Raw genomic sequence first — 56,780 nt, forward strand, 5'->3', positions numbered from 1 at the left:
ACCACGAGTACTACTCGGGCGCCGCCGAGTGGGTGGACCACGTCCGCGAGCTGGGCCTGCGCCCCCTGGAGAACGAGCGCACCGAGCTGCCCGGCTTCGATCTCGCCGGGGTGAACGACGTCGCGGGCGAGAGCGAGGGCCACGGCCCCGACTTCGGTAAGGCGCTCGGCGACCGCGATCGCTCACGCGCCTCCGTGCTGCTCGCCCATCAGCCGGTGGTGATCCACGACGCGGTGAAGGCGGGCGTGGATCTCCAGCTCTCCGGCCACACCCACGGCGGTCAGCTCTGGCCCGGCACCTATGTGGCCGAACTCGCCAACCCCACCGCCGCCGGGCTTGAGCGGTACGGCGACACCCAGCTCTATGTGACCCGGGGCGCGGGCGCCTGGGGCCCGCCGGTACGGGTCGGGGCACCCCCGGACGTCACCGTCGTGGAGCTCGCCTCGACCCGTGCCTGAACGTCCGCCGTGTTGGTGACCCGCGCCTGAACGTCCGCCGCGTCGGCGTTCCCCCGCGCCCAGGAGCCCCGGCTCAGCGGGAGGCGGCGGCGGTCCGCCGAGCCTCCGGCGGGCCGGTGGTGGACAGCGGGTGGCCGGGCGCGTCCGCCGGTGTGCCGTCGGCCGTCCGCTCCACCGCGGCCGGAGCAACCCGGCCAGCGGCCCGGTCGGCAACCCGGCCAGCAGCTCGGCCAGCAGCCCGGTCGGCAACCCGGCCAGCAGCTCGGTCGGCGTCCCGTACGGCCGTCTGCGCGGCCGTCTGCGCGGCCGCCCGCACGGCCCGGCTGTGCGGCAGCGTGGCGTTGTGGATGCCCGAGACGCGGTCGTGCGGGGCGAGCCGGTGCGGGTGGCGCAGGGTCTTCCGCGCGCAGGTGGCGGTCAGCGCGCACCCGGCCATCACCGCCAGCAGCTCGACGGGGCTGAGCGCGTCGAGGACCGCCGTCACGCCCTGGGCGCCCGAGTCGTGGCCCCTGGCGATCAGGTCGTAGCGCCACGGCTCGTTCAGCAGGGTCAGCGTGGCCAGGAACAATCCCGACAGGAACGGCATCACCGACGCCGCGAGCAGCAGCGCTCGCAGGATCAGCCGCCAGGGCACGAGAGGGCCGCCGTCCTCCGCCACCAGCCGGAGCAGCAACAGCCGCTTTCCGGGCGTCGCACCGGTCGCCAGCGGCAGCAGGGCGAACCACACCACGAAGATCGCGACGGGCGGCCATGCCGGGGCCGTTCCGCCTTGCGCGGTCAGCACGGCGGTGGCGAACACCGACACGGCGACACATCCGGCCAGATCGACGGCGAGCGCTGTCAGCCGCCGTCCGAACGGCACGGGCCGCGCCGCCAGCGCCCGTCCGTCCAGCGCCTCAAGTGTGGGCAGCATCCGCGCGATCGGCCCGGCCAGCAGCCAGCCGATCAGCGCGCCCGAGGTGTTGACGATCAGGTCGTCCACGTCGAAGAGGCGGTAAGGGCAGTTGTAGAGGCCCCACACCCCGGTCCACTGAGTCAGCTCGAAGGACAACGAGACCGCGAAGCCGATCGCGGCGGTGGCGGGCAGCGAGCGCCGGAAGTGATAGCGCAGGAAGACGCCGAGCGGCAGGAGCAGCAGCAGGTTGAAGACGGTTCCGGCGACGGCGGGGTTCTGGAGGACGAGCGCGTTGAGCCCGATCTTGTGGTGCGCCTCCTTCCAGATGTCGCTGAAGGTGTTCCCGGGAATCCACTGCGGATGGGCCACGGGTGCGAACCGCTCGCACATGTCGGCGGTCTGCTTCGGCAGCGGCACGATCGTCATGCAGTAGGCGGTGAGCAGGTAGTAGAGGAAGCCGTAGAGCGACAGCGTCCGCCCCGGGGACATCACGCCGTGACGGCGGTAGAGGAGGACGGCCGTCGGCAGCAGTAACACGAGTGCCAGCAGCGGGAAGAGGGCGGCGGCCGTCTTGATCGGCAGAAGGTAGGCGGTGGCCATGCCCACGACTATACGCGATGTGTATACCCACTGTGTATAGCCGCCATGTAGCCGCCGTATAGCCGCCCGGAGACCGCCGGAACGACGGAGGCCGCCGGAACGACGGAGGCCGCCGGAACGACGGAGGCCGCCGGAACGGCGAAGGCCGCTGGAACGACGGAGACCGCCGGAACGGCGAAGGCCCCGCCCCCGGAAACCCGGGAAGCGGGGCCCTCGCCCAAGGCCGCGTGCCGCAGCCTGCGTTGCTCTCCTAGAAGCGCCGCGTGATCAGTGCGCGCTTCACCTCCTGGATGGCCTTCGTGACCTCGATCCCTCGCGGGCACGCCTCCGTGCAGTTGAAGGTCGTACGGCAGCGCCAGACGCCGTCCTTGTCGTTCAGGATCTCCAGCCGCTGCTCACCGCCCTCGTCACGCGAGTCGAAGATGAAGCGGTGCGCGTTGACGATCGCCGCCGGGCCGAAGTACTGGCCGTCGTTCCAGAACACCGGGCACGACGAGGTGCACGCGGCGCACAGGATGCACTTGGTGGTGTCGTCGAACCGCTCGCGGTCCTCGGCGGACTGCAGCCGCTCACGCGTCGGCTCGTTGCCCGTCGTGATCAGGAAGGGCATCACATCGCGGTACGCCTGGAAGAACGGCTCCATGTCCACGATCAGGTCCTTGAGGACCGCGAGCCCCTTGATCGGCTCGACCGTGATGGGCTTCTCCGGGCTGATGTCCTTGATCAGCGTCTTGCAGGCCAGCCGGTTGCGGCCGTTGATCCGCATCGCGTCGGATCCGCAGATGCCGTGGGCGCAGGAACGGCGGAAGGTCAGGGTGCCGTCCAGCTCCCACTTGATCTTGTGGAGGCCGTCGAGGACGCGCTCCTTCGGATCGAGGTCGATCTGGAAGTCCTCCCAGACCGCCTGGTCCGAGATCTCCGGGTTGAAGCGCCGGATCCGGAAGGTGACGGTGATCAGGTGCGAGGCGGTGGCGTCGGCCGCCTCGGGGGCCTGGTCGGACTTCTCAAGCGTGGGGGTGCTCATCAGTACTTACGCTCCATCGGCTGGTAGCGGGTCTGCACGACCGGCTTGTAGTCGAGGCGGATGGACTCGGAGCCGTCCGCGCCCACCTCTCGGTACGCCATGGTGTGCCGCATGAAGTTGACGTCGTCGCGGTTCGGGTAGTCCTCGCGGTAGTGGCCGCCGCGCGACTCCTTGCGGGCCAGGGCGGAGATGGCCATGACCTCGGCCAGGTCGAGCAGGTTGCCCAGCTCGATGGCCTCCAGCAGATCGGTGTTGAACCGCTTGCCCTTGTCCTGGACGCTGACGTGTCGGAAGCGCTCGCGCAGGTGGCCGATCTCCTCGACGGCCTCCTTGAGCGTCTGCTCGGTGCGGAAGACCATGACGTTCTTGTCCATGGTCTCCTGGAGCGCCTTGCGGACCTCGGTGACCCGCTCGGTGCCGGTCGCGTCCCGCAGGTTCTCGACCTGTGCCTGGACGAATCCGGCCGGGTCCTCCGGGAGCTCGACGAAGTCGGCCGTGGCGGAGTACTCCGCGGCGGCGATGCCCGCACGGCGGCCGAAGACGTTGATGTCGAGCAGCGAGTTGGTGCCCAGGCGGTTGGCGCCGTGCACCGAGACGCAGGCGACCTCGCCGGCCGCGTACAGGCCCGGCACGACGGTGTCGTTGTCCGCCAGCACCTCGCCCTGGACGTTGGTCGGGATGCCGCCCATCGTGTAGTGCGCCGTGGGCTGGATCGGGATCGGGTCCGTGTACGGCTCGATGCCGAGGTACGTCCGGGCGAACTCGGTGATGTCGGGCAGCTTGGCGTCCAGCTGCTCCGGCGGCAGGTGGGTGAGGTCCAGGTAGACATGGTCGCCCTCGGGACCGCAGCCGCGGCCCTCGCGGATCTCCGTGTAGATCGACCGCGAGACCACGTCGCGCGAGGCGAGGTCCTTCATGACCGGCGCGTACTTCTCCATGAAGCGCTCGCCGTCCTTGTTGCGGAGGATGCCGCCCTCACCGCGGGCGCCCTCCGTCAGCAGGATGCCCATCCGCCAGATGCCGGTCGGGTGGAACTGGAAGAACTCCATGTCCTCCAGCGGCAGCCCGCGCCGGTAGGCGACCGCCTGGCCGTCACCGGTGAGGGTGTGCGCGTTGGACGTCACCTTGAAGAACTTGCCGCAGCCGCCCGAGGCGAAGATGACGGCCTTCGCCTGGAAGACGTGCAGCTCACCGGTGGCCAGCTCGTACGCGACCACACCCGCGGTGCGCTTGACCCCGTCGACCTCGGTCATCAGGAGGTCCAGGACGTAGAACTCGTTGTAGAACTCCACGCCCTCCTTCACGCAGTTCTGGTACAGCGTCTGGAGGATCATGTGGCCGGTGCGGTCCGAGGCGTAGCAGGACCGGCGGACCGGGGCCTCGCCGTGGTTGCGGCTGTGGCCGCCGAAGCGGCGCTGGTCGATGGTGCCGTTCGGGGTCCGGTTGAACGGCAGGCCCATCTTCTCGAGGTCGAGGACCGAGTCGATGGCCTCCTTCGCCAGGATCTCGGCGGCGTCCTGGTCGACCAGGTAGTCACCGCCCTTGATCGTGTCGAAGGTGTGCCACTCCCAGTTGTCCTCCTCGACGTTGGCGAGGGCGGCGGCCATGCCGCCCTGTGCCGCGCCGGTGTGGGACCGGGTCGGATAGAGCTTGGTGAGCACCGCGGTGCGGCTGCGCTTGGTCGACTCGATGGCCGCGCGCATCCCGGCCCCGCCGGCGCCGACGATGACGGTGTCGTACTTGTGGATCTTCATGAGTGGATACCTCAGCCCCGGGGCCTAGCGGATGTTCGGGTCGAAGGTGAAGATCACCAGAGTGCCGAGCACGATGGTGAATCCCGCCGCCGTGTAGAGCAGCGCCTTCAGCCACAGGCGGGTGTTGTCCCGCTCCGCGTAGTCGTTGATGATCGTGCGCAGGCCGTTCGCGCCGTGCAGGGTGGCGAGCCAGAGCATGATCAGGTCCCATGCCTGCCAGAACGGCGAGGCCCAGCGGCCGGCCACGAAGGCGAAGCCGATCTTGGTGACACCGCCGTCCAGCACCAGCTGGATCAGCAGATGGCCCAGGACCAGGACGACCAGCAGGACGCCGGACAGGCGCATGAAGAGCCAGCCGTACATCTCGAAGTTCGTCCGGGTGGCCCTGGGCGTCTTACGGGTGCGGGCCCGCGGCGGCTCGATGACCGGGGCGGGGTGATCCACGTCGTACGCGCTGACCGCGTCGCTCGCGGGGGTGGTGGTCTCGGCGGACATGTGCGTCAGCTCCCGAACAGTTCGCGCAGCGTGTGCTGGAGGACCGGGTAGAAGGCACCGGCCATCAGCACGACCCAGATACCGACGACGCCCCAGAGCATCTGACGCTGGTACCTCGCGCCCTTGGACCAGAAGTCGACGGCGATCACGCGAAGGCCGTTGAGGGCGTGAAACAGGATGGCGGCCACCAGGCCGTACTCCATCAGGTTCACGACGGGATTCTTGTACGTGGCGACCACGTCGTCGTACGCCTCGGGCGAGACGCGGACCAGCGAGGTGTCCAGCACGTGTACGAACAGGAAGAAGAAGATGAGGACGCCGGTGACTCGGTGAGCCACCCAGGACCACATGCCTTCCCGGCCGCGATACAGCGTTCCAGCCGGCACGGAAAAACCCTCCGGAAGCGGGATTGGGGCCTGCCGGCTTCGGGGTCGGTCGGGCCCGGCCGGGTACGGTCCACCGGCCCTGGCCATCGTACCGACGTGCTGTCGGGGGGTCTGTCCGGGGGGCTCAAGTGTGATCGATCAAGCACGGACGGGCGATCATGCGATCCGGAAGCCGGGCACTTCCGGCGAACGGGACCGATTCCCGGTCAGCCGGACCAATCTGCCGCGGGCGATGCGCCGCAGTTCCTCGGCGGTGTGGTCCCGCTCCCGCTCCCGCTCGTTGCCCAGCCGGTCCCGGATCCCGGTCAGCAGCCGGTCCAGCCGCTCCTCGGGCCGCAGACCATCCAGACAGATGACGAAAACGTGACCGAATCGACGCTCGTACGCGTCGTGGGCCGCCTGGAGCGCGGTGTGCGCGGCCAGCGCCCCCAGGCTCTCCGCGGGCGGCAGCTCATGGCCGACGACCGACTCGTCCGCGAGCGCCTCGTCCAGATCGGCGGGGGTGAGGTCATAGCTGGCCTCGTCCCCGGCGGCCAGCAGCGCCTCCAGATCCGGGTACGGGCGGTGGGCCGCGATCAGCCGGGCCCAGCGGCGGCTGCCGCAACAGGCGAGGAGCGCGGCCTCGGCCGCGTCGGCGGGGGCGGCGTTGAGCCGGTCGAGGCGGGAGGCGGCGACGCGGGACCTGGACCTGGACAGCGTGGACTCCTCGGACACGCATGAGGCGCGCATGGGAACGGACACCCGGGAGAAACGGACCCGGGGGAGGCGTGGGACACATGGGCTGGGCGCGTGAGCAGTACACGCTAACGAGACGGGGGAGGCGGGTGTGCCGGAGGGAACGCGATATCACCCGAACGGGGAGGTTTTACTGCATGCGGTGGACGGCATTCGGGGCGCAGGGCGTTTTTCGGCCATACGCGGCCGAACGCCGGAAGCCGGGAGGCCCGAGGGGGCGGCCCGAGGAGGAGGTACACCGCCATGGGATTGCCGCTCAGAGCAACCAAGGCGTCCTGCGTCCGCGGTCTCGTCGCGGCGGCCGTCGGCACGCTCGTGCTGACCACCCTCGGCTGTCAGCAGACGGGCGGCGGACAGCAGCCGCCGGGCAGCCACTCGCCCGCGCGGCCCTCGGCACACGCCACGACCGCCACCTCGGCGCGGTCTCCCTCGGCCGTCCCACCGCACCGCACTGCGGCCTCCGCGCCGCCCCGCACCATCCCCTCCGTCCGCGACTTCACCCCGGCGTCGGGCCCCGGCTGGCGGCCCGGCGGCAACAGCCGGGTGGTGGCCGACCTCAAGGGCCCGCTCGCCGACGAGGCCCGCATGATCGCCGCGGAGCTGGGGCTGCGCACCACCTCCGGCCCGGCCCGCCGCGGTGACCTCTCCCTGGCCCTCGCCCCGAAGGAGAGCGGCGGCGGCGAGGCGTACACCTTGAAGGTCGCGAACGGCAGCGCCCGGATCACCGGCCCGGCCGACGCGGGCGTCTTCTACGGCACCCGTACCGTGAAACAGGCCCTGCGCTCCGGCGGCCGGCTCCCCGAGGGCGTGATCCACGACCGGCCCGGCCGCGCCCAGCGCGGCCTCAACCTGGACATCGCGCGCAAGTTCTACTCGGTCGGGTGGATCGAGGCCCGGATGCGCGAGATGGCCGATCTCAAGCTCAACCAGCTGGCCCTGCACTTCTCGGACGATCAGGGCTTCCGCATCCAGAGCACCAGCCACCCCGAGATCGTCTCGTCCCAGCACCTCACCAAGGCCCAGGTCCGGCAGATCGTCGCGCTCGGGCAGCGGCTGCACATCACCGTCATCCCCGAGATCGACTCGCCGGGCCACCTCGGCGCCGTCATCCGGGCCCATCCGCAGCTCCAGTTGCGCAACGCGGGCGGCACCACGTTCCAGGGCTCGGTGGACATCTCCAAACCGGCCGCGGCCCGCATCGTCGACGACCTGATGCGCGAGTACGCCCCGCTCTTCCCCGGCCGCTGGTGGCACCTGGGCGCCGATGAGTACCTCGCGCTGACGGTCAAGGACCCCCAGGCGTCGTTCCCCCAGCTGGTGGCCGCCGCCAAGCGGAAATACGGCCCCAGCGCCCGGGTGCAGGATCTGGTCACCGGCTGGCTGAACGACCGGGCCCGGCTGGCGCGGCAGCTCGGCAAGCAGCCCAAGGCGTGGAACGACGGCTTCTTCACGGGCGGCGTCGTCAAGCCCGCCAAGGACATCGAGGTCGAGTACTGGACGGGACGGCTGAAGGAGACGGCACGGCAGCCCGAGGAGTACCTGAAGGAGGGCCGCAAGGTGGTCAACCTGAACGACTCCTTCCTCTATTACGTGCTCGGCCAGCCCGGCGGCTTCACCTATCCGACCGGGCAACGCATTTACCAGGACTGGTCCCCGGCGGTGCTGCGCGGCTCCACGCCCGTCGCCGACAAGAGCCTGACCGGACCCGACCGGATCCTCGGCGCCCGCTTCGCGATCTGGGGCGACCGGCCCAACGCGCAGACCCCCGCACAGGTGGCCCAGGGCGTCCGGCTGCCGCTCGCGGCGCTGGCGCAGCGGGTGTGGGACCCCGGGAAGCCGCCGCTGAGCTGGTCCGACTTCACTCGGCTCGCGGAGCGGCTGGGGGTCTGAGCGCGGCGGCCACCGGGCCCGAGCACGCGCTCCGAGAGGGAGAAGAGAAGGACGGTCGGGGCCGCCACCCCCCACAGGAGAGGCCCCGACCGTCGATCAGGAGAGCCTGGATCAGGCTCGTACCCCTTACAGCGTCGCACGCCTCGATTACGTCACACCTCCCCTTGCGGGAAACCGGGGACTTCACCCCGTGTCCGGGGCTCGTTCCGCTCTGGACGGGACCGGTCGGATGCCCGTAACGTGCAGGTCCGCGCTCTGGGCGCGGTCGGAGGCTCATTTTCTCGCGTGGCCCGGAGCGGTCACGTTCCCAGGGGGACTCAAAAGACCATGTATCCGTGTGGGAACTGCCGCGCTGTCGCCGTCGGCCCCGACGGGCGCTGTGCCGCATGCGGGACCTACCAGCAGCAGCTCCAGCAACCGCCCGGTCCCCCGCAGCAGCCGTCCGTCCCGCCGCAGGGCCCGCCCATGCCCGGCGGCTACGGCTACCCGGCCGCTCCGCCGATGGGCATGCCGACCGGCGGGGTCGATCTGCGGCGCGGGCTTTCCACCACGCTCCTCGCGCTGTTCGGGCTGGCGCTGCCCGCGCTCATCTTCCTCCTGGTGGCGCGATCCGGCCAGTACAGCGTGATCGGGGACATGCTGGACGCGGTCGAGGGCAAGTCGGTCTCCATCACCGAGGACGACCTCAACGACGCCGACGACATGTTCACCGCGGCCCAGGTCAGCTACTCGCTGCTCACCGTCGCGATCGCCGTGGTCTGGGCGATCTGGTTCCGGCGGCTGCGGCTGAACGCCGAGGTCTTCGCCCCCGGCCAGCACCGCTTCAGCAGCGGCTGGGCGGCTGGTTCGTGGTTCACCCCGGTGGTCAACCTCTGGTTCCCCAAGCAGATCGCGAACGACATCTGGCGCGCCAGCTCCCCGCAGGGGCCGCACGCCGTCAGCCGCGGTGTGCTCAACGGCTGGTGGGTCACCTGGATCGTGGCGCTGGTCACCAACGCCGTCGGCGGGATCCGGTACAACCTGCTGCGCGGCAAGGTGGAGGGCGACGACTACGCCCCTTCTCCCTCGGAGGCGAAGAGCGACATCGAGAGCCTGCACTCCATCCTGGCCTTCGACATGTTCGCCATCGTGATCTTCATGGCCGCGGCGGTCCTGGCGCTGCTGCTGGTCCGGCAGATCACCGCGATGCAGGAGCAGCGGGCCTCGCTGCCCCCGCAGATGGCCGGTCCGGCCCCGTACGGGATGCAGTCGCCGAACCCGTACGGCTCCCCGGCTCCCGGTCCCGCGCCGTATGGTGCCCCTCAGATGCCGCCGACCCCGCCGCCCGGCCAGCCCGGTCAGCACTACCCGCCCTACGGGCAGGGCTAGCCCGCGGGTTACGCCGGAATCGACTGGACCACGGATTCTCCGAGTGGGGCAGGAAGAGAGCGTGCAGGGGGACGACGCGGAACTGACCGCCGCGGTGCTCGCGGCGCAGGAAGGGGACGAGACCGCCTTCCGGACCGTCTACCGGTCCGTGCACCCTCGCCTCCTCGGTTATGTGCGCACGCTGGTCGGTGACGGCGACGCGGAGGACATCACCTCGGAAGCTTGGCTGCAAATAGCCCGTGACCTGCAGCGATTCAGCGGAGACGCGGATCGTTTCCGGGGCTGGGCGGCCCGGATAGCCCGCAATCGGGCGCTGGACCACATACGGATGCGCGGCCGCCGTCCGGCGATCGGCGGCGATGAGTCGGAGCTGGAGTTCCGGCCGTCCGACGCGGACACGGCCGGTGAGGCGATGGAGGCCATCGGCACCGGCAAGGCGCTCGGGCTGATCTCCCAGCTCCCGCAGGACCAGGCCGAGGCGGTGGTGCTCCGGGTGGTCCTGGGGCTCGACGCCAAGAGCGCGGCCGCGGTGCTGGGCAAGCGGCCCGGGGCGGTGCGCACCGCCGCCCACCGGGGGCTGCGGCGGCTGGCCGATCTGATCGGCCCCGCGGCCGGGGGCGATCCGGTGCTCGACGCGGTCCCGGGGCAACGCGAGTCACACGGCGGCGGCGCAACCAAGCCGGGTGTGGCGAAGTCTGCTGGTGTGACGGATTCACGCGCGCCAACGCAGAAGGACATGTGATGGCCGAAGACCACCGCTACAGCTGGCTGGATGACAGTGCCGCGGAGCGGTTGCTTCGCGGCGAACCGGTCGAGGGGCAGCCTCCGACTCCCGACGGCCGGAGCGACCAGTCATATGCCGATGCGGAACGGTTGGCGGCCGTGCTCAGCGCCGTCGCCGGCGCGGGCCGTACGGCGGCTCCCTCCGGCGCGTCCGCGCTCCCCGGTGAGGAAGCGGCCGTGGCCGCCTTCCGGGCGGCCCGGGTCGAGGCCGGGGCCGGGACGGGCGCCGTGGCCGAGGTGGCCGAAATGGGCATGGCCCGGCGGCCGCATCCGCTCCGGCGGTTCAGAGAGAGACAGCCGCGGCTGCGGCGCCCGCTGCGCGCGGGCATGGTCGCGGTCGTGGCCGGATGTGCGCTCAGCGGATTCGCGGTGGCGGCAGCCGCGGGGGTACTGCCGACACCGTTCGGGCAGAGCGACCACACTCCGGGCCCCTCGGTGAGCATGTCGAACGGCGGTTCCGGCGGGAACTCCGCCCATCCGGAGATCTCCCAGGACGACAGTACGACGGCGCCCGATCCCAGTGGTTCGGACGACAACGATGCCAGCGATGTGGGGTCGAACGGCGCCCAGGGCGGAACCGTTCCCTCCAACCCGGAGGACGGCGGCAAGGGCAAGAACGGCACGTCGAAGGAGCCCTCGAAGGGGGTGCCCGGCGTCCCGAACTGGGCCCTGCGCGTCTGCCCGCGCTACCTCGACTCGGAAACGGGCGTGGGCGCGGAACTCGACAAGAAGTCGCTGAAGAAGCTGACGAAGGCGGCGGGCAGCGCGTCCGCCATCCACGGCTACTGCACGCAGATCCTGGCCGAGGACGGTGCGGGCGGCGTCCCGCGCAGCGACGAGAGCACGGGCAGCGGCGGCGACAGCGGCGGCACGAACAGCGGCTCGGACCACGGTGGCAACGGGAACGGCGGGGGCAACGGCTCCGGCGGTTCCGGTTCCGGCGGCTCCGGTTCCGGCTCCGGTGACAGCGCCGGTTCGGGCAGCGGTGGCGACTCCGGCGGCGATCCGGGAAAAGGGAGCGGGGACGGCGACCCGGCCCCGCCGCCCCCGCCGCCGGACACCACCACGCCGACCGACGCCACCACCCCCACGACGGCGGCTGACCCCTTGAAGTCCACGGAGCCGCCCGCTTCGGACGACCCCACGACCACCGCGGAAACGGGTGCCGACTGAGACTCCGGCACCCAGGTGTGACGTTTTTTTCAGCGGTGACGCTGAAAGAAACGGGCCGACTGGTCATCGGCCGCGCGGGAGCCGAGGTTCCCCCCGTACCGACGGCTCCGCGCATTCGGCGCGGGCAGAGCACGTTCCCCCGGCTCTGCCCGCGCCGCCCCAGGGCTACTTGTAGACCACGACCTTGTCGCCCGCCTTGACCTTCGCGAAGAGCGCGGCGATCTTCTTCTTGTCCCGGACGTTCACACAGCCGTGTGAGGCGCCGCTGTAGCCGCGGGCGGCGAAGTCCGAGGAGTAGTGCACCGCCTGGCCGCCGCTGAAGAACATCGCGTAGGGCATCGGCGTGTGATAGATCGTCGAGACATGGTCCCGGCTCTTGAAGTTGACCTGGAACAGCCCCTCCCGGGTCGGGGTGTACTCCGAGCCGAAGCGCACATCCATCGCCGACACCACCCGGCCGTTGACCATCCAGGCCAGGGTGCGGCTGGTCTTGCTGATGCAGAGCACCCGGCCGGTCAGGCACCGTGGATCGGGCTTGGCCGGCGGAAGGGTGGTCGGCGGATAGAGGTCGTCGCGCGTGGGCGCCTTCGTCGCCGAGCGCAGCGAGGTCCAGGTCCGCTGGTTCACCGAACCGGTGGCCGCGAGGCCGTGGCCCCGCTGGTACGCGCTGACCGACGCCTGCGTGATCGTGCCGAAGTACCCGGTCGGGTTCCGGTGGAAGAGGCCGAGTGCGCGCAGCCGGGCCTGGAGCTCGCGCACCCGGTCCCCGCTGGTGCCGAAGGGGATCACCGGCGGGGCCACCCGCGGCGCGGTGCGCCGCGGCACCGGAGGGGCCGTGGTGCGCGGCGGGCGCACCGCCACCCGCTTGGGCTTGGCCTTGTGGGTGTACGTGGGCTGCGGCCGGGGTGGCGTCTCGCGCGCGGGTGCGCTCGTACTGGCCCGGGTCTGGGGTCGCTCCTGCCCCCGGCCGTTCACGGTCGCCTCTCCCGGCCGGCACCCGGCGACGAGTGCCGCCGCCGTGGCCGTGGCCAGCGCGGTGCCGACCACCGCTGTCCGGTGCATTCGAACCCCTCCCCTGATCTTTTTGCTCTGAATGCTTCCCGGGGCTGCCGTGGGGCGAACATCGACGCATGCTGTGAACAAGGCCCCGTACCGGGAGAACGCCCGGTATCAGCCATCAGGAGGCGTGACCCATGGCGCGCGAGTCGGAGTCGGGATTCCCCGTCGAGCCGGTGTACGGGCCCGGCGCGCTCAGCGGCTGGGACCCGGCCGGGCGGCTGGGCGAGCCGGGGGAGTACCCCTTCACGCGCGGGGTCTATCCGACGATGTACACCGGCCGCCCCTGGACGATGCGCCAGTACGCGGGGTTCGGCACCGCCGCCGAGTCCAACGCCCGCTACCGGCAGTTGATCGAGCACGGCACCACCGGTCTTTCGGTGGCCTTCGACCTGCCGACCCAGATGGGCTACGACTCCGACGCGCCCCTCGCGCACGGCGAGGTCGGCAAGGTGGGGGTGGCCATCGACTCGATCGAGGACATGCGGGTGCTGCTGGGCGGCATTCCGCTGGACCGGGTCTCGACCTCCATGACCATCAACGCGCCCGCGGCGCTGCTGCTGCTCCTCCACCAACTCGTGGCCGAGGAGCAGGGCGTGTCCGGGGCCCGGCTGACCGGCACCATCCAGAACGACATCCTCAAGGAGTACATCGCCCGCGGCACCTATATCTTTCCGCCCGCCCCCTCGCTGCGGCTGGTCGCGGACATCTTCAAGTACTGCAAGGCCGAACTGCCCAGGTGGAACACCATCTCGATCTCCGGCTACCACATGGCGGAGGCCGGGGCCTCGCCCGCGCAGGAGATCGCCTTCACCCTGGCCGACGGCATCGAGTACGTCCGTACGGCCGTCGCGGCGGGGATGGAGATCGACGACTTCGCGCCCCGGCTCTCCTTCTTCTTCGTCTCCCGCACCACGCTGCTGGAGGAGGTCGCCAAGTTCCGGGCCGCGCGGCGGATCTGGGCGCGGGTGATGCGGGAGGAGTTCGGCGCCCGCGATCCGAAGTCCCAGATGCTGCGCTTCCACACGCAGACGGCGGGGGTCCAACTCACCGCCCAGCAGCCCGAGGTGAACCTGGTCCGGGTGGCCGTCCAGGGCCTGGCCGCCGTGCTCGGCGGCACCCAGTCGCTGCACACCAACGCCTTCGACGAGGCCATCGCCCTCCCGACCGACACCTCGGCCCGGCTGGCGCTGCGCACCCAGCAGGTGCTGGCGCACGAGACCGATGTGACGGCGACGGTGGACCCCTTCGCGGGCTCCTACGCCGTCGAGTCGCTGACCGACGCGGTCGAGGAGGCGGCCGTCGATCTGATGCGGCGGGTCGAGGACCTGGGCGGTGCGGTGGCCGCGATCGAGCGGAACTTCCAGAAGGAGGAGATCGAGCGGAACGCCTACCGGATCGCCCGGGAGACGGACGCGGGCGAACGGGTGGTGGTGGGCCTGAACCGCTTCCAGCTGGCGGAGGAGGCGCCGTACGAGCCCCTGCGGGTGGACCCGGAGATCGAGGCCCGCCAGCGCGACCGACTCGCCCGGCTGCGCGCCGAACGCGACCGCTCGGCGGTGAGCGGGGCGCTGTCCTCCCTGCGGAAGGCCGCCGAGAGCGATCCCGGCACGGCCAATGTGCTGTACCCGATGAAGGACGCGCTGGCGGCGCGGGCCACGCTGGGCGAGGTCTGTGACGCGCTGCGGGAGGTGTGGGGGGCGTATCGGCCGGTGGACGCGTTCTGAGCGAGCGTTGTCGGAGGGCTGGGTGACACTGGACCCATGTCGTCGTCACCCCGCCGCACCTGCCCGGTCTGCACCCGAGAGATCGCGGTCGTCGGCGGGCGCTTCGCCCGCCATGACCCTCCCGGGCGGCGCTCCGCGTACGAGCTGATCTCCTGTCCCGGCTCGCGACGGATCGCGCCGCTGCTCACGACTCCGCCAAACCTCTTCGGCGAGGAGGAGCCCCCGACGTCGGGGCAACAGACCCTCTTCTAGCCCGCGCCGGATCGCGCCGCCCGCGCCAGCCGCCCGCGCCGGATCGCGCCGCCTGCGGCGGGCTGTTCCCCTCCCCGCCCCTTCCCACAACTGGGGCTCCGCCCCAGACCCCGGCAGACCGCCATCGGCCGGCTCGTCGACCCCGGGGTCGAGGGGGAAACGGAACCGGGGCTCCGCCCCAAACCCCGGCCGGACGGCCCGTTGTGCGCGGGCGTCCGCCGCGACGGCGTGCCGACCGCGTTCGCGGCGGCGACGGTCGGCTCGTCGCCCCGCAGGGGCCCAGGCGAGAAGCGAAACCGGGGCTCCGCCCCAAACCCCGGCCGGACGGCCCGTTGTGCGCGGGCGTCCGCGCGCGGATCGGCCCGCCGACCCCGGGGTCCAGGGGCGGAGCCCCTGCCGCGCGGCGGAGCCGCGTGTCGATGCCGGCGGCGCCGCTACGCCGCGCCGCCCAGCAGCCGCGAAGCGATCCGCACCCCCGGATTCGCCTCCGTCAGTGCCTCCATCAGATGGTCGCCGGCGGCCTTCAGGGCCGTGTCGTCCATCGGCGCCAGCGCGTCCAGGACGAACATCGCCCGGGTGGTGTCATGGGTGAGCCGGGTGCGGGTGCACTGGCGCCAGTTCCAGCGGCGGCAGGTGGCGCCCGTGTCGTCGCGCCATACCACCTCGCCGGGCGCCGGGTGCTCGATCGCGGGCTCGCCGCCGGCCGTGGTCTCGAAGGTCTCGTCGCCCTTGGCGCGCACCAGCCGGGCCGCGCCCACGTAGTGGTCGAGGTCCTCGCCGCCGAGGGGGATCACATGGCCGACCGAGATCGCGTTGTAGATGTCGGTCAGCCGGTCCACCCGGGGCAGCCCGGCGGGGACCCGCCGCAGCAGGGCCTCCGCGCTGGGCCGGGTGCGCTGCGGCTTCGCGCCGAAGGCGCGGAACGCCTCGCGCCAGGCGGCCAGATGCGGATGCTCCTCCACCGGGCCGTCCCCGAACCGCTCCCGCGCCGCCGACTCGGCGTCGGCCAGGAGTCGCTCGCTGAGCTCGTCGCAGGGCCCGGGGCGCAGCCCCTCGGCGGTGATGAGGAGCGCCCGGTAGTCGGGGCGCAGGGCGAGTACGGCGGGGTCGATGGTGGCGGATTCCAGCCAGGCTGCGGCGTCGAACGTCATATGGTCCACTATGGCATACGGCACGGTGCAGTGTGATGTACGGCCTCGGGGGGCATCCCCACCCTGGAGAGGGCGGGTGCCCCGATGGTGGCGTATGACCGGAAGCGGAACGCTCTACGGCATGACCACACGTACTTCCGACGCCGGCCCCCGCCGCCGGACCCTGCTGGCCGCCACCGCCCTCGCCGCCGTGGGGGTGGGGGCGGCGCGGTCGAAGGCGGTCGCCGCCCCGGTCGCGCGGCGGGTGCGGCTGACGCTGCCCGCGCCCACCGGGCCGTACCCCGTGGGCACGGTCTCCCACCGCCTCGTCGATCACCACCGGCCCGATCCCTGGGTCGCCTCCCGGCCGTCGCGTGAGCTGATGGTCAGCGTCCGCTATCCGGCCCGGGACGTCGAGCGGTATCCGCGCGCCGCGCAGATGTCACCGGGCGAGGCGGCCGGTTTCGACCGGCTGAACAACTTCGGGGGCGTGCCGCGGGGCCGCGTCGACTGGGCGGCGACGCGCACCTTCGCGCACCAGGGGGCCCCGCCCGCGAGGGCACGCCGGGGCGCCGCGTGCCCGGTGGTGCTCTACTCGCCCGGCGTCGGCGACCCGCGCTCGCTGGGCACCACGCTCACCGATGAGCTGGCCTCGCGCGGCTATGTCGTGATCAGTGTCGACCACACCTACGACGCGTCGGCGGTCGAGTTCCCGGACGGCCGGATCGAGACCAGCCGGCTGCCGGCGGAGTACGAACGGGCCGAGCGGGAGGGCACGGTCGTCGAGCTGCTGCGGAAGACCTGTGCGGTGCGAGTGGCGGATCTTCGCCTCGTTCTCGACCGGCTGGAGACGATCGCCCCGACCCCGCTCGACCCGTCCGCCACCGGCGCGTTCGGGCAGTCGGCGGGCGGCTTCGCGGCCCTTCAGGCGATGCACGACGACCGGCGGATCGCGGCGGCCGCGAATCTGGACGGGCTGCTGGCCTACGTCCAGGAGGATCACGACCCCGGCCCGCTCTCCACGGTCGCCGCGGACGGTGTGGACCGCCCCGTGCTGCTCATGGGCAAGGACGGGAACGACCACCACACCGTGCCGTCGTGGGGTGCGCTGTGGGAGCATGGCTCGGGCCCGCGCCTCGATCTGACGCTGCTCGGTTCGGGCCATGCGACCTACACCGACGCCACGTCGATGCTGCCTCGGATCGCCGCGCGGCTGCGCTTGCCCAAGGAGATGGTGACCGCGGCGATCGGCACGGTCACCCCGGAGCGGGCGGTGGCCGTCCAGCGCGCGTATGTCCCGGCGTTCTTCGACCGCGAGCTGCGCCACCGCGATGACGGCGGTCTGCTGGACGGGCCGTCGGCCCGCTACCCGGAGGTGCGATTCGTCGACTGGGCCCCGTCCGGGCGGCCGGGGGTCTAGAACAGTCCCAGCCGCGTGGTGAGCAAGGCGAGGACGACGACCAGCGACCAGCCCAGCAGATGCTCCAGCAGGTGGTCCTCGCCATCGGAGGAAGGGCCTCCGGTGCGGGCGTGGAGGCCGGTGCGGCGCGCCGCGATGTCGGTCATGCGGGTGTCCTCTGTGCTCAGCGATGATCGTGATGAATGTGGTGGACGTGATGGACATGATGAAAAGGGTCATCACCGTTGCCCAGGGTGCGCCGAGCGGCCACCTGGGGTAAAGGGGGAGTGGCCGAACTCACCCGAGGAGGTCCACGGTGACCAGCGTCATTCCCAAGGGTCTGGGCGAGCAGATCCGCGCCCTGGCCGGGGGCGAGGTGACCTCCCGTGCGCTGGTCGAGCAGTCGCTCCAGCGCATCGCCGAGACCCAGCCCACGCTCAACGCGTTCCGCCGCGTCCGCGCCGAGGCCGCCCTGCGCGAGGCCGCCGAGGCGGACCGGCGGCTGGCGGCGGGGGAGCGGCTGCCGCTGCTCGGCGTCCCGCTCGCGGTCAAGGACGACACGGACGTCGCGGGCGAGCCCACCGCCTTCGGCTGCCGCGGCGACTTCCCGGCCAAGACCGAGGACGGCGAGGCGGTACGGCGGCTGAAGGCGGCCGGGGCCGTGATCGTCGGCAAGACCAACACCCCCGAGCTGGGCCAGTGGCCCTTCACCGAGGGCCCCGCCTTCGGCGACACCCGCAACCCCTGGAGCCCGGCGCACACCCCCGGCGGCTCATCCGGCGGCGGCGCGGCCGCCGTCGCCGCCGGTCTGGTCCCCGCCGCGCTCGGCTCGGACGGCGCGGGCTCGCTCCGCATCCCCGCCGCCTGGACGCATCTCATCGGCCTCAAGCCCCAGCGCGGCCGGATCTCCACCTGGCCGGACGCCGAGGCCTTCAACGGCATCACCTGCAACGGTCCGCTGGCCCGTACGGTCGCCGACGCGGCGCTGCTGCTGCATGTCGCGACCGGCAACCGCGAGGGGGATCTGCACTGCCCCGAGCCGGTGGACGTGCTGTCCGCGGTGGGCCGCGACCCGGGGCGGCTGCGGATCGCCCTGTCGTACAAGACGGCCTTCACCGGCACCCCCAAGCGGCTGGACCCGGTGGTGCGGGCCGCCGTCGTCCGGCTCGCCGAGCGGCTGGCGGCCCTCGGCCACGAGGTGGTGGAGGCCGAGCCGCGCTACGGGCTCGTGGGCTTCTCCTTCCTGCCGCGCGCCACGGCCGGGCTCACCGAATGGTCCGGCCGGGTCCCCGATCCGCTGCTGCTGGACATCCGCACCCGCGGCGCCGTCCGCAACGGCCGTCTGCTGGGCGGCACCGCGCTGCGGTGGGCGCGGTCGTACGAGGGGCCGCTGCGGCGCCAGGTCGGGGCGATCTTCGACCGCTTCGACGTGGTCCTCTCCCCGACGACGGCCACGCCCCCGTTGCGGATCGGCGCCATGGCCGGTCTGTCCGGGTGGCGTACGGATCGGGCCATGATCGCGGCGTGCCCGTACGCCTGGCCGTGGAACGTGCTGGGCTGGCCCGCGATGAACGTCCCCGCCGGGTTCGCCGACCCCGAGGGCGGCACGCTGCCGCTCGGCGCCCAGCTCCTCGGCCCGGCCAACAGCGAGCCCGTGCTCATCTCGCTGGCGGCCCAGCTCGAGGCCGACCAGCGGTGGTACGAGCGCTGGCCCCAGGCGTCCCGCCCCGGCCCGCTGCCGGGGGTGAGCGGCTGAGGTCAGGCGGGAGCGGGCCGGACGGGCTGGGGGTGGAGGCGGCCGGTTCGGGCGAGTGCGGTGACCGCGGTCGCGCAGGCGGCTCCGGTCACCGCGAGTACGGCCCATACCAGCCAGGGCGCGTCGGCGTGGGCGGCGTCCCAGAGTGCGCCCAGGGCCAGGTTGCCGAGGGTGATGCCGAGGCCGGAGACGGTGTTGTACAGGCCGTAATGGGTGGCGACCAGTTTGTTCCCGGACAGCGCGACGACGGTGTCCATCTCGAAGGGGTAGACCACGGCCCCGGCCGCGGCGAGTACGGCCACGGACACGGCGAGAGCCGTCAGGGGCCCGATCGCGGACCGGGCGGGGGTGAGGGCCAGCGGCACGAACGCCGCGCCCATCGCGGCGAGCCCGGCGGCCAGTGCCTGGTGGGGAGTGAAGCGCCGCTTGGCCCAGCCGGTCAGCCGCAGCTGCCCCGCCACCGCCACCGCGGCCGAGATGACGAACAGCCCGCTCGTCGCCTTCGTGCCGTCCGCGCCGAGGGCGGCGTCGGCGGCCAGCGGCAGCACCAGGTAGACCTGGAAGGTCAGTACGTAGGAGCCGGTCATCGCCGCGGAGAACAGCAGGAACGGCCGGTTGGAGACGACCCGCCGCCACTGCCTCCACACGGTTGGCGTGCCCGCGTTCTCGGTCGCCGTCCGGTGGGTGCCGGTGTCGTGGCGGGCGGGGAGGGCACGGGCCTGGAGCACGCTCAGCGCCGCGAAGATGACGGCGGCTGTGGTGCACACGGCTCGGAAGTCGGCGGCCAGCAGCGCGAGTCCGACCAGTGGGCCGAGCAGCATGCCGGTTTGGTAGTAGACGTTGAACAGGGCGAACGCATCCACCCGGCGTTCGCCCGCTTCGGCGGCGAGATAGGCGCGTACGGCCGGGTTGAACAGGGCGCCGGCGAATCCGGTCGCCGCCGATGCCGCGATCAGGGCGGGGAGGCTGCCGACCCAGCCGAGCAGGGCGAATCCGCCGGTGCGCAGGACGCAGCCGATCAGGATCGGGGTCTTGTAGCCGAAGCGGTCGGCGATGGTGCCGCCGATGAGGAACATGCCCTGCTGGGAGAAATTGCGCACGCCGAGGACCAGGCCGACCGCCCAGGCCGCCAGTCCCAGACTTCCCGAGAGGTGGGCGGCGAGGTAGGGCATGAGCATGTAGAAGGCCAGATTGATGGCGAACTGGTTCGCCATCAGCAGCCGCGCGGCCGGGCTGAATGAGCGGGTCTGCGCCAGGATCTTCCTCACCGGGCCGCTCCCGCCAGGCTCAGGTCTGCCCTGCCGGTGTGGGGGCGGGTGACGGTGCGGCAGCGGGTCCAGCGCGTGACCACCGCCTGAGCGGGATCGGCGATCTCGTCCGGGTCGTCGGGCGGTTCATGGCCGAGGAGTTGATGGGCGCGGCAGTAGTCGTCGTCGAAGACGGTCGAGACGTAGCGGTGCGGGCCGTCGGGGAAGACGGCGGCGATGCGCTGCTCGGCGGGGGACGTGCGGGCGACCCAGCGTCCGACCAGGGCGACCGCGCCGACGCTCCACCCGCCGGTGGCGTACCGGGTGCGGGCCAGGGCGCGGGCGGCCCATACGGCCTCGGGGGCGGCGACCCAGTGGACCTCGTCGAACAGGTCGTAGGCGACATTGCGCGGGTAGATGGACGAGCCCAGTCCGCGCATCAGCCGAGTGCCGGCGGGCTGGCCGAAGATGGCCGAGGCGCAGGTGTCCACGCCGACCACCCGCAGCGCGGGGAAGAACGCGCGCAGGGCGCGGCCGGTGCCCGCGGAGTGGCCGCCGGTGCCGACCGAGACGACGAGGGTGTCGATCCGGCCGAGCTGGGCGACCAGTTCGTGCGCGAGGGGCCGGTAGGCGGCCACGTTGTCGGGGTTGTGGTACTGATCCGGGCACCACGCGTCCGGGTGGCGGGCGAGCAGTTCGGCGACCCTTTCCCGGCGCGCCTGTTGCCAGCCCCCCTCCGGGTGCGGCGTGGTCACTGTGTGGACGTCGACCCCGTAGGCCCGTAGGAGCCCGGCGACCTGGGCCTCCATCCCGGGGTCGGTGACCAGCGAGACGGGATGGCCGTAAGTGATACCGGCCAGGGCCAGGCCGAGTCCGAGGGTGCCGGAGGTGGACTCGACGATCCGGGCACCGGGCGACAGCGCCCCGCGTTCCCGGGCGGCGGCCACCATGTACAGGGCGGTGCGGTCCTTGATACCGCCCGGGTTGTGGCCTTCCAGCTTGGCCCAGAATCCGCGCCCGGCAGGAGTGAATGGCTCACCCACCCACAACACGGGCGTGTCGCCCACCAGGGCGGAGGGATGGGCGGCCGACCGCGCCGAGGCGGCGAGCAACTGGGCGGGGGACGCGGTAGCGGAGTCGGGGGCACAGGGCAGCGGGTGAGGTTTCATCGGTGACGGCTCTCCCACCGCCGTCGACGGCACGTCGAAACGGCGGTGTACAGGGTGACGGGGCATGACACGGCTCGTCGCCGCACCGGCACGCCTCGCGTGGCGGCGCGGCGGGGCCCCGTCAGTTCCGCCAGACCTGCAACGCCGCCTGCTGCCCACCACCAGGCCGCGGTACCTGAACCTCTTGGCCCGGCGGAGCCCGCCCCGGCGCCACTCCCTCGACCGCCTCGGCGTGCAGGGGCTCCTGCTGCGGCATCAGCTCCTGGCCCCGGCTCGCCTGTGCCCATGTCGGCTCGTCGAAACCGGCGCAGTGCTGGGGGCCGTGATGCGAGTCCTCCGCGACGTGCTCGGACGCGCCGTGTGACACGGCATGCGAAGCCAGACCCGTCACGGTGATGATGTCGGTCCGCCCAGCGCCGCCGACCAGCGGGCCATGGGCGCAGGCCACCACGTGGATCAGTGCGACCAGCACCAGAGCGAGCCACGGCCAGCGGGCCGCGGCCCGCTGTGTCCCGGGCGCCGTTCTGATCATCACTTACGCAATGTAGCCGACTGGCTACGCAAAGTTCGTGTCGGGTGGCGGCGCGCCCGGATGCTAGTTGTTGCTGGCGTACGTGACGAACGCGGTCCAGGCGGTGGGGGTGACGGTGAGGTGGGGGCCGTTGGGGTTCTTGGAGTCGCGGATGTGGATGGTGGCGGGGGTGGCTGTGGTGGCTGTGGTGGCGACCTCGATGCATGAGGGGCCGTCGTTGCTGCTGTAGCTGCTCTTGATCCATTCATTCGGCTTGAGGGTCACGTGTCTCCCCGCAGTTTCTCGATGAAGGCCAGAGACGAGGGCCGTCGCATGTCGTATAGGGCGCGGGCGTACTCGGGCGTCTGCAACAACCCATGCAAGTTGTGGTTGCCGTAGCCGCCCAACTCGACGACACTCACCGTCACCGGGCCCACGCTCCGTATCGAGGTGCGGGACGCCCGCGTCGAACGTATGCCGACCGTGCGCCCGGTCCCCGAGCCCGGCGCGCCGCGCGAATGCGGGCACGGGCTGCTGCTGGTCGAGGAGTTGGCGGATCGCTGGGGTGTCGTGCCCGAGTTGATCGGCAAGACGGTGTGGGCCGAGATCGGGGCCTAGCGCGGTACGCGGAGGGGCGTCGATCGTGGCCGGGCGCGGCGCCGTCGCGGCACCCTCCAGGGGTCGGGGTACCCCCCCTCCGAAATCGTTTGACACATTAGTTGCGTTAGATCAAACGTTTTTTGAAGGGGGGTACCGGGGTCGAGGCCGGCCCCGCAGCCCAGTTGGGCCCGCAACCCGCCCGGGTCCGGCAGTCCGGCAGGGTCTGGGCCACCGACTGGAGAAGCCGTCCCCGGCGCTCACCCCCACCCACCCGGCGCCCGGCGGCGAGCTCTGAGCCCCCCACCCTCCGGCCCATGCTCAAAAGGCGCCCACCCCGTGAAGCCTTCACCTGTCCGTGAAGCGTTCACCCACCCGTGGCCTTCGACCGCCTCCCTCCGCATAGCGCTTGAGCTGTGCTTCGTATGCGACATCGGTTACCTTCGTATGTAGCCCATCCCTTGGAGGTTCCGATGTCCGCGACCCAGATCGACATCGACGACGACGCACTCGCGGAGGCCATGCGGCTGTCCGGCGCCAAGACCAAGAAGGAGATGGTCAACATCGCCCTCCGCGAGTACGCCGAGCGCCGGGCGCGTACCGAGGCGCGCCTGCGCCACCTGGAGCAGGCGCAGCAGTGGAACGAGGAGGGGTTCTGGGAGCGTCACGCGGCCGAGAAGGGTGGCTCTGAGCGTACGGAGAAGGGTGCCGCCTGACCGTGATCCGCTACCTTGCCGACTCCACGGCCGTCTGGCGCCTCCAGCGTGATCGCAAGCTCAACGATCTGTGGGGTCATGAGTTGGACGAGGGGGCCATCGGCTCGTGCGCTCCGCAGCGCACGGAGTTCCGGCAGTCCGCGCGTGGTCTGGACGAGTACGACCGTATGACGGAGATGTTCGCGGACCTGTTCCCGGACGTCTCCGTCCCAAAGAGCGCCTGGAAGTGGATCGAGACCGGCCAGTACCGCCTGGCCCAACGGGGGCAGCATCAGAGCCTGTCCGCCGTCGACTGGCTGATCTGCGCGACGGCCGCACACCACGGGCTCGTCGTGTTGCACGACGATGCGGACTTCCGGGCGGCCGCGCGTCTCCTCTCCGATCTCGCGGAGCGCAACGTCTTCGCGACTCCCCACTGAGGGCTCGCCACTCCCCACTGAGGGCTCGCCACTCCCCACTGAGGGCGGAGCCGACCTCGGGCGGGCTCGGGCCGCCCACCACCTAGACGGGCGGCCAGTTGCGCAGCGCCACGTCCGCCACCTGCCGCAACTCCTCCTGCGTGACACCGCTGGCCGCTTGGACGGCCATGCCGTGCGCTACGGCCATGAGGTAGCGGGCGAGCAGGCCGGGATCGGTGTCCGGCGGCAGATCGCCTTCGTCGACGGCCCGCCGGAACCGGTCGCCGAGGCGGGCGGTGCCCTCGTTGCGCCAGGCGATGAGGGCGTCGCGGGCGTTGCGTCCGGGGTCCCCGGCGGCGAGGGAGCCCTGGATGCCGAGGCATCCGGCGGGGCAGTCGGGGCGGGTATTGGCCCGGACCGAGCCGTGGAGGAACGCGGTGGCCACCTGCTGGGCGGTCGGTTCCCGCATGGCCCGGTCCGCGTATGCGGCGGGGCCCTCGGAGTAGCGCTCCAGGGCCTTGCGGAACAACTCGTCCTTGTTGCCGAAGGCCGCGTACATGCTGGTGCGGGTGATGCCCATGGCGCTGGTCAGATCGGTGAGGCTGGCGCCCTCGTAGCCCCGCTCCCAGAAGACCCGCATGGCGCGCTCAAGGGCCTCGTCGGCGTCGAAACCCCTCGGTCGGCCGATGGCTGCCTGCTGCCGCGTCTTCATGCCGACCAGCATACCTCTTCGGTACCGATCGGTTCAGAAGTGCGCTACGCTCCACTTCGGTACCGATCGGTACCGAAATTTTTGGAGGTCATTGTCATGGGACAGCTTGAGGGCAAGACCGCCGTCGTCACCGGCGGCGGCACCGGGATCGGCCTGGCCACCGCCGTACGGCTGGCGGACGAGGGTGCGCACGTGTTCATCACCGGCCGGCGAAAGGCCGAGCTGGACGCGGCCGTCGAGGCCATCGGCCCGGCGCGGGCCACCGCGGTGCAGGGTGATGTCACGAATTCGGCCGACCTGGACCGGCTCTACGACGCGGTCCGCGCCCGGGGTCGGGGTCTGGACGTGGTCTTCGCGAACGCGGCGACCGCCGCCTTCGCGAAGCTGGAGGAGGTCACCGAGGAGCACCTCGACCGGACCTTCGCCGTCAATGTGCACGGCACGGTGTTCACCGTGCAGAAGGCACTGCCGCTGCTCAACGACGGTGCCTCGGTGATCCTGAACGCCTCCACCGCCGCCGACCACGGCGCGGAGGCGTTCGGCGCGTACGCGGCGTCCAAGGCCGCGATCCGGTCCTTCGCGCGGACCTGGGCCAACGAGCTGAAGGGCCGCGGCATCCGGGTCAACGCGGTCTCGCCGGGCCCGATCGAAACTCCGGCGATCACGGCCCTCGCCGGTGAGGACAAGGCGGCCGACTTCAAGGCACACCTCGCCACGACCACCGCGATCGGCCGGATGGGACGCCCGGAGGAGGTCGCCGGACTGGTGGCGTTCCTCGCCTCCGAGCAGAGCGGCTTCATCCTCGGCGCCAACTTCTACGTCGACGGGGGTGAGAACCAGATCTGACCTGGGCGGACAGGGGCGCCACCGTCCTCACGGCGGGGCGGACGGGCTCAGTGCGCCGCCGTCCTCACGGCGCCGCCGTCCTCACGGCGCCAGGATGTCCAGCTCCCGCAGCGCGCCCACGGTGATTTCCCTCGTGTAGCGCTCCGCCGCCTCCGCGTCGCCCGCCCGGACCGCTTCGGCCACCCGGACGTGGAGGGTGACCGCCTCCGGGTCGGGGTCGCTGAACATGACGCGGTGCTGGGTGCGGCCGGTGAGGACCTCCGCGACGACGTCGCCGAGGCGGGCGAACATCTCATTGCCCGAGGCGCGCAGGATCACGCGGTGGAAGGCCACGTCGTGGACCAGATACGCGGGGAGCTGCTGGCCGCGCGACGTGGCCACCATGTTGAGCGCGTGCTCGGTGAGTTCGGCGCACTGCTCCGGTGTGGCGTGCTCGGCGGCCAGCGCCGCGGCGGCGGGCTCGATGGCCGAGCGCAGCGCGGTGAGGGAGCGGAGCTGGCGGGGGCGGTCGGGTCCGGCCAGGCGCCAGCGGATGATCTGCGGGTCGAAGACGTCCCACTCCTCGGTGGGGCGCACGGTCACCCCGACCCGGCGGCGGGACTCCACCAGGTGCATGGACTCCAGGACTCGCACCGCCTCCCGGACGACCGTACGGGAGACGTCGTAGCGCCGCTCCAGCTCGTCCGTGCGTAGCACCGTGCCGGGCGGGTAGTCGCCCGCCGTGATCGCGGGGCCGAGGGATTCCAGGACGCGGTCGTGCAGCCCCCGGCCCCTGGGCCTCTGACCACGGCCCTCGGGCCCCTGTTCGTCCATGCGCTCAGCCTACGCGGCCACCCGTCCAGCAAATAAGTATGACTTTTAAGTCACGGACTCTTGAATACGTCGTATCTGTGGGGTTGAGTGTCCGGCGGCGCCGAGGTCGAAGAAGACAGCGAGGTTTCACACAATGCACGCCCCCCAGGTTGTCGTGGTCATGGGAGTGTCCGGTACGGGCAAGACCACGGTCGGCCCCCTGCTGGCGGAGGAGCTCGGCGTCCCGTACGCCGAGGCGGACGACTTCCACCCGCCGGCCAACATCGCCAAGATGTCGGCCGGGACCCCGCTGGACGACGACGACCGACGCCCCTGGCTGGACGCCATCGGCGCCTGGGCCCACGCCCACGCCGAGGGCGGGGGAGTGGTGAGCTGCTCCGCGCTCAAGCGGATGTACCGCGACCGGCTGCGGTCCGCCGCCCCCGGCATCGTCTTCCTCCATCTGACCGGCGACCGCGAGCTGATCGCCGAGCGGATGAGGGAGCGCAAGGGCCACTTCTTCTCCGGCGACCTGCTCGACTCCCAGCTCGCCACGCTCGAACCGCTTCAGCCGGACGAGTACGGCGTCGCCGTGGACGTCACCCCCGAACCCGAGGCCATCACCGAACGGGCCGCCGCCGAACTGCGGCGGCTCGAACATCAGTAACGCACCGTTAGGAAACCCGCCGTGACCAGACTCAGCGCCGAGATGCTGGCAGCGGACACCGTCGACCCGATCACGTCGGCCGGTCACGCACAGCTCGGCATAGCCGTCCTCGTCGGCATAGCCGTTCTCGTCCTGCTCATCACCCAGACCAAGCTGCACGCGTTTCTGTCGCTGACGATCGGCTCACTGGCGCTCGGCGCCGTCGCGGGAGCCCCGCTCGACAAGGTCATCACCAGTTTCTCGGCCGGTCTGGGATCGACCGTCGCGGGCGTCGGCGTGCTGATCGCCCTCGGGGCGATCCTCGGCAAGCTGCTCGCCGACTCCGGCGGCGCCGACCAGATCGTCGACACGATCCTCGCCAGGGCGAGCAACAAGACGATGCCCTGGGCCATGGTGCTGATCGCGGGGATCATCGGGCTGCCGCTCTTCTTCGAGGTCGGCATGGTGCTGATGATCCCGGTGGTGCTGCTGGTCGCCAAGCGCGGCAACTTCTCCCTGATGCGGATCGGCATCCCGGCGCTCGCGGGCCTGTCCGTGATGCACGGCCTGGTGCCGCCGCACCCCGGTCCGCTCGCCGCGATCGACGCGGTCCACGCCGACCTGGGGATCACCCTGGCGCTCGGCGTCCTCATCGCCATCCCCACGGCGATCATCGCGGGCCCGGTCTTCTCGCGCGTCGCCGACCGCTGGGTGGACGTCACCCCGCCGGACCGGCTGATGCCCACGCGCCCGTCGGAGGAGCTGGAGCGGCGTCCCGGATTCGGCGTCACCGTGTTCACCGTGCTGCTGCCGGTCGTGCTGATGCTGATCAAGGCACTGGTCGACATCGTGGTGGACGACCCGGAGAAGGGCGTCCAGCGGGTGGCCGACGTCATCGGCAACCCCCTGATCGCGCTGCTGGCGGCCGTGATCGTGGGCATGTTCACGCTGGGCCGGGCGGCGGGCTTCACCCGGGACCGGATCTCCTCCACCGTCGAGCACTCGCTCGCCCCGATCGCCGGGATGCTGCTGATCGTCGCCGCGGGCGGTGGCTTCAAGCAGACGCTCATCGACATCGGCGTCGGCAAGATGATCATGGACATCTCGAAGGACTGGAACGTCTCCGCGCTGCTCCTCGCCTGGCTGATCGCGGTCGCGATCCGGCTGGCCACGGGCTCGGCGACGGTGGCCACGATCTCGGCCGCCGGGCTGATGACCCCGCTCGCCGCCGACATGTCCAGCACCCATGTGGCGCTGCTGGTGCTGTCGATCGGCGCCGGGTCGCTCTTCTTCAGCCATGTCAACGACGCGGGGTTCTGGCTGGTCAAGGAGTACTTCGGGATGAGCGTCGGGCAGACGGTGCGGACCTGGTCGGTGATGGAGACGATCATCTCCGTCGTCGGGCTCGTCTTCGTCCTGCTGCTGTCCCTGGTGATCTAGCACTGAGCAGAGGTAGGGGTACGTACGCCATGACGACACATCCGCTCTTCGACATCGCGGGCCGCACGGCGCTGGTCACCGGCTCCAGCCGGGGCATCGGCCACGCCCTCGCGCGGGGGCTCGTGGAGGCCGGCTGCACGGTGGTGCTGAACGGGCGCGATCCGCGGGCCCTGGAGAAGGCCGCGGCCGAGCTGGGCGGCGTCGGCGCGGATCGCGCGGATCGCGCGGCGGGCGCGGCGGGCGCGCGGGTGTACACCGCCGCGTTCGACGTCACCGACGGCCCGGCAGTCGCCGCCGGGATCGCCGATGTCGAGGAGCGGGTGGGCCCGATCGACATCCTGGTCAACAACGCCGGGATGCAGAACCGGGCGCCGCTGCTCGAGTTCACCGACGACGCCTGGCGGCAGATCCTGGACACCAACCTCACCAGCGCCTTCCTGGTGGGCCGGGAGGCCGCCCGGCGGATGACCGCACGCGGCCACGGCAAGATCGTCAACATCTGCTCCCTCCAGAGCGAGGTGGTCCGCCCCGGCATCGCGCCCTACGCGGCGACCAAGGGCGCGCTGAAGATGCTCACCAAGGGCATGTGCGCGGACTGGGGCCGGTACGGCATCCAGGTCAACGGGCTCGGCCCCGGCTACATCGAGACCGAGCTGACCCGGCCACTGGTCGAGGACGCGGAGTTCAGCGCCTGGGTGCGCGGGCGGACCCCGGCCGGGCGCTGGGGCCGCACCGAGGACCTGATCGGGGCGCTGCTGTATCTCGCGTCCCCGGCGGCGGACTTCGTGAGCGGACAGGTGCTGTACGTCGATGGCGGCATGACAAGCGTGCTGTGAGCCCTGACGGGCGCTGAACCATGGAAAACCAGGTGAGCTTGAGGAGGCGGGCCGGATGGTGCTGGGCTGTGTGATTCACGGGCAGGGCGATCTGCGGGTCGAGGAACTCCCGGAGCCGGAACCGGCCCCCGGGCAGGCGCTCGTGGCGATCCGCTACGGCGGAATCTGCGGATCGGATCTCCACTACCACCGGCACGGTGGGGTGGGCGACTTCCGGCTCCAGGAGCCGATGGTGCTGGGGCATGAGGTCGTGGGCACGGTGGTGGCGTATGGCGAGGGCGCGACCGGACCCGCGGTCGGCACGCCGGTCGCCGTGCACCCGGCGACGCCGTGCGAGGTGTGCCCCGAGTGCGTCGATGGCCGCGCCAACGTCTGCCGCGACACCCGCTACCTGGGCAGCGCCGCGCGCTTCCCCCACGTCCAGGGCGGCTTCGCCTCCCGCGTCACCGTCCCGGCGGCGCAACTGCGCGCCCTGCCCGACGGACTCGACCCGCGCCGGGCGGCGCTCGCCGAGCCGCTGTCCGTCGCGCTGCACGCGGTGCGGCGGGCGGGCGCGGTGAAGGGCCGTCATGTGCTGGTCACCGGCGCCGGCCCGATCGGCTGCCTGACCATCGCGGCAGCCCGCGCGGCGGGCGCGGCGACCATCACGGCGACCGATCTGCTGCCCCGTGCCCTGGAGTTCGCGGCGGCGGCCGGGGCGACCGCGTGCGTACGGGCCGACGACCCGGACGACGCCAACTGGCCCTCCGACGAGGTCGATGTCGCCATCGAGGCATCGGGCGTGGCCGCCGGACTCGACACCTGCCTGCGGAGGGTCCGGCGCGGTGGAGTGGTGGTGCAACTGGGCATGCTCCCGCCGGGGCAGAGCCCATTCGCCGGGAACGTGCTGGTCAGCCGTGAGATCGAACTGCGGGGCGCACTGCGCTTCCACGCCGAATTCGACGATGCGCTGCGGCTGTTGGCCGCGGAGCCGTCGTTCGACGCGCTGATCAGTGGGGTGCGGCCGGTGGAGGCGGCGGCGGAGGCGTTCGCCTTGGCCGCCGACCGCAGCCAGTCCTGCAAGGTCCTGCTGGACTTCGCCTAGCCCGAACCGCGCCGCGTGCGGTGGGTTGTTCCCCGCCCCGCCCCTTCTCGCGGTATCGATATGCGGCTCCGCCGCGTGGTGGGGCTTCGCCCCAGGCCCCGGCCGGGGGCTGGGATGTGTGTGGCCCGGCGGACCGTGCCGCGTGCGGCGGGTTGCCCCGCTCCCCGTTCCTTCTCGCGGTATCGATATGCGGCTCCGCCACGTGGTGGGGCTCCGCCCCAGGCCCCGGGTGCGTCACGGGTGGCGCGGTCGGCGGCCTGGCCGGTGAGCTGTTCGCGGCGGCGGTCGGCTCCTCGGCCCTCCCGGGGTCCAGGGGCGGAGCCCTTGGTTACGGGAAGGGGCGGGTAGGGGAAAAATCCCGCCAGCATGACCGACCCTGGGCTCGCTCAACGCGTGAGCAGAGGGCGTACCCGGGCGCCGTCCGCCGCCCAGCAGACGTAGCCGTCCGGGCGGATGAGGAAGAGGGCCGGGGCGGGGCCGTAGGCGGTGGTGAGGTGGCCGTCCGGGTCGAGGAGGTCGGGGGTCGGGCCGCCCACCCGGATCGTGCGCACGCATCCGGCCGCCCCCAGCGTCGGGGCCAGGCCCCCGAAATCGGCGTCGGGCGCGGGCGGTTCCGCGTCGCCCAGGATCAGCAGGGTGAAGTGCGGGCCGCGCAGGACGTCGAAGAGCCGGACGGGTGTTCCGTCGGGCAGGGCGCACGGTGCGTCCGGGGCGCGGTCACCGGCTCCGACCGGGCCCGGGTGGTGCCGGTCGTTCCGGTCGGCCCCTTCCTCCCGCTCGTCCCCCTTCTCCCGCTCGTCCCCCTTCTCCCGGTCGGCCCCCTTGTCCCGCTCGTCCACCGCCAGCGGGCCCTCCCGGTAGGACAGGCCCAGCTGGTGGACCTCGCTCGTGCGGCGCCGCCCCTCCGCGTCGCCCGCGCGGTGGGCGCGGTGGATGCGGGTGCTGATGCCGAGGACTCCCGCCGCGATCGGGAGGCGTTCGGCCTCGTAGCTGTCGAGCAGGGCCGGATCCGCGCCGTGCCGTAGCACTTGCCCGAGCTTCCAGCCCAGGTTGTACGCGTCCTGGACGCTGGTGTTGAGGCCCTGGCCGCCCGCCGGGGAGTGGACGTGGGCGGCGTCGCCGATCAGGAAGATCCGGTCCGCGCGGAAGCGGTCGGCCATCGCCGCGCGCGGGGTGAACGTCGAGGCCCACCGCACCTCGCGTACGTCGGAGGCGGCAAGGTGGGTGCGGTCGGCGATCAGTTGGCGGACGGCATCGGGGGAGGTGTCGGGGACCGCGTCCGGGTCGTCGTACTGCGCGGCCACCTGGAACTGGTCGGTCCCGGCGAGCGGGCACAGCGCGATGGCGCCGCCCTTCGCGTGCTGCCAGACGTGCCAGTGATCGCGGCCCAGGCCGCGCCCCGCGCCGTCGATTCCGTCGATTCCGTCGATTCCGCCGATGCCGTCGATGCCGCCGACGCCGTCGATCACCGCGTCCGCGATCAGCGTCGGGGCCGGGTCGACCGTCTCGCCCGTCATACCGATGCCGAGCCGCTTACGGACCGTGCTGCGACCTCCGTCGGCCGCCACGAGGTACGCGGCACGCGCGGTCCCGGCCGAGCCGTCGGCATGGGCGAGATGCGCCGTGACGCCGTCCGCGTCCTGCTCCAGGCCGGTGAGCGCCGTGCCGAACTCGACGCCGCCGCCCAGCTCCTGGAGCCGCGCGTAAAGGATCTCCACCGTCCGCCACTGCGGCAGCATCCAGATCTCGTGGTACGGCCGGTCCGGCGCCGGATCGGCCCGCTCGATCATCTGGAACACCCCGAGCGGCTGCCCGTCCCGCCACCCCAGCATCGGCGGGTACGGGCCGCCCGCCTCCCGTACCGCGCCGCCGACGCCGAGGTCGTCGAAGACCTCCTGGGTACGGGGCTGGAGCCCCTTGCCGCGCGAGCCCGGGAACAGCCCCTCGCCGCGCTCGACCACCCGGGCCCGCACCCCGCGCCGGGCCAGGTCGATGGCGAGGGTGAGGCCGGACGGACCGGCTCCGACGATCAGTACGTCCGTCGGCCCGTCCGTCGGCCCGTCCGGCAGTACGTCCGGCAGTACGTCCTTAACGTTGTTAAGTTCCATGTCGAGAGCGTGCCCTTAACGGTGTTAAGTTGTCAAGGAGCCCCTCATGAGCGGGGAGAATGACCGGATGGCGACGACGCGACTCGACCAGACCCTCGTGGTGGACACCGCCCTGCGGCTGCTGAACGACGTGGGTCTCGAAGGGCTGACCCTGCGCCGCATCGCCAAGGAGCTGAACGTCCAGGCCCCCGCCCTGTACTGGCACTTCAAGAACAAGCAGGCGCTGCTCGACGCGATGAGCACCGCCATGTACCGGCGCATGTTCGAGGCGTACGGCGACCTCGGCGACGGCACCTGGCAGGAGCGGCTCGTCGAGGTCCACCGCGCCCTGCGCCGGGCGCTGCTCGGCTACCGCGACGGCGCGAAGGTCTTCAGCGGCAGCCGATTCACCGGCACCGACCACGCCGGGCCGCAGGAGGACCACCTCCGCGCCTTCGTCACGGCGGGCTTCACCCCGAGCGCCGCCGCCCGCGCCTCGTTCATCGCGTACAGCTTCACGCTCGGCTTCGTGATCGAGGAGCAGTCGGTCGAGCCCCGGCCGGGGGAGCGGACCCCCGGCTACGACGTCACCGAGCGCGAGGAGCGCATGACCGCCGAGGGGTATCCGCTGGCGGCGGCGGTGAGTTCGGACCTGTTCCAGGACTACGAGGCGCGCTTCGAGGAGGGGCTGCGCGCCATCGTGGCGGGCATCGAGGCGACCCTGGCCCCGGCCGCCTCGCGCTAGGTGTGCTGTCCGGGCACGTTGGGGACGGGTCTCCGCGGCGTCGCGACGCCCGGCACGCCCTCTCCCCCCGGGGGATCGCCTCACGGCGGCGGCGCAGGAAGTCGGCGAGCTGGGCACGTCGCATGCCCTGACGGTCCTCGCGGCGGCCGGGCCGATCCAGGGAGCGCCGATCCCCGGATGAACACTCCGCTCCCGCACGTCGCGGCGGGGCAGCACAGTGGGTGGCGGATCGACGACGTGAGGAGAACACGATGCGGACACGAACCCTGGGCAGCACCGGGCCGGCCGTCTCCGCGCTGGGTCTGGGCGCGATGAGCATGTCGGGCGTCTACGGCGAGGCCGACCGTGTGGAGAGCATCGCCACCGTGCACGCCGCGCTGGAGGCGGGCGTCTCACTGATCGACACCGGTGACTTCTACGCCATGGGCCACAACGAACTGCTGCTGGCCGAGGCGTTGCGCGGCCGGGACCGGGACAGCTACCGGCTGAGCGTGAAGTTCGGCATGCTGCGGGGGCCGGGCCAGGAGTTCGGCGGGATGGACGGCCGTCCCGAGGCGGTGAAGAACTTCCTCGCCTACTCGCTGAACCGGCTGGGCACCGATCACATCGACATCTACCGCCCGGCCCGGCTCGACCCGGCGGTGCCCATCGAGGAGACGGTGGGCGCGATCAAGGAGATGATCGACGCGGGGTATGTGCGCCACCTCGGCCTCTCGGAGGTCGACGCCGCGACGATCCGCCGGGCACACGCCGTGCACCCGGTGGCGGATCTGCAGATCGAGTACTCGCTGATCTCCCGCGCGGTGGAGGCGGAGGTCCTGCCCACGCTGCGGGAGCTGGGCATCGGCCTGACCGCGTACGGCGTCCTCAGCCGTGGTCTCATCTCCGGGCACTGGTCCCCCGGCCACACCGGCGGCCCCGGCGACAACCGCGCCTTCAGCCCGCGGTTCGCGAGCGGGAACGTGGAACACAACCTCGCCCTGGTGGAGGCCCTGCGCCGGGTGGCCGAGGCGAAGGGGTGCACCGTCGCCCAACTCGCCATCGCCTGGGTGGCCGCGCGGGGCCAGGAGATCGTGCCGCTGATCGGCGCGCGTACCCGTGAACGTCTTGCCGAGGCGCTGCCCGCGATCGAGCTGGAGCTGACCGCGGACGACATCGCCGAGATCGAGAAGGCGGTGCCGCTGGGCGCGGCGCGTGGTGACCGATACCCGGCCGCGTTCATGTCCGGGCTCGGCGTGGGGAACTGAGCCGGGGGCTCGCGGCGCTTCCGGCACTTCCGGCGCGTCCGGCGCTTCCGGCAGTTCCAGCGCTTCCGGCGCTTCCGGCGCTCGCGGGCCTTCCGGCGGGGCCCGGACCAGCAATGCCGACAGCAAACACCACTGCGGTGCCGGGGTGCGTGCGCTAGGGGGATCCCTAATTGTGACGTCCGGCCTCATGGCAGGTCTGGACCAGTCGTGGCACCCTACCGGCGACAAAGCGTCGGACAACGTTGTCCGACGCTCTCGGGCACCTCCAACGGACTTGGAGCCGACCGCATGAGACGTGTCGCCACCTTATTCGGCGCCCTCACCCTCGCCACTCTCAGCTGGACCGCCGGAACCGCCGCCCACGCCGCCGCCCCCACCCCCGCCCCGTCCCACCCGTCTCCCTCCGCTCAGGGAACGTCCGTCGCCACCGAGGAGCAGCGCGCCGCCGTCCGCTTCTGGACGGCGGAACGGCTGCGCACCGCCCAGGACGTCACCACCCTGCCCGCCGCCCGCACCGCGAAGCTCGCGGCGCCCGCGCCCACCACGGGGGAGCCGGTGACCGTGCCCCCGCTGCCGGGCCCCGCCACCCCCGTCTCCGCGCCCTCGCCCCGGGCCACGTCCCCCACCCCCTGGACCGGCGGCGGCCTGATCAGCACCACGGCGGGCAAGGTCTTCTTCCAGAACGCCTCCGGTGGCACCTTCGCCTGCTCCGCCACCGTCGCCAACAGCGACAACAAGTCCGTCGTGCTCACGGCCGGCCACTGCACCGTGGACGCGGCCACCGGCACCGGCTACCGCAACTGGGTCTTCATCCCGGGCTACAACAATGGCAACCGCCCCTACGGCACGTTCGCCGCCCGCCGCCTCTTCTGGGACGCCCAGTACGTCTCCACCCGGGGGAACGCCAACTGGGACTACGCCTTCGCCGTGATGAACACGCTGAACGGCCGCACCCTGGCCGACACCGTGGGCGCCCAGGGCATCGCCTTCAACTCGCAGACCGGCCGCCATGTCCACTCCTTCGGCTACGGAGGCTCCGCCGCCGAGGGCAACGGCGAGCGGTTGAACCACTGCGAGGGCAATGAGTTCGCCGACGCGGGCCGCCCCGGCTCCACGATGTGGGGCATCGACTGCGTGCAGACCGGAGGGTCGAGCGGCGGCGGCTTCCTCGCCGACTTCTCGGGTGGCGCGGGCTATCTGATCGGCAACATCAGCGTCAGCGCGGGCACGAACGAATACCACCCGACGCTGGGCAACGAGGCCCTCGGCCTCTACCGGCAGGCGGGCGCCGCATAGCCCGGTCAGTTCACCTTGTACGGCCCGCCCTCTCCGTCCCCGACCAGGAGGGGAGGGCGGGGCACTCGCTGTAGGGCGCGCACTCGCCGAAAAATGCGTACTCGCCGTAAGGCGCGCACTCGCCGTAAGGCGCGCACTCGCCGTAAGGCGCGCACTCGCCGTAAGGCGCGCACTCGCCGTAGGGCGCGCACGCGCCCAGGCGCACAATGAGCGCATGACGAGGAGCGACGCATCACCACGGGACACGCGGGACGCGGCCACCGCCCACGCCTGGGCCGCCCTCGGCGGGGACCCGGCGCTGCTGGAGCGGGTGACGTACCGCCCGGTGAGCGGGGGACTGCCCGCCCGGCTGCCCGTGGCCGAACTGGCCCGCGCCACCGTGGGCGTGTGCTCGCTGGCCGCCGCCGAACTGGGCGCGCGGCGCTCCGGCGGGGCGGTTCCGGCGGTACGGGTCGACGAGGGCGCCGTCGCCACCGCGTTCGTCAGCGAACGGCACCTCCGGATCGACGGCCGGAAGCCCACCAACTTCGCCCCGCTGTCCGGCTTCTGGCGCGCGGCCGACGGCTGGGTCCGCACGCACGCCAACTACCCGCACCACCGCGCCCGGCTGCTCACCGCCCTCGGCCTGCCCGACGACGGCGGGCCGGACGAACTCGCGACGGCCCTGGCGGCCCGCCCCGCCCGCGCGATCCAGGAGACCGTCTACGCGGCGGGCGGTCTTGCCGTGGCCGTGGCGGAGCCCGGTGCGAGCGAGATCCCGCTGGCCGCGCTGCCGTTGATCGAGTCCCGGCGGGCCGAGGAGCCCGCCCAGCGCCACCTCGGGGAGGCGCCCCGGCCCGCGAACGGCGATCTGCCGGCAAGCGCCGTGCTGCCCGCAAGCGCCGTGCTGCCCGCACGCGGCGCGCTGCCCGCACGCGGCGCGCTGCCCGCACGCGGCGTGCGTGTGCTCGATCTGACTCGGGTCATCGCCGGGCCGGTGGCCACCCGCACCCTGGCCCTGCTCGGCGCCGACGTGCTGCGTATCGACTCGCCCCGGCTGCCCGAGGACCCGGACGCCCACGCCGACACCGGCTTCGGCAAGCGCTCCGCCGCACTCGACCTCGCCGCGCCCGAGGACCGCCGGACCTTCGAGGCGCTGCTCGCCGACGCCGATGTGCTGGTCACCGGCTACCGCCCCGGTGCGCTCGACCGCTTCGGGCTCGCCCCGGACGCCCTGCTGGAGCGCCACCCCGGGCTGGTCGTCGCCCAGCTGTGCGCATGGGGCTGGTCCGGGGCCTGGGCCGGGCGGCGTGGTTTCGACAGCCTGGTCCAGGCGGCCACCGGGATCGCCGCCATCGAGGCGGCCGCCGACGGCCGCCCCGGTGCGCTGCCCGCCCAGGCGCTCGACCACGGCACCGGCTATCTGCTGGCGGCGGCGGTGCTGCGGGCGCTGACCGAGCGCCACGACACCGGCGGCGGGCGCCATCTGCGGCTCTCCCTCGCGGGCACCGCGTCCTGGCTGACCCACGGCATCGCCCCGGCGGCTCTGGCGGACGGCCCCGCCCATGACCCGGCGCCCTGGCTCACCGAGACCGCCTCCGACCTGGGCACGCTGCGCCACGCCCGCTCGCCGATCGCCACCCCGGAGGATGGCCCACGGGATTGGGCCCGCGCACCAGGCCGCCTGGGCACCGACGTCCCGCGCTGGCTCTGAGCCCGGACAGGCCCGGCTGTACGGGGGTGTCCGGCTGTTCTTTCCCCTACCCGCCCCTTCCCGTAACCAGAGGCTCCGCTCCTGGACCCCGGGCCTCGGACGACCGGGCGGGGTCTGGGGCGGGGCCTCGGGTTGGCTCCGCCCCTGGACCCCGGGGGGAGGGCGACCCGGACGACCGGGCGGGAGCCCGCGCGTTCCGGTTGCCTGGCCGGGATCTGGGGCGGAGCCTCGGGTTCGCTTGGCTCCTGTGAGGCCCGAGAGCCCGTGGAGCCCCTACAGCCGAGCCGTGCTCAGCGAGCGCTTGATCATCGGCGTGAACCGCTGCTCGACAAAGCGGTAGAGCAGCCACGCGAGGCCCAGCATCACCAGCACGGTCAGGGCGAACGTCCCGTAGGAGGGGATGCCCAGCTTCTGGTGGAGGACCCAGACGACCACCCAGCCCAGATGCTCATGGACCAGGTAGAACGGGTAGGTCAGCGCGCCCGCCACGGTCAGCCAGCGCCAGTTGGCCCAGTTCAGCTTGCCGAGCGCGATCAGCGTGACCGCCACATAGCCGAAGGCCACCACGGCGATGATGCCGGTGGCCGACCGGTAGGAGAAGGCGTCGATGTTGGCCGGGTGCCACAGCTCGCGGATCGCGTAGTGCTGGCCGATCAGGAAGCTGATCCCGATGATGCCCCAGGCCAGGGCGTCATGGCCGAAGCGGTGGAGCAGGTAGATGCCCATGCCGCCGATGAAGTACGAGGAGTACTCCGGCATCAGGACCACGTCCAGCAGCGGCAGGTCCGACGCCTCGGCGAACGCCGAGCCCAGTGTCCAGACGGCGCAGAAGAGGACCACGCGGTGCCGGGTCGCGCCCGGGAGCACCACGAACAGCGCGAAGAGGGCGTAGAAGCGCAGTTCCGCCCACAGCGTCCAGCACACGCCCAGCACTCGGTCCACCCCGAGCGGCTGCTGCAGCATGGTGAGGTTGACCAGCGCGTCGCTGGGCGACACCGCCTTGTAGGCGACCCAGGGCAGTGCGAAGACGCCGGTCACCAGGATGATCGCTACCCAGTAGGCGGGGTAGAGGCGGGAGACGCGCGAGGCGAAGAACGAGCGCAGCGGCCGTCCCCATCCGCTCATGCAGATGACGAAGCCGCTGATGACGAAGAAGATCTGGACGCCGAGACAGCCGTAGGCGAAGTAGCTGGAGAGGGTGGGGAACTGGGCGCGGGGCGAGGAGCCCCACGCCTGGGTTATCTCACCGTCGCGGCCGCCGTAGTGGTACGCGGCCACCATGAGCGCGGCGAGCAGACGCAGCCCGTCCAGTGCTCGCAGCCGCACCGGATGGCCTCCGCCGCGCGCCGCCGCCTTGGCGGTGCGCTCGGCGGATCGCTCCGGGGCCAGGCCGGGGGCCGCGTCGGGGGCGCGCGGCGGCGTCGGCGTGGGAGCCGTCGCCGCCGCGTTGGATATCGGTCCGGGGTCGGCGTTGGATATCGGCCCGGCGTCCGTGTCGGGTATCGGCCCGGCGTCCGCGTTCGATATCGGCCCGGCGTCGGGGGTCGGCGGCGCGCTCATCCGGTGACCGTCCGTTTGAGGGCGGCCCGCTTCAGGGCACGGGCGCGGCGCGCCACCTTGCGCACCGTCTCATTGCGCGGGATGAACGCAAGCTGCGAGGGCACCGCCCCGGGCAGGGCGAGCGCGGTCAGCCGCCGCTTCTTGAAGTAGCGCCAGGTGTTGTTGTCCAGGTGGGCGGCCAGATAGCGCTCGGTCGCGGGCCGCAGATCCGGGTAGATCTTGGCCTGCATGCAGAAGCCGACCGCGCTGACCAGCCCGGTCAGCCGCTTGCCCGCCCGCTCGTCCACCGGCTGCGCGGCGGCCACCGCCTTGTGGTCCTCGAGGTCGGGCAGCAGCGCGTCCACGATCGTCACCGGCATGCGGTTGCTGTTCTGGTACGGGGTGAGCCGCTCCAGCAGCGTGTCGGTGCCGATCCGGGCCACTGGCAGCCCGTAGAAGACGTCGGCGGTGAGCAGCGCGGTGGAGAAGCAGCCGATGACCAGGGCCGGGCTCATCCGCTGGTACAGCACCTCGGCGAGCACCGGAGTGTCCATGACGGTCAGCTCGGCGCCCAGCTCGGCGGCCTTCTTCTCCAGCAGCCGCGACCAGCGGGCCGGGGCGGTGGGATGCGGCTTGAAGACGACGGTGCGGTGGCCGAGCGCCACGGCGCCGCGCAACATCCGCAGATGCAGCTCTTCCTCCTCCTGCGGAGTGAGGATGTCCAGCGCGGACAGGTACTGGCCGAGCATCAGCGCCGGGCCGTTGCCGACCGCGATCCGCTCGCTGGCGGAGGCGACGCCGCGCGGGGCGGCCTCGGCCACCTCGGAGAGCACCTTGGTGAACACCTCGGTCGGCAGGATCTCCGGCTCGACGCCGAACTCGGTCAGCAGCAGCGGCCGCAGCCCGGGTACCAGGTCGAGGTGGAGCAGCCGGCGGATCCGGGTGCCGATCAGCGGGTCCAGCTTGTTGCGGGTCGGGCCGTAGCTCATCAGCCCGTCCGCGTAGACGTCGATGGGCGCGCCCTGGAACACATTGGCGACCGCCATCGCCGGGTTGACCTGGATGGACTCCAGGATCAGCTCGACCCTGTCGTCGCCGAGGTTCCACAGCAGCCGCAGATGGCGCTCCCACAGCGGGGCGTCGTCGAGGCGCGGGGCCCAGCCGCCGGGGTGGAACGGCGAGATCGCCTCGTTCCAGGACAGCACCCGGTCGAAGCGGCCGCGCAGCCGCTCGAAGCCGGGCATCTCGTCCACCGGCGGGGTGGTCTCCGGCGTCGCGGCGTTGTTGCTGATCAGCAGCAGCCGGCGGTCGGCCGGGCCGACGCTGTCCGCGTCGATCGCGGCCGCGAGGGTCGCCGCCCCGTACAGGGTCGAGGCGAGGAAGATCTGGGTGCGCTTGCGCTCCGCCAGGGGCTTGTAGGCGGACATCAGGCCGCCACCTCCGCCCCCGCGGACCGGCGCTTGACTCGCCGCAGTCGCGCGGCGCGCTCGTAGTCCATGGAATCCAGTGCGTCCTTCAATACGTCCTGGGGCATGCGTTTCATCGCCGCCGCCGACATGGAACGGAGTTTGCGGGCCACTTGTGGTTCGAATCTCTCGATGTTGCCGAGGTGGTGGGAAATGATCGCGCAATAGGTCCGGACGGCCTTCGGCAGCAGGGCGTCGGCGTCGCGGTCCCGTGCGGTTTCCTCGATCACCTGGTCGAATGCGCGAATGAAGTCGAGCTGCCGGACATCGCCGATCTGGGTGAGCGAGGAGGCGACCCCGCGCCGGTAGAACACCCCGGCCAGGCCGAGGACGGCGAAGCTGCCGGCCTCGCGGTGCAGCCGCCAGATCCAGGGCCGGTCCTCGGCGGTGCGCAGCCCGTGGGTGAAGTGCAGCAGCCCCTGGTCGACCAGGCGGCGGTGGTACATGCCCGCCCAGGCGTAGGGGTAGTCGACGGAGGTGGAGCGGTCGGCCGGGAGGATCACGTCCCGCGGGTTCATCACCTCATCGCGGCGGCCGTGCGGCACCCGGGTGATGGAGCGCGCCCGCGCGGTGCACTGGACATGGTCGGTGCGGACGAAGTCGCACCCCAAGTCCTCGATCGCCGCGAGCAGTTGGGCGTAGTAGCCGGGGGCCAGCCAGTCGTCGCCGTCGAGGAAGGCGAGGTACTCCCCCTTGGCGTTGTCCAGGCCGGTGTTCCGCGCGGTGGCCAGCCCACCGTTCTTCTCATGCCGTACGTAGACGGCCCCCGGAAGGTCGCGTTCTGCCCGCTCCAGGATCTCCGGCGTCCCGTCGGTGGCACAGTCGTCGACGAGAATGAATTCGAAGTCCTCGCGCGCGTTCGCGCGCAGACTTCTGAGCGTGTCGGGGGCATAGGTCTGCACGTTGTAGAACGGCACGATGACGGAGAGCTTAACCACGCGGGTGACGCTAGGTCTCCGGTCGGCATTCGTCTTGACCTAGGGTGTACGTAAAGGTGAACGAAGGACGTCGGAACGGTTAACCCGCCGCTCCAGCCAGCCGATTCTCCAATCGTCGACGTTCTGTTAACCCTTTGTTGCTCTTGCGTTGGGCCGTGAATCGACAACGCTTCCTAGCGTCTCCGACGTGTCCTCACGTACCAAATCCCCTGTGCGAGTCGCCGTGCTCGCCGACTCCGACACCCGGTGGAAATGGGGCGCGCTCACCGCGCATCGCCTCGTACCGGACGGGTCGGGTTCAGCCTCGGAGCGCCGACTCGACGGCTTCCTGCTGCGCGGCCGCGCCACGCCGACCGCCCGGCAGCTCACCGAGGTCGGGGTGCGCGCCGACGCGATGCGCGAGGTCACGGGCGTGGAATTCGTACGGGCGATGGACCGTGAGCGCTATGACGTGATCGTCCTCTCCCTGGTCGGCGGCGCCGTCCAGGCCATGCTGCACGGACTGCGCCACGCCTGGGAGGGCGCCGAGCGCCGCCCCGTGGTCGTCACCGGCTATGTCGGTGTCGTCTACGAGAAGCTGGCCGACGGGCTGCTGCTGCGCCACGGCGCCGATGTGGTGCTGGCCAACTCGCGCCATGACGCCGAGCGCTTCCGTGACGTCTACAAGGGCGTCGGCGCCGACGCGGAGAGCGTCGTGGAGTGCGCGCTGCCGTTCCTCGGCGGCGACCGCTACGACGAGAAGGCGCGGCTGGGCCGGAAGTACCCCGGCGGCACCGTCGTCTTCGCCGTCCAGCCGTCCGTCCCGGACAACCGCGCCGACCGCACCTATCTGCTGCGCCGCGCGGTGGAGCACGCGCGCCGCCACCCGGACCGCGAGGTGGTGGTCAAGTTGCGCTCCAAGCCGGGCGAGCACACCACCCATATCGAGGAGCTTCCCTACCAGAAGCTGATCGCGAAGTTCGGCGACGATCCGCCCGCCAACTTCCGGCTCGCCTACGGCAACATGGGCGAGGTCCTGGACACCGCGGACCTGCTGGTCACGGTCAGCTCCACGGCCGCCCTGGAGTCGCTGCACCGCTCCATACCGACCGCCGTGCTCACCGACCTCGGGGTGCGCGAGACGCTCGGCAACCACCACTTCCTCGGCTCCGGCTGTCTGGCCTCCTGGGACCAGCTGGACGACGGGCACCTGCCCGAGCCGGACGCCGAGTGGCTCAGCCGCCAGGGCGTGGCCGCCGACGGGCCGTACGAGACCTGGTTCGACGCCGCGCGGGAGCGGGTGGCCGAGCTGGCCGCCGCACCGGCCCTGCCGCCGCTCGCCCCCTTCTACACCCCGGTCACCGCCCCCGGCTATCTGCCCGGCCGGCTCGCCCGGTACGGCTTCGAGCCGGACGGCTCACCCCGCCCCGGGGCCTCCGCCGAGGACGAGGCGCAGGTCTCCGCGTTGCGGCGGGTGGTGCGCAACACGATGCGGGAAGCGGCCCGCGGCGCCTACCGCCACGGCGTCCAGCGCGTGGCTCCCGTCATCCGGCGGATGGGGGAGCTGTGAGCAGGGGGCACCGCCCGGCGGTAGCTGGGGGAGCACGCGCGGCCGCCGGGTCGAAGCCGACGACGATGCCCGCACCTCTGCGCCGCGCGGGCGGAGAAGCGAGCAAAAAAGCGGCTGTGAGGGCCACCCCGCGCGCGAACCAAGAGGAGGCCGGGACGGCCTCGATCACCTCCGCAACCCCTGAAGGAGCCGCCATGACCGCCTCGAGCCCGTGTGTGCTCGCCGTGATTCCCGCCCGTGGCGGGTCGAAGGGCGTCCCGGCGAAGAACCTCGCCCCCGTCGGCGGCGTGCCGCTGGTCGCCCGCGCGGTCATGGAGTGCCGGGCGAGCCGCCTGGTGACGGACGTGGTCGTCTCCACCGACGACACCGGCATCGCGGCCGCGGCGCGCGGCGCGGGCGCGGTGGTCGTCCAGCGGCCCACCGACATCGCGGGGGACACCGCCACCAGCGAGGCCGCGGTGATCCACGCGATGGACGCCTACGAGGCGTCGCACGGCACCACCGTGGACGTGGTGCTCCTGGTGCAGTGCACCAGCCCCTTCATCATCAGCGAGGACATCGACGGGGTGGCCGCGGCGGTCGCCGAGAAGGGCGCCGACACCGCCCTGACCGTGGCCCCCTTCCACGGCTTCGTCTGGCGCGAGGGCGAGAACCCCGAGACCGACGGCGGCGACGGGGTCAACCACGACAAGTCGTACCGCCCGCGCCGCCAGGACCGTCCCCAGGACTTCCTGGAGACCGGCGCCGCCTACGCGATGGCCGCGCGGGGCTTCCGCGAGGCCGGGCACCGCTTCTTCGGCCGCACCGACCTGGTGCGCACCGACCCCGCCCGGGTGCTGGAGATCGACGATCCGCACGATCTGGCCCGCGCCCGCGCGCTCGCCCCGCTGTTCGACGCCGAGCGGCCGGGCGCCCTGCCCACCCGCGACGACATCGACGCGGTGGTACTCGACTTCGACGGCACCCAGACCGACGACAGGGTGCTCGTCGACTCCGATGGACGCGAACTCGTGGCCGTGCACCGCGGCGACGGGCTCGGGATCGCCGCCCTGCGCCGCGCTGAGCTGGCGCTGCTGATCCTGTCCACGGAAAAGAACCCGGTCGTCGCCGCACGGGCCCGGAAGCTCCAGGTCCCCGTGCTCCACGGCATCGACCGAAAAGATCTCGCACTGAAGCAGTGGTGCGAGGAGCAGGGCATCGCGCCGGAGCGCGTGCTCTACGTCGGCAACGACGTCAACGACCTCCCGTGCTTCGGCCTCGTCGGCTGGCCCGTGGCGGTCGCAGGTGCGCACGACGTCGTGCGCGGCGCCGCACGTGCGGTCACCTCCACCCCCGGAGGAGACGGCGCGATCCGCGAGATCGCCTCGTGGATTCTCGGAAAGGAACTGTCTTAAGTGAGCTCCAACTCTCGCCTCCGCACCCTCGGTGACAAGATCGCCGGACCCGGCCACCCGGTCTACGTCACCGGTGAGATCGGCATCAACCACAACGGCGACCTGGAGAACGCGTTCAAGCTGATCGACGCCGCCGCCGAGGCCGGCTGCGACGCGGTCAAGTTCCAGAAGCGAACCCCGGAGATCTGCACCCCCCGCGACCAGTGGGACATCGAGCGTGACACCCCCTGGGGTCGGATGACCTACATCGACTACCGCCACCGCGTGGAGTTCGGCGAGGACGAGTACCGCGCCATCTCCGAGCACTGCGAGAAGCGCGGTATCGACTGGTTCGCCTCCCCGTGGGACACCGAGGCCGTCGCCTTCCTGGAGAAGTTCGACGTCCCGGCGCACAAGGTGGCCTCCGCCTCGCTGACCGACGACGAGCTGCTGCGCGCCCTCCGGGCGACCGGCCGCACGATCATCCTGTCGACGGGCATGTCCACCCCCAAGCAGATCCGCCACGCGGTGGAGGTGCTGGGCAGCGACAACATCCTGCTGTGCCACGCCACCTCCACGTACCCGGCCAAGGCCGAGGAGCTCAACCTGCGCGTGATCAACACGCTGCAGGCCGAGTACCCCAACGTGCCGATCGGCTACTCCGGCCACGAGACCGGTCTGCAGACCACTCTGGCCGCCGTGGCGCTCGGTGCCGCGTTCGTCGAGCGTCACATCACCCTCGACCGCGCCATGTGGGGCTCGGACCAGGCCGCCTCGGTCGAGCCGCAGGGCCTGACGCGGCTGGTGCGGGACATCCGCACCATCGAGGAGTCCCTCGGTGACGGCGTCAAGAAGGTCTACGAGAGCGAGCTCGGCCCGATGAAGAAGCTCCGCCGTGTCGCGGGCGTCGTCGCCGAGTCCGAGTCCGCCGACCGCGAGCCCGCCGCGGTCTGAGGCACTCTGCCGTGAATCCACCGGCCGGTGAGCCCGGCCCTTGCCCGGAAGCGGCGGGCACCCCTGACTCGTCGGGGGCTGCCCGCCGCTTCCGGGCCCTGCCTTTGGACGGTGCGATGGTCTCCGCTGCCCCCCTTGCCTCTCCGACCACGCTTGCCTTCGTCGAGAGCCCGGTTCAGCTGCTGAACGTGCTGGAGTGGGCGTACGCCGACGCCCAGCGCGCCGGGGGCCCCGAGGCCACGGCGTCCCAGGACCTCACCGTGGTGGTGCTCTCCCCGCACGATCCGATGACCCGCGGTCAGCTGCGCCGGATGGCCGAACTGGCGCGGGACGAGGGCTTCGCCGTGCGCTGGGAGGACGCGCGCGGTGGGGCCGGTGCCCCGATCAAGACCATCGGCGGACTGCGCGGACCGCTGCGCCGGGCCGGGCGGATCGTCATAGGCGATCCGTTCTCCCGCTATGTCCAGCTGCTGCTGACCCTCACCCGGGCCACGGACCTGGTCGTGGTGGACGACGGCACGGCCACCATGGAGTTCATCTCCCAGCTGGCCAAGGGCGAGCCCCTGGTGCGCTGGCACCGGCGCGGCAGCAAGGGGGCGCGCGACATGGTCTTCGCGCCGGTCTCCGCCACCGCGCGCCGCCGGCTCACCCCGGGCACCAAGCGCCGGGTCGAGGTCTTCAGCTCGATGCCGGTGGAGCCGCCCACCGGGGTCACCATCACCGCCAACGACTTCGCCTGGACCCGCGCCCGGTTCGGCCCGCCCCGGCTCACCGGGGGCACCGACCTGGTGGGCACGTCCCTGGTCGAGACGGGCGTGGTGGACCTGGAGCGCTATCTGGAGGCGGTCGGCTCGCTGGCCCGCGCCCATGGCGCCACCCGCTACTTCGCCCACCGCCGGGAGAGCGCCGAGAAGCTGCACCGGGTCTCGGCCGAGGTGGGTCTCGAGATCGTACGGCCCGATCTGCCGCTCGAACTGATAGCCCGCCGGGGCCCCATCGGCCACACGATCGTGAGCTTCCCGTCGACCGTGGTGCACACCCTGCCGCTCGCGCTCGTGGGCACCGGCGTCCAGGTCGCGGTCTGCGATGTGGACCCCGCCTGGCTGACCAGCGACGCCTCCCCGCGCGCCCAGGGCTTCCTGTCCGGGGTCACCGGGTCGGCGCGCGATGTGCGCCGACTGGGCTCGGGGCCGCAGGCGGGGTCGCCCCCGCCGAGGGACGCGGCCCCGACCAGGGACTCGGTCCCGCAGCGGGACGCGGCTCCCAAGCGAGACGCGGCCGCGCAGCGGGAGGCGGCCCCGCCGGCGAACCCGGGACCGCCCGCCGCACCCGTCGCGGCGTCCTGAGACCGGGTCGCGCGGCGTCCTGAGACCGGTCGCGGCGCACTGAGGCGTCTCAGGTTGTGAGCTCGTCGCCCGTACGGCCGTGTGGCACATCTCACCCGCGGCCGACCGGGAAATCCGCTGTTATACCCCCTGACTAGGAGGATCATGCAGCGGGGCGGGTACTTTTGCGTACCCGAACAGATTGAATTTTTGTTGATCGACATTCGGTGGACCCACCTGGCGTTCTACGCTTCTTCAGGTGAAGCAATTGATGTCCCTCGATGCGACCGATGTCACACCCGCCGACGCGCCCGCGCTGCCCGGCACGCTCCCCGACGAGCTCCGTGCCGAACTCATCGCCTTCCGGCGCGACTTGCATATGCACCCCGAGCTCGGCAACTGCGAGTTCCGCACCACCGCCGCGATCAAGGCGCGGCTGGAGCAGGCGGGACTCGAGCCGCGGGTGCTGCCCTCCGGCACCGGTCTCATCTGTGACATCGGCCCGCGCGGCAGCTTTTCGCCGGAGCTGCCCCTGCTGGCGCTGCGCGCGGACATCGACGGGCTGCCCATCCCCGACACCAAGACGGTGGACTACCGCTCGACCGTCGCCGACCGCGCCCACGCCTGCGGCCACGATGTGCACACCACCGTGGTGCTCGGCGCCGGTCTGGTCCTGGCCGAGCTGGCCCGCGAGGGGCGGCTGGCCCGCCCGGTGCGGCTGCTGTTCCAGCCCGCCGAGGAGGTGCTGCCCGGCGGTGCGGCCGACGCGATCGAGGCGGGCGTGCTGGACGGCGTGGGCCGGATCCTGGCGCTGCACTGCGACCCGAAGGTCGAGGTCGGCCGGATCGGGCTGCGGGTCGGGCCGATCACCTCGGCCTGCGACCGGCTGGAGGTCTCGCTGGACGGGCCGGGCGGCCACACCGCGCGCCCGCATCTGACCACCGACCTGGTGACCGCCGTCGCCAAGGTGATCACCGAGGTGCCCGCGCTGCTGGCCCGCCGGGTGGACGCCCGCTCGGGGCTGGCCGTCACCTGGGGCCGGGTCGAGTCGGGCCACGCCTGCAATGTGATCCCGCAGCACGCCGAGCTGTCCGCCACGGTCCGCTGCCTGGACCTGCCCGCCTGGCGGGAGGCGCCCGACCTGGTCCATGCCGCGGTGGACGAGATCGCCACCCTGCACCGCGCCAAGTCGGAGATCAACTACATCCGCGGCGTCCCGCCGGTGGTGAACGAGGCGACCTCGGCCGAGCTGCTGCGGGACGCCATGATCGCCCGCCGTGGCGCGGACGCGGTTGAGGGCACCGAGCAGTCCCTGGGCGGCGAGGACTTCTCCTGGTACCTGGAGCGGGTGCCCGGCGCGATGGCCCGCCTCGGCGTCCGCAAGGTCGGCGACACCACCCGGCGCGACCTCCACGCGGGCGACTTCGATGTCGACGAGGGCGCGATCGCGGTGGGCGTGGAGCTGTTCACGGCCGCCGTGCTGCTGGACCGCAACGCGTAGGGCCGACGGGCCGGATCTCACGTGGACCCGGCGGTCCGGAACACGTGGACCCGGCGGTCGCGGCGCCGCGCGCTTCCCCTGGCGCGCGGCGTGATCACTCCTTCGTCACCGCCGGTACCGCTCGCGGACACGAGAGGTTCGCGACGATCCGATAACGGCTTCCGAGGGGGCCTTTATCTGGCATCTACGCGCGTTACGATGCGGCGGAACCAGCGCCGCAAGGGGCGCTTCGAGAACACCAGAGGGGACCCTCGTGCGCCGGGTATCCACGATAGCTGTCGCGGGCATCGCCACCGCGGCTCTCGCATTCTCCGTCACCGCGTGTGGCAGCAGTTCCGAAGAGGGAAGCAAGGACGCCGGTATCGGCCTGGCCTACGACGTGGGCGGCCGCGGCGACCACTCCTTCAACGACTCCGCCGCCAAGGGCTACGACAAGGCCCTGAAGGACTTCGACGTCAAGGGCAAGGAGCTGACGGCGAAGGACGGCGACACGGACGCCGACCGCTACGACAAGCTGGCGAGCCTCGCCGAGGCGGGCTACAACCCCGTCGTGGGCGTCGGCTACGCGTGGACCCCCTCGCTCACCAAGGCCGCCAAGAAGTACAAGGACACCGACTTCGCCATCGTCGACTCGGTCGTCGACGCCAAGAACGTGGCCAGCCTGGTCTCCGCCGAGCACGAGGGCTCCTACCTCGCCGGCGTGGCGGCGGGGCTGAAGACCAAGTCCAACAAGGTCGGTTTCATCGGCGGCACCGACAGCGCGCTGATCAAGAAGTTCGCGGGCGGCTTCCAGCAGGGCCTGAAGGACACCAACCCCAAGGCGTCGCTGGACGTCCAGTGGGTGCAGGTCGGTTCGCCCAAGGGCTTCGGCATGCCGGACCGCGGCAAGGACATCGCCGAGGGCATGCTCTCCAACAAGGTCGACGTGATCTACTCCGCGGCCGGCGGCTCCGGCGCGGGCGCCATCGAGGCGACCGCCGGCAAGAAGGGCACCTGGTCGATCGGTGTCGACGGCGACCAGTACTACGACAAGGGCCTGGCCCAGTACAAGAACTCGATCCTGACCTCCATGGTCAAGACCGTGGACGGTTCGGTCTACGACTTCATCAAGAGCGTCGTGAAGGACAAGAAGGCCGAGAGCGGCGTCCAGGCCTACGACCTCAAGCGCGGCGGCGTCTCCCTCTCCTACTCCGGCGGCTTCATCAACGACATCAAGCCGAAGATCGAGGCGGCCAAGAAGAAGATCATCGACGGTCAGATCAAGGTCCAGGACACCTACAAGGACTGACCCCCGGCGCCACGGACCCGCACGGCACCCCCGGGCATCCGCCCGGGTCCGTGGCGTACCCCGGCCGGTCCGGCCCCCGGCCAGCCCCACCCCCCTCCGCCCATCAGGAGTGCGCCATCAAAGCCGCCAGCCCACCCAAGGGCGCTCCCGCCGGTGCCGTCACCGACGTCGCCGTAGAACTCCACGGAATCACCAAGCGGTTCCCCGGAGTCGTCGCCAACCACGACATCGACATCACCGTGCGCCGCGGCACCGTGCACGCCCTCGTGGGCGAGAACGGCGCGGGCAAGTCGACCCTGATGAAGATCCTCTACGGGATGCAGCGCCCGGACGAGGGCACCATCGCGATCGACGGCGAGACGGTGGAGCTGCACTCCCCGGCGGACGCCATATCCCGCGGCGTGGGCATGGTGCACCAGCACTTCATGCTCGCCGACAACTTCACCGTGCTGGAGAACGTGGTTCTCGGCGCCGAGAAGCTGCACGGCATCGCGGGCAGGGCGCGGGCCCGGATCAAGGAGATATCCGACGCCTACGGTCTTGGCGTCCGCCCCGATGCCCTCGTCGAGGACCTGGGCGTGGCGGACCGCCAGCGCGTGGAGATCCTCAAGGTGCTCTACCGGGGCGCCCGGACGCTGATCCTGGACGAGCCGACCGCCGTGCTCGTCCCGCAGGAGGTCGACGCGCTCTTCGACAACCTCCGCGAGCTCAAGTCCGAGGGCCTGACGGTGCTGTTCATCTCGCACAAGCTGGGCGAGGTGCTGTCCGTGGCCGATGACATCACCGTCATCCGGCGCGGCACCACGGTCGCCTCCGTCGTGCCGTCCGAGACCAACCCCCGGCAGCTGGCCGAGCTGATGGTCGGCAGTGAGCTGCCGTCGCCCGAGACCCGCGAATCCACCGTCACCGACACCGACATGCTCGTCGTGGACGCGCTGCGGCTGACCGCCACCGATGTGGACGGCGTGCAGCGGGCCGTGCTCGACGACATCGACTTCACCATCCGCAAGGGCGAAGTCCTCGGCATCGCCGGTGTGGAGGGCAACGGCCAGGCCGAACTGGTCGAGGCCATCATGGGCATGCGCGACCCCGACGCCGGCACCATCACCCTCGACGGCGCCGACATCTCCCACGCGCCCACCCGCAAGCGGCGCGAGGACGGCATCGGCTACATCCCCGAGGACCGCCACCGGCACGGACTGCTGCTGGAGGCGCCGCTGTGGGAGAACCGCATCCTCGGCCATGTCACCGAGGAGCCCAACAGCAAGGCCGGGTTGCTCAACCCCGCCGCCGCCCGGCGCGACACCGAGCGGATCGTGGCCGAGTACGACGTGCGTACGCCGGGGATCGAGGTCACCGCGGCCTCGCTGTCCGGCGGCAACCAGCAGAAGCTGATCGTCGGCCGGGAGATGAGCCACCACCCCAAGCTGCTGATCGCCGCGCACCCCACCCGGGGGGTGGACGTGGGCGCCCAGGCGCAGATCTGGGACCAGATCCGCGCCGCCCGCCGGGACGGCCTGGCCGTGCTGCTGATCTCGGCCGACCTGGACGAGCTGATCGGCCTGTCCGACACCCTGCGGGTGATGTACCGCGGCCGGCTGGTCGCCGACGCCGACCCCGCCACGATCACCCCGGAGGAGCTGGGCTCGGCCATGACCGGCGCCGCCTCCGGCCATCTGGAGGGCCAGGCGGACGACGGGACCGAGGCCGCCGCCGGCGACGAGGCCGAGGCCGCGACCGGGGGAGAGGACCGATGAAGAAGCTGGACAAGGAGCGGGTGCTGCTCGCGGTCGCGGCCCCGGTGCTGGCGCTCGCCGCCGCGTTCGTGCTGACCGCGCTGGTGCTGCTGGCGACCGGCAAGGAGCCGTTCAACGCCTTCGGCATCATGTTCGACTACGGCGTGAAGGCCGACAGCCAGGTCTACATCCTCAACAAGGCGACCACGTACTACCTGGCGGGGCTCGCGGTGGCCATCGGCTTCCGGATGAACCTCTTCAACATCGGCGTCGACGGCCAGTACCGGCTCGCCGCCTTCTTCGCCGCCGTCGTCGGCGGGGCGCTGAAGCTCCCCGGGCTGGTGCAGATCCCGCTGATCCTGCTGGTCGGCATGGGCGTCGGCGCCATGTGGGCGTCCATCGCCGGTCTGCTGAAGGTCTACCGGGGCGTCAGCGAGGTGATCAGCACCATCATGCTGAACTCCCTCTCCGGCATCGTCATCAGCTATCTGCTGGTGGACGGGCGGCTGGCCGACCTCGACAAGCAGACCAACATCGTGGCCACCGACCCGCTGCCGTCCTCCAGCCACTTCTTCACCATCCCGGCGGGCGGCGGCCTCGACCCCATCTGGGGCTTCATCGTCGTCGCGGCGCTCGCGGGCGTCGGCTTCTGGTTCCTGCTCGGGCGCACCCGGTTCGGCTTCGATCTGCGCGCGGTGGGCCGCTCCGAGTCCGCCGCCCAGGCCAGCGGCGTCAACGTCAAGCGCATGGTGCTCACCAGCATGCTGCTCTCGGGCGCGATGGCCGGGCTGATCGGCATGCCGACCCTGCTCAACGACACCCACCAGTTCACCTCCGACTTCCCCACCGGCATCGGCTTCACCGGTATCGCCATCGCGCTGCTCGGCCGTAACAACCCGGTCGGCATCGGCCTGGCCGCCGTGCTGTGGGGCTTCCTCGAGCGCGGCGCCAACCGCCTGGAGTTCGAGGGCTACGACAAGGAGATCGTCGGCGTGATGCAGGGCGTGATCGTCCTGTGTGTCGTCATCGCGTACGAACTGGTGCGCCGCTACGGGCTCAAGCGCCAGCAGCAGCGGGTGGGCGCGGAGCTCGCCGCCCAGGCCAAGGCCGACAAGGGTACGGACAAGCAGGAGGTGCCGGCATGAGTGCCACGGTGACCACCACCAAGAGCACGAGCACGCCGGGCAAGGGGAACGGACCCGCCTCCCGGATGTCCCTGGGCAAGGTGCTGCTGATCGTCGCCGGGGCGCTGATCGCGCTGTCGGTGCTGCGGGCGCTCGTCGACGCCGCCCAGCAGGCGGACTTCGACCGCGTCACCTCCGCCGGGCAGATCGGCGCCGCGCTCTCCATGGCCGTGCCCATCGGCCTCGCGGGCCTCGGCGGGCTGTGGTCCGAGCGGGCCGGTGTGGTCAACATCGGCCTCGAGGGCATGATGATCCTCGGCACCTTCTTCGGCGCCTGGGCCGGCTACCAGACCAACCCCTGGGTGGGGGTGCTCGCGGGTGTCCTCGGCGGCGCGGTCGGCGGGCTGATCCACGCGGTGGCCACCGTCACCTTCGGGGTGGACCACATCATCTCCGGTGTGGCGATGAACATCCTCGCCCTCGGCGCCACCACCTATCTGGCCAAGCGCTGGTTCGAGCCGCTGGCCGACATCGGCGGCTCCCCGAAGAACTCCCCGCAGGTCGACCCCATCCAGTCGTTCACCGTCCCCGGACTCTCCGACTGGCTGGCCGACCTGGAGAACCACCACTGGTTCCTGGTCTCGGACGTCGCGGGCATCCTCGGCGGCCTGGTCACCGACATCTCGGCGCTGACCGTCGTCTCCGTCCTGCTGGTCGTGGGCAGCTTCTTCGCCCTGTGGCGCACCTCGTTCGGACTGCGGCTGCGGTCCTGCGGGGAGAACCCGACGGCGGCCGAGTCCCTCGGCGTCAACGTCTACCTCTACAAGTACGCGGCCGTGGTGATCTCCGGTGGCCTCGCCGGGCTCGGCGGCGTCTTCCTCGCCCTCGTCCGCTCGCACATCTACAACGAGGGCCAGACCGGCGGCCGCGGCTACATCGGCCTCGCCGCCATGCTCTTCGGCAACTGGCGGCCGGGCGGGCTCGCGATGGGCGCCGGTCTGTTCGGCTACTCCGACGCCCTCCAGCTGCGCAACGGCGGGGCGACCGTGCACGCCCTGCTGCTCCTGGTCGCGCTCGGCCTCGCCGCGCTGGCGGCCTGGCGGATTGTCCGCAAGAGTTATGTCGCGGGCGCGGTGTCCGGCGCCGCGGCCGTCGCGCTGCTGCTGTGGTACGCCCTGACCGACACGGTCCCCAACGACCTGGTCAGCGCCACGCCGTACATCGTGACCCTGCTGGTCATGGGGCTCGCCTCACAGCGGCTGCGGATGCCCAAGGCGAACAACCGGCCCTACCGGAAGGGACAGGGCACATGACCACTACCGCCGCCGCGGCGCCCGACTGGGAGTCGCTGCGTGTCCAGGCCCGGGACGCCATGTCCCGGGCCTACGCCCCCTACTCCGGCTTCCCGGTGGGCGCCGCGGCGCTCGTCGACGACGGCCGCACGGTCAGCGGCTGCAATGTGGAGAACGCCGCGTACGGCGTCGCGCTGTGCGCCGAATGCGGTCTGATCTCCTCTCTCGTCGCCTCCGGCGGCGGCCGCCTCACCGCCTTCACCTGCTGCGACCGCGAGGGCACCGTGCTGATGCCCTGCGGCCGCTGCCGTCAGCTGCTGTGGGAGCACGGCGGCCCGGAGCTCCAGATGGACACCGCCACGGGCATCCGCCCGCTCGCCGAACTCCTCCCGGACGCGTTCGGCCCCGCCGACCTGCGCCGCGTCGCGGCCCACGGCTGACGCCCCGCGCCGCCTCGGCCCGCCCGGTCGGCCCCCTGAAGCCGCCTCGGCCCGCCCGGTCCGCTCCCTGAACACGAAAGGCCCCGTACAGCCCCCATGGACGCCATCTCCGTCATCCGCGCCAAGCGCGACGGCACCCGCCTCACCGACGCCCAGATCGACTGGATCATCGACGCCTACACGCGCGGCGAGGTGGCGGACGAGCAGATGTCCGCGCTCGCGATGGCGATCTTCCTCAACGGCATGGACCGGGCCGAGATCGCCCGCTGGACCGCCGCGATGATCGCGTCCGGTGAGCGGATGGACTTCTCCTCCCTGCCGCGCCCGACCGCCGACAAGCACTCCACCGGCGGCGTCGGCGACAAGATCACCCTGCCGCTGGCCCCCCTCGTGGCCGCCTGCGGAGCCGCCGTACCGCAGCTCTCCGGCCGGGGCCTGGGCCACACCGGCGGCACCCTGGACAAGCTGGAGTCCATCCCCGGCTGGCGCGCCCAGCTGACCAATGCCGACATGCTGGCCGTCCTCCGCGACGTCGGCTCGGTGATCTGCGCGGCGGGCGAGGGGCTGGCGCGGGCGGACAAGAAGCTGTACGCGCTGCGCGATGTCACCGGCACGGTCGAGTCGATCCCGCTCATCGCCTCCTCGATCATGTCCAAGAAGATCGCCGAGGGCACCGGCTCCCTGGTGCTGGACGTCAAGGTGGGCTCCGGCGCCTTCATGAAGGACATCGACTCCGCGCGCGAGCTGGCCACCACGATGGTCGGCCTCGGCACCGACCACGGCGTCCGTACGACCGCCCTGCTCACCGACATGTCCACCCCGCTCGGCCGGACGGCGGGCAACGCCCTCGAGGTCCGCGAGTCCGTGGAGGTCCTGGCGGGCGGCGGCCCGGCCGACGTCGTCGAGCTCACCCTCGCCCTGGCCCGCGAGATGCTGGACGCCGCGGGCCTGAAGGACGCCGACCCCGCCAAGGCCCTGGCCGACGGCACCGCGATGGACCACTGGCGCCGCATGATCGCCGCCCAGGGCGGCGACCCGGACGCCCCGCTCCCGGTGGCCCGCGAACACCACGTCCTGCGCGCCGAGTCGACCGGCGTCCTCACCCGCCTCGACGCCTACGCGGTGGGCCTGGCCGCCTGGCGCCTGGGCGCGGGCCGCGCCCGCAAGGAGGACCCGGTACAGGCGGGCGCGGGCATAGAACTCCACGCCAAACCCGGCGACCACATCACCACCGGCCAGCCCCTCCTCACCCTCCACACCGACACCCCGTCGGCCTTCCCCTACGCCCTGGAGGCCCTGGCCGACGCGATCGCCTACGCCCCCCAGGCCACGGAATTCACCACGAACCCGATCGTGCTGGAACGCATCGCCTGACACGGCGACTCGCCCGCGCCGGCGACTCCGCTGCTCCGGCGACCGGCCTACGTCAGCAGCTGGCCCCGGCGGCTCAGCAGGAACTTCTTGAAGGCCGCCACCGGGGGTGTGTCGGGGTGGCCGTCCAGCCAGGCGACGCCGATCTCGCGGACGGCGCGCGGGGCGGTGACGGTCAGTTCGGCCACGCCGGGGCGGGGGACCGCCGGGGGCGGGAGGAGGGCGACGCCGAGGCCGGCGGCGACCAGGCCGCGTAGGGTCTCCGCCTCCTCGCCCTCGAAGGCGATCCTCGGGGTGAAGCCCGCCTCGGCGCACAGCGCGTCCGTGATGCGCCGCAGTCCGTAGCCCGGTTCCAGGGTGACGAACAGCTCCGAGGCGGCCTCGGCGAGGCGGACCCGGCGGCGGCCGGCCAGGCGGTGGTCGTCGGGGACCACCAGCCGTAGCCGCTGTTCGTCGAGGCGGCGGGCGACCAGGTCGGGGGCGTCCGGTACCGGGGAGGTCAGGCACAGGTCGAGGCCGCCCGCGCGCATCCGCTCGATCATCGCCTCGCCGTAGTTCTGGACCAGCTGGAAGCGCACCCGCGGATGGTCCACCCGGAAGCTCCGGATCAGGCCGGGCACGGTCTCGGTCCCCAGGGTGTGCAGGAAGCCGAAGGAGACCAGGCCCGCCGCGGGGTCGGCGTCGGCCCGTACGGACTCGGCGGCGCGGTCGACCTCGGCGAGGGCCCGTTCGACCGAGCGCAGGAAGGTCCGCCCCGCCGGGGTGAGCGCCACCGTACGGCCCCGGCGGGCGAAGAGCGACACGCCCAGGTCCTCCTCCAGCCGGACCATCGCCCGGCTGAGCGTGGACTGGGGCACCCCCAGCTCCTGGGCGGCGCGGGTCACATGCTCATGGCGGGCGACGGCGGCGAACTGGGCGAGGCGCGGGGTGAGCACGGCGGCCCAGGACTCCGCCTCGACATCCGCTGTCACCGGAATGTCGTTTTCGTAACTGATGCGTGACACTGGCGGCCCTGACCTTTACTCATGCGACAGTGGATTGATTATCGCCATTCCGTGCATTGGACGCATCAACCGTGGGTACGTACGGTCGAACCATGCCTCCTGCCGATACCAGGGCGTCCACCGGGAACCACCGTGTGGACGCCTCCGCTTCGCCGTCCCCGACCCCGAACCCCACCGAGTCCGAGCGGATGAGCCCGAGCCACCCCGGTTACCTCCGGATGCGGCTCGCCCTCTTCACCGCGGGACTCGCCACCTTCGCCCTGCTCTACTCGACCCAGGCGCTGCTGCCCGCGATCTCCGACGATCTGCGGGTCCAGGCGGACCAGGCCAGTTGGAGCGTCTCCGCGGCCACCTTCGGCCTCGCGCTCGCGGTGGTGCCGCTGAGCGCGCTGTCCGAGCGGTTCGGCCGACGCGCCATGATGACCGTCTCGCTCACGGTCGCGGTCGTCCTCGCCCTGCTGGTGCCCTTCGCACCGGACCTGGGCTGGCTGATCGCGCTGCGCGCGGTGCAGGGCGCGGCGCTGGCCGGGATCCCGGCCAGCGCGATGGCGTACCTGTCGGAGGAAGTCCACCCGAAGGCGCTGATCGGCACGATCGGGCTGTTCGTGGCCGGTAACAGCGTCGGCGGGATGAGCGGCCGGATCGTCACCGGCTGGGTGGCGGACGCCTGGGGCTGGCGGGCCGCGCTCGCCACGGTCGGCGTGATGGCGCTGCTGTGCGCGGTGTCCTTCCGGATGCTGCTGCCCAAGGCCCGGCACTTCACCCCGGCCCCGGTGAGCCCGCGGGCGCTGGCCCGCACCCTCGCCGGGCATCTCTCGGATCCGCTGCTGTGCCGGCTGTACGCGATCGGCGCGCTGTTCATGACGGTCTTCGGCGGGGTCTACACGGTCATCGGCTACCGCCTGGTGGCCGAGCCCTTCGGGCTCTCGCAGAGCCT

Annotated in this window: 53 protein-coding genes and 1 pseudogene (2 of these 54 running past the window's edge); 33 read left to right on the forward strand and 21 right to left on the reverse strand. The window is 71.9% G+C overall.

All coding sequences use genetic code 11. The annotated features are described in order from the left end of the window. On the forward strand, positions 1-458 hold the 3' end of the coding sequence (locus NP777_RS13475; RefSeq protein ID WP_256650367.1) for a metallophosphoesterase. 1,198 nt of this gene lie to the left of the window's left edge; the window shows 458 of its 1,656 coding nt (coding positions 1,199-1,656); the start codon falls outside the window, past its left edge; the stop codon is at positions 456-458. A 73-nt stretch (positions 459-531) separates the two neighbouring features. Here NP777_RS13475 and NP777_RS13480 read toward each other — a convergent pair whose 3' ends face one another. The 6 genes from NP777_RS13480 to NP777_RS13505 all read right to left on the reverse strand — a co-directional run bounded on the left by NP777_RS13480 (position 532) and on the right by NP777_RS13505 (position 6,341). After that, a complete protein-coding gene (locus NP777_RS13480) occupies positions 532-1,953 on the reverse strand; it encodes a VanZ family protein (protein ID WP_256650368.1) in 1,422 nt (473 codons plus the stop codon). 250 nt (positions 1,954-2,203) lie between these two features. Then, positions 2,204-2,977 (reverse strand): succinate dehydrogenase iron-sulfur subunit, encoded by a 774-nt coding sequence (locus NP777_RS13485; RefSeq protein WP_256650369.1) that lies wholly within the window; start codon positions 2,975-2,977, stop codon positions 2,204-2,206. Then, positions 2,977-4,731, reverse strand: coding sequence for a succinate dehydrogenase flavoprotein subunit (gene sdhA / locus NP777_RS13490; RefSeq protein WP_256650370.1), 1,755 nt, complete (start codon positions 4,729-4,731; stop codon positions 2,977-2,979). The genes NP777_RS13485 and sdhA overlap by 1 nt, the downstream gene beginning before the upstream one ends. 24 nt (positions 4,732-4,755) lie before the next feature. After that, on the reverse strand, positions 4,756-5,226 hold the full coding sequence (locus NP777_RS13495) for a succinate dehydrogenase hydrophobic membrane anchor subunit (RefSeq protein ID WP_037953443.1): 471 nt from the start codon (positions 5,224-5,226) through the stop codon (positions 4,756-4,758). 5 nt (positions 5,227-5,231) lie between these two features. Continuing rightward, positions 5,232-5,612, reverse strand: a complete 381-nt coding sequence (gene sdhC, locus NP777_RS13500; RefSeq protein WP_037953444.1) for a succinate dehydrogenase, cytochrome b556 subunit — start codon at positions 5,610-5,612, stop codon at positions 5,232-5,234. Between the two features lie 156 nt (positions 5,613-5,768). Next, entirely contained in the window at positions 5,769-6,341 is a 573-nt protein-coding gene (locus tag NP777_RS13505; RefSeq protein WP_256650371.1) for a 2-oxo-4-hydroxy-4-carboxy-5-ureidoimidazoline decarboxylase, read from the reverse strand. A 249-nt stretch (positions 6,342-6,590) separates the two neighbouring features. Between NP777_RS13505 and NP777_RS13510 the strand changes: the two genes are divergently transcribed. The 4 genes from NP777_RS13510 to NP777_RS13525 all read left to right on the forward strand — a co-directional run bounded on the left by NP777_RS13510 (position 6,591) and on the right by NP777_RS13525 (position 11,561). After that, entirely contained in the window at positions 6,591-8,237 is a 1,647-nt protein-coding gene (locus NP777_RS13510; RefSeq protein ID WP_256650372.1) for a beta-N-acetylhexosaminidase, read from the forward strand. Between the two features lie 327 nt (positions 8,238-8,564). After that, the gene (locus NP777_RS13515) at positions 8,565-9,605 is read left to right on the forward strand and encodes a DUF4328 domain-containing protein (protein ID WP_256650373.1); all 1,041 of its coding nucleotides are present in this window, start codon (positions 8,565-8,567) and stop codon (positions 9,603-9,605) included. 61 nt (positions 9,606-9,666) lie between these two features. Then, a complete protein-coding gene (locus tag NP777_RS13520; RefSeq protein WP_256650452.1) occupies positions 9,667-10,347 on the forward strand; it encodes an RNA polymerase sigma factor in 681 nt (226 codons plus the stop codon). Next, on the forward strand, positions 10,347-11,561 hold the full coding sequence (locus NP777_RS13525; protein ID WP_256650374.1) for a hypothetical protein: 1,215 nt from the start codon (positions 10,347-10,349) through the stop codon (positions 11,559-11,561). The genes NP777_RS13520 and NP777_RS13525 overlap by 1 nt, the downstream gene beginning before the upstream one ends. Positions 11,562-11,726: 165 nt before the next feature. Here NP777_RS13525 and NP777_RS13530 read toward each other — a convergent pair whose 3' ends face one another. Then, positions 11,727-12,623, reverse strand: a complete 897-nt coding sequence (locus NP777_RS13530; RefSeq protein WP_256650375.1) for a L,D-transpeptidase family protein — start codon at positions 12,621-12,623, stop codon at positions 11,727-11,729. A gap of 131 nt (positions 12,624-12,754) precedes the next feature. On the opposite strand from NP777_RS13530, the gene NP777_RS13535 reads away from it, so the two are divergent. Beyond that, positions 12,755-14,344: an acyl-CoA mutase large subunit family protein gene (locus tag NP777_RS13535; protein ID WP_256650376.1), complete on the forward strand. Its 1,590-nt coding sequence runs from the start codon at positions 12,755-12,757 to the stop codon at positions 14,342-14,344. Between the two features lie 36 nt (positions 14,345-14,380). Beyond that, positions 14,381-14,596, forward strand: a complete 216-nt coding sequence (locus NP777_RS13540; protein WP_256650377.1) for a hypothetical protein — start codon at positions 14,381-14,383, stop codon at positions 14,594-14,596. 434 nt (positions 14,597-15,030) lie between these two features. Here the strand turns inward: NP777_RS13540 and NP777_RS13545 are convergent, their stop codons facing one another. Beyond that, on the reverse strand, positions 15,031-15,747 hold the full coding sequence (locus NP777_RS13545) for a B3/B4 domain-containing protein (protein ID WP_256650378.1): 717 nt from the start codon (positions 15,745-15,747) through the stop codon (positions 15,031-15,033). 121 nt (positions 15,748-15,868) lie between these two features. Here NP777_RS13545 and NP777_RS13550 point away from each other — a divergent pair, with 121 nt between their 5' ends. Beyond that, entirely contained in the window at positions 15,869-17,146 is a 1,278-nt protein-coding gene (locus tag NP777_RS13550) for an alpha/beta hydrolase (protein WP_256650379.1), read from the forward strand. On the opposite strand, the gene NP777_RS13555 is transcribed toward NP777_RS13550, so the two are convergent. After that, positions 17,143-17,292 (reverse strand): SCO1431 family membrane protein, encoded by a 150-nt coding sequence (locus tag NP777_RS13555; protein WP_256650380.1) that lies wholly within the window; start codon positions 17,290-17,292, stop codon positions 17,143-17,145. The genes NP777_RS13550 and NP777_RS13555 overlap by 4 nt on opposite strands. Positions 17,293-17,441: 149 nt before the next feature. Here NP777_RS13555 and NP777_RS13560 point away from each other — a divergent pair, with 149 nt between their 5' ends. Then, on the forward strand, positions 17,442-18,881 hold the full coding sequence (locus tag NP777_RS13560) for an amidase (RefSeq protein WP_256650381.1): 1,440 nt from the start codon (positions 17,442-17,444) through the stop codon (positions 18,879-18,881). A gap of 2 nt (positions 18,882-18,883) precedes the next feature. Here NP777_RS13560 and NP777_RS13565 read toward each other — a convergent pair whose 3' ends face one another. The 5 genes and pseudogenes from NP777_RS13565 to NP777_RS13585 form a co-directional block, all read right to left on the reverse strand. After that, entirely contained in the window at positions 18,884-20,149 is a 1,266-nt protein-coding gene (locus NP777_RS13565; RefSeq protein ID WP_256650382.1) for an MFS transporter, read from the reverse strand. Then, positions 20,146-21,297 carry a PLP-dependent cysteine synthase family protein gene (locus NP777_RS13570; RefSeq protein ID WP_256650383.1) on the reverse strand — a complete coding sequence of 384 codons (1,152 nt, stop codon included), beginning with the start codon at positions 21,295-21,297 and terminating at the stop codon, positions 20,146-20,148. Before NP777_RS13570 ends, NP777_RS13565 begins: the two co-directional genes overlap by 4 nt. Before the next feature lie 121 nt (positions 21,298-21,418). Then, on the reverse strand, positions 21,419-21,832 hold the full coding sequence (locus NP777_RS13575; RefSeq protein ID WP_256650384.1) for a hypothetical protein: 414 nt from the start codon (positions 21,830-21,832) through the stop codon (positions 21,419-21,421). Positions 21,833-21,892: 60 nt separating this feature from the next. Next, a complete protein-coding gene (locus tag NP777_RS13580; RefSeq protein WP_256650385.1) occupies positions 21,893-22,093 on the reverse strand; it encodes a DUF397 domain-containing protein in 201 nt (66 codons plus the stop codon). A 35-nt stretch (positions 22,094-22,128) separates the two neighbouring features. Then, a pseudogene (locus NP777_RS13585) lies at positions 22,129-22,224 on the reverse strand (transcriptional regulator); the annotation flags it as partial. A gap of 58 nt (positions 22,225-22,282) precedes the next feature. Here NP777_RS13585 and NP777_RS13590 point away from each other — a divergent pair. From NP777_RS13590 to NP777_RS13600, 3 genes are all read left to right on the forward strand, one after another. After that, positions 22,283-22,426: an ATP-binding protein gene (locus NP777_RS13590; RefSeq protein WP_391858499.1), complete on the forward strand. Its 144-nt coding sequence runs from the start codon at positions 22,283-22,285 to the stop codon at positions 22,424-22,426. Positions 22,427-22,878: 452 nt separating this feature from the next. Then, complete coding sequence (locus tag NP777_RS13595; protein WP_256650386.1) at positions 22,879-23,121, forward strand: type II toxin-antitoxin system VapB family antitoxin; 243 nt, start codon at positions 22,879-22,881, stop codon at positions 23,119-23,121. A gap of 2 nt (positions 23,122-23,123) precedes the next feature. After that, positions 23,124-23,540, forward strand: a complete 417-nt coding sequence (locus NP777_RS13600; protein WP_256650387.1) for a PIN domain-containing protein — start codon at positions 23,124-23,126, stop codon at positions 23,538-23,540. A gap of 82 nt (positions 23,541-23,622) precedes the next feature. On the opposite strand, the gene NP777_RS13605 is transcribed toward NP777_RS13600, so the two are convergent. Beyond that, positions 23,623-24,231 (reverse strand): TetR/AcrR family transcriptional regulator, encoded by a 609-nt coding sequence (locus NP777_RS13605; protein WP_256650388.1) that lies wholly within the window; start codon positions 24,229-24,231, stop codon positions 23,623-23,625. Between the two features lie 96 nt (positions 24,232-24,327). Here NP777_RS13605 and NP777_RS13610 point away from each other — a divergent pair, with 96 nt between their 5' ends. Continuing rightward, entirely contained in the window at positions 24,328-25,077 is a 750-nt protein-coding gene (locus NP777_RS13610) for an SDR family NAD(P)-dependent oxidoreductase (protein WP_256650389.1), read from the forward strand. A gap of 81 nt (positions 25,078-25,158) precedes the next feature. Here NP777_RS13610 and NP777_RS13615 read toward each other — a convergent pair whose 3' ends face one another. Then, on the reverse strand, positions 25,159-25,890 hold the full coding sequence (locus NP777_RS13615; RefSeq protein ID WP_256650390.1) for a FadR/GntR family transcriptional regulator: 732 nt from the start codon (positions 25,888-25,890) through the stop codon (positions 25,159-25,161). Positions 25,891-26,023: 133 nt separating this feature from the next. On the opposite strand from NP777_RS13615, the gene NP777_RS13620 reads away from it, so the two are divergent. From NP777_RS13620 to NP777_RS13635, 4 genes are read left to right on the forward strand one after another with little or no spacing between them, the layout of a single operon-like run. Then, the gene (locus tag NP777_RS13620; protein ID WP_256650391.1) at positions 26,024-26,536 is read left to right on the forward strand and encodes a gluconokinase; all 513 of its coding nucleotides are present in this window, start codon (positions 26,024-26,026) and stop codon (positions 26,534-26,536) included. Positions 26,537-26,557: 21 nt separating this feature from the next. Then, a complete protein-coding gene (locus NP777_RS13625; RefSeq protein WP_256650392.1) occupies positions 26,558-27,955 on the forward strand; it encodes a GntT/GntP/DsdX family permease in 1,398 nt (465 codons plus the stop codon). 29 nt (positions 27,956-27,984) lie between these two features. Continuing rightward, positions 27,985-28,791 (forward strand): SDR family oxidoreductase, encoded by an 807-nt coding sequence (locus tag NP777_RS13630; protein WP_256650393.1) that lies wholly within the window; start codon positions 27,985-27,987, stop codon positions 28,789-28,791. Between the two features lie 55 nt (positions 28,792-28,846). Next, on the forward strand, positions 28,847-29,875 hold the full coding sequence (locus tag NP777_RS13635) for an L-idonate 5-dehydrogenase (RefSeq protein ID WP_256650394.1): 1,029 nt from the start codon (positions 28,847-28,849) through the stop codon (positions 29,873-29,875). Between the two features lie 386 nt (positions 29,876-30,261). Here the strand turns inward: NP777_RS13635 and NP777_RS13640 are convergent, their stop codons facing one another. Beyond that, positions 30,262-31,983, reverse strand: coding sequence for an FAD-dependent monooxygenase (locus NP777_RS13640; RefSeq protein WP_256650395.1), 1,722 nt, complete (start codon positions 31,981-31,983; stop codon positions 30,262-30,264). Between the two features lie 46 nt (positions 31,984-32,029). On the opposite strand from NP777_RS13640, the gene NP777_RS13645 reads away from it, so the two are divergent. The 4 genes from NP777_RS13645 (at position 32,030) to NP777_RS13660 (ending at position 36,943) form a co-directional block, all read left to right on the forward strand. Beyond that, on the forward strand, positions 32,030-32,707 hold the full coding sequence (locus tag NP777_RS13645) for a TetR/AcrR family transcriptional regulator C-terminal domain-containing protein (protein WP_256650396.1): 678 nt from the start codon (positions 32,030-32,032) through the stop codon (positions 32,705-32,707). A 251-nt stretch (positions 32,708-32,958) separates the two neighbouring features. Next, positions 32,959-33,954 carry an aldo/keto reductase gene (locus NP777_RS13650; RefSeq protein WP_256650397.1) on the forward strand — a complete coding sequence of 332 codons (996 nt, stop codon included), beginning with the start codon at positions 32,959-32,961 and terminating at the stop codon, positions 33,952-33,954. A 288-nt stretch (positions 33,955-34,242) separates the two neighbouring features. Beyond that, complete coding sequence (locus NP777_RS13655) at positions 34,243-35,250, forward strand: hypothetical protein (RefSeq protein ID WP_256650398.1); 1,008 nt, start codon at positions 34,243-34,245, stop codon at positions 35,248-35,250. 214 nt (positions 35,251-35,464) lie between these two features. Continuing rightward, positions 35,465-36,943, forward strand: a complete 1,479-nt coding sequence (locus NP777_RS13660; protein WP_256650399.1) for a CoA transferase — start codon at positions 35,465-35,467, stop codon at positions 36,941-36,943. 273 nt (positions 36,944-37,216) lie between these two features. Here NP777_RS13660 and NP777_RS13665 read toward each other — a convergent pair whose 3' ends face one another. From NP777_RS13665 to NP777_RS13675, 3 genes are read right to left on the reverse strand one after another with little or no spacing between them, the layout of a single operon-like run. Further along, positions 37,217-38,503: an acyltransferase family protein gene (locus NP777_RS13665; RefSeq protein WP_256650400.1), complete on the reverse strand. Its 1,287-nt coding sequence runs from the start codon at positions 38,501-38,503 to the stop codon at positions 37,217-37,219. Continuing rightward, positions 38,500-39,909: an alpha-2,8-polysialyltransferase family protein gene (locus tag NP777_RS13670; protein ID WP_256650401.1), complete on the reverse strand. Its 1,410-nt coding sequence runs from the start codon at positions 39,907-39,909 to the stop codon at positions 38,500-38,502. Before NP777_RS13670 ends, NP777_RS13665 begins: the two co-directional genes overlap by 4 nt. Beyond that, positions 39,909-40,886, reverse strand: a complete 978-nt coding sequence (locus tag NP777_RS13675; protein WP_256650402.1) for a glycosyltransferase family 2 protein — start codon at positions 40,884-40,886, stop codon at positions 39,909-39,911. The genes NP777_RS13670 and NP777_RS13675 overlap by 1 nt, the downstream gene beginning before the upstream one ends. Positions 40,887-41,073: 187 nt before the next feature. Here NP777_RS13675 and NP777_RS13680 point away from each other — a divergent pair, with 187 nt between their 5' ends. The 11 genes from NP777_RS13680 to NP777_RS13730 all read left to right on the forward strand — a co-directional run bounded on the left by NP777_RS13680 (position 41,074) and on the right by NP777_RS13730 (position 54,842). After that, entirely contained in the window at positions 41,074-42,435 is a 1,362-nt protein-coding gene (locus NP777_RS13680) for a DUF6716 putative glycosyltransferase (protein WP_391858500.1), read from the forward strand. Positions 42,436-42,629: 194 nt separating this feature from the next. Next, positions 42,630-43,829, forward strand: a complete 1,200-nt coding sequence (locus NP777_RS13685; RefSeq protein WP_256650403.1) for an acylneuraminate cytidylyltransferase — start codon at positions 42,630-42,632, stop codon at positions 43,827-43,829. Next, positions 43,830-44,762 (forward strand): N-acetylneuraminate synthase family protein, encoded by a 933-nt coding sequence (locus tag NP777_RS13690; protein ID WP_256650404.1) that lies wholly within the window; start codon positions 43,830-43,832, stop codon positions 44,760-44,762. It begins immediately after the preceding gene. Positions 44,763-44,878: 116 nt separating this feature from the next. Continuing rightward, positions 44,879-46,108: a hypothetical protein gene (locus NP777_RS13695; protein ID WP_256650405.1), complete on the forward strand. Its 1,230-nt coding sequence runs from the start codon at positions 44,879-44,881 to the stop codon at positions 46,106-46,108. A gap of 250 nt (positions 46,109-46,358) precedes the next feature. Then, a complete protein-coding gene (locus tag NP777_RS13700; protein ID WP_256650454.1) occupies positions 46,359-47,588 on the forward strand; it encodes an amidohydrolase in 1,230 nt (409 codons plus the stop codon). Between the two features lie 253 nt (positions 47,589-47,841). Next, the gene (locus NP777_RS13705; protein WP_256650406.1) at positions 47,842-48,876 is read left to right on the forward strand and encodes a BMP family lipoprotein; all 1,035 of its coding nucleotides are present in this window, start codon (positions 47,842-47,844) and stop codon (positions 48,874-48,876) included. A 50-nt stretch (positions 48,877-48,926) separates the two neighbouring features. Beyond that, positions 48,927-50,633 carry an ABC transporter ATP-binding protein gene (locus NP777_RS13710; RefSeq protein WP_391858501.1) on the forward strand — a complete coding sequence of 569 codons (1,707 nt, stop codon included), beginning with the start codon at positions 48,927-48,929 and terminating at the stop codon, positions 50,631-50,633. Continuing rightward, entirely contained in the window at positions 50,630-51,757 is a 1,128-nt protein-coding gene (locus tag NP777_RS13715; protein WP_256650407.1) for an ABC transporter permease, read from the forward strand. Before NP777_RS13710 ends, NP777_RS13715 begins: the two co-directional genes overlap by 4 nt. Continuing rightward, the gene (locus tag NP777_RS13720; protein WP_256650408.1) at positions 51,754-53,049 is read left to right on the forward strand and encodes an ABC transporter permease; all 1,296 of its coding nucleotides are present in this window, start codon (positions 51,754-51,756) and stop codon (positions 53,047-53,049) included. Before NP777_RS13715 ends, NP777_RS13720 begins: the two co-directional genes overlap by 4 nt. Further along, positions 53,046-53,468 (forward strand): cytidine deaminase, encoded by a 423-nt coding sequence (locus NP777_RS13725; RefSeq protein WP_256650409.1) that lies wholly within the window; start codon positions 53,046-53,048, stop codon positions 53,466-53,468. Before NP777_RS13720 ends, NP777_RS13725 begins: the two co-directional genes overlap by 4 nt. 96 nt (positions 53,469-53,564) lie before the next feature. Continuing rightward, complete coding sequence (locus tag NP777_RS13730) at positions 53,565-54,842, forward strand: thymidine phosphorylase (RefSeq protein ID WP_256650410.1); 1,278 nt, start codon at positions 53,565-53,567, stop codon at positions 54,840-54,842. A 47-nt stretch (positions 54,843-54,889) separates the two neighbouring features. Here the strand turns inward: NP777_RS13730 and NP777_RS13735 are convergent, their stop codons facing one another. Beyond that, complete coding sequence (locus tag NP777_RS13735) at positions 54,890-55,843, reverse strand: LysR family transcriptional regulator (RefSeq protein ID WP_391858502.1); 954 nt, start codon at positions 55,841-55,843, stop codon at positions 54,890-54,892. A gap of 92 nt (positions 55,844-55,935) precedes the next feature. Here NP777_RS13735 and NP777_RS13740 point away from each other — a divergent pair, with 92 nt between their 5' ends. After that, on the forward strand, positions 55,936-56,780 hold the 5' portion of the coding sequence (locus NP777_RS13740) for an MFS transporter (RefSeq protein WP_256650411.1). 475 nt of this gene lie beyond the right edge of the window; the window shows 845 of its 1,320 coding nt (coding positions 1-845); the start codon lies at positions 55,936-55,938; its stop codon lies off the right edge, out of view.

It is taken from the genome of Streptomyces rugosispiralis, from assembly GCF_024505145.1.
In the GTDB taxonomy this organism is placed as follows: domain Bacteria; phylum Actinomycetota; class Actinomycetes; order Streptomycetales; family Streptomycetaceae; genus Streptomyces; species Streptomyces rugosispiralis.

Coding starts and splice junctions, on each gene's coding strand:
- NP777_RS13480 (WP_256650368.1), bottom strand. CDS start 1,953: ATGGCCACCGCCTACCTTCTGCCGATCAAGACGGCCGCCGCCCTCTTC.
- NP777_RS13485 (WP_256650369.1), bottom strand. CDS start 2,977: ATGAGCACCCCCACGCTTGAGAAGTCCGACCAGGCCCCCGAGGCGGCC.
- sdhA (WP_256650370.1), bottom strand. CDS start 4,731: ATGAAGATCCACAAGTACGACACCGTCATCGTCGGCGCCGGCGGGGCC.
- NP777_RS13495 (WP_037953443.1), bottom strand. CDS start 5,226: ATGTCCGCCGAGACCACCACCCCCGCGAGCGACGCGGTCAGCGCGTAC.
- NP777_RS13505 (WP_256650371.1), bottom strand. CDS start 6,341: ATGCGCGCCTCATGCGTGTCCGAGGAGTCCACGCTGTCCAGGTCCAGG.
- NP777_RS13510 (WP_256650372.1), top strand. CDS start 6,591: ATGGGATTGCCGCTCAGAGCAACCAAGGCGTCCTGCGTCCGCGGTCTC.
- NP777_RS13515 (WP_256650373.1), top strand. CDS start 8,565: ATGTATCCGTGTGGGAACTGCCGCGCTGTCGCCGTCGGCCCCGACGGG.
- NP777_RS13525 (WP_256650374.1), top strand. CDS start 10,347: ATGGCCGAAGACCACCGCTACAGCTGGCTGGATGACAGTGCCGCGGAG.
- NP777_RS13530 (WP_256650375.1), bottom strand. CDS start 12,623: ATGCACCGGACAGCGGTGGTCGGCACCGCGCTGGCCACGGCCACGGCG.
- NP777_RS13535 (WP_256650376.1), top strand. CDS start 12,755: ATGGCGCGCGAGTCGGAGTCGGGATTCCCCGTCGAGCCGGTGTACGGG.
- NP777_RS13540 (WP_256650377.1), top strand. CDS start 14,381: ATGTCGTCGTCACCCCGCCGCACCTGCCCGGTCTGCACCCGAGAGATC.
- NP777_RS13545 (WP_256650378.1), bottom strand. CDS start 15,747: ATGACGTTCGACGCCGCAGCCTGGCTGGAATCCGCCACCATCGACCCC.
- NP777_RS13550 (WP_256650379.1), top strand. CDS start 15,869: ATGACCACACGTACTTCCGACGCCGGCCCCCGCCGCCGGACCCTGCTG.
- NP777_RS13555 (WP_256650380.1), bottom strand. CDS start 17,292: ATGACCGACATCGCGGCGCGCCGCACCGGCCTCCACGCCCGCACCGGA.
- NP777_RS13570 (WP_256650383.1), bottom strand. CDS start 21,297: ATGAAACCTCACCCGCTGCCCTGTGCCCCCGACTCCGCTACCGCGTCC.
- NP777_RS13590 (WP_391858499.1), top strand. CDS start 22,283: ATGCCGACCGTGCGCCCGGTCCCCGAGCCCGGCGCGCCGCGCGAATGC.
- NP777_RS13595 (WP_256650386.1), top strand. CDS start 22,879: ATGTCCGCGACCCAGATCGACATCGACGACGACGCACTCGCGGAGGCC.
- NP777_RS13605 (WP_256650388.1), bottom strand. CDS start 24,231: ATGAAGACGCGGCAGCAGGCAGCCATCGGCCGACCGAGGGGTTTCGAC.
- NP777_RS13610 (WP_256650389.1), top strand. CDS start 24,328: ATGGGACAGCTTGAGGGCAAGACCGCCGTCGTCACCGGCGGCGGCACC.
- NP777_RS13615 (WP_256650390.1), bottom strand. CDS start 25,890: ATGGACGAACAGGGGCCCGAGGGCCGTGGTCAGAGGCCCAGGGGCCGG.
- NP777_RS13620 (WP_256650391.1), top strand. CDS start 26,024: ATGCACGCCCCCCAGGTTGTCGTGGTCATGGGAGTGTCCGGTACGGGC.
- NP777_RS13630 (WP_256650393.1), top strand. CDS start 27,985: ATGACGACACATCCGCTCTTCGACATCGCGGGCCGCACGGCGCTGGTC.
- NP777_RS13635 (WP_256650394.1), top strand. CDS start 28,847: ATGGTGCTGGGCTGTGTGATTCACGGGCAGGGCGATCTGCGGGTCGAG.
- NP777_RS13640 (WP_256650395.1), bottom strand. CDS start 31,983: ATGGAACTTAACAACGTTAAGGACGTACTGCCGGACGTACTGCCGGAC.
- NP777_RS13645 (WP_256650396.1), top strand. CDS start 32,030: ATGAGCGGGGAGAATGACCGGATGGCGACGACGCGACTCGACCAGACC.
- NP777_RS13650 (WP_256650397.1), top strand. CDS start 32,959: ATGCGGACACGAACCCTGGGCAGCACCGGGCCGGCCGTCTCCGCGCTG.
- NP777_RS13655 (WP_256650398.1), top strand. CDS start 34,243: ATGAGACGTGTCGCCACCTTATTCGGCGCCCTCACCCTCGCCACTCTC.
- NP777_RS13660 (WP_256650399.1), top strand. CDS start 35,465: ATGACGAGGAGCGACGCATCACCACGGGACACGCGGGACGCGGCCACC.
- NP777_RS13665 (WP_256650400.1), bottom strand. CDS start 38,503: ATGAGCGCGCCGCCGACCCCCGACGCCGGGCCGATATCGAACGCGGAC.
- NP777_RS13670 (WP_256650401.1), bottom strand. CDS start 39,909: ATGTCCGCCTACAAGCCCCTGGCGGAGCGCAAGCGCACCCAGATCTTC.
- NP777_RS13685 (WP_256650403.1), top strand. CDS start 42,630: ATGACCGCCTCGAGCCCGTGTGTGCTCGCCGTGATTCCCGCCCGTGGC.
- NP777_RS13695 (WP_256650405.1), top strand. CDS start 44,879: ATGGTCTCCGCTGCCCCCCTTGCCTCTCCGACCACGCTTGCCTTCGTC.
- NP777_RS13700 (WP_256650454.1), top strand. CDS start 46,359: ATGTCCCTCGATGCGACCGATGTCACACCCGCCGACGCGCCCGCGCTG.
- NP777_RS13715 (WP_256650407.1), top strand. CDS start 50,630: ATGAAGAAGCTGGACAAGGAGCGGGTGCTGCTCGCGGTCGCGGCCCCG.
- NP777_RS13720 (WP_256650408.1), top strand. CDS start 51,754: ATGAGTGCCACGGTGACCACCACCAAGAGCACGAGCACGCCGGGCAAG.
- NP777_RS13725 (WP_256650409.1), top strand. CDS start 53,046: ATGACCACTACCGCCGCCGCGGCGCCCGACTGGGAGTCGCTGCGTGTC.
- NP777_RS13730 (WP_256650410.1), top strand. CDS start 53,565: ATGGACGCCATCTCCGTCATCCGCGCCAAGCGCGACGGCACCCGCCTC.